This window comes from Proteus sp. G4415 (assembly GCF_963896075.1).
In the GTDB taxonomy this organism is placed as follows: domain Bacteria; phylum Pseudomonadota; class Gammaproteobacteria; order Enterobacterales; family Enterobacteriaceae; genus Proteus; species Proteus mirabilis.
This window is the reverse complement of record NZ_CAWQOK010000054.1, coordinates 1-57,671: the sequence shown is the minus strand read 5'-3', so window position 1 is coordinate 57,671 and position 57,671 is coordinate 1. Positions and strand designations below refer to the sequence as shown.

At 39.9% G+C, this 57,671-nt stretch carries 48 protein-coding genes (1 of these 48 running past the window's edge); 6 read left to right on the top strand and 42 right to left on the bottom strand.

All coding sequences use genetic code 11. The features are described from left to right. A protein-coding gene (ptsI, locus tag AACU95_RS05720; protein ID WP_004243799.1) for a phosphoenolpyruvate-protein phosphotransferase PtsI crosses the window boundary here: on the top strand, positions 1–1,410 show its 3' portion. 318 nt of this gene lie to the left of the window's left edge; the window shows 1,410 of its 1,728 coding nt (coding positions 319–1,728); its start codon lies beyond the left edge, outside the window; its stop codon occupies positions 1,408–1,410. Between the two features lie 49 nt (positions 1,411–1,459). After that, a complete protein-coding gene (crr, locus tag AACU95_RS05715; protein WP_004243800.1) occupies positions 1,460–1,969 on the top strand; it encodes a PTS glucose transporter subunit IIA in 510 nt (169 codons plus the stop codon). A gap of 90 nt (positions 1,970–2,059) precedes the next feature. Here crr and cysM read toward each other — a convergent pair whose 3' ends face one another. From cysM to AACU95_RS05675, 8 genes are all read right to left on the bottom strand, one after another. Beyond that, complete coding sequence (gene cysM, locus AACU95_RS05710; protein ID WP_004243801.1) at positions 2,060–2,941, bottom strand: cysteine synthase CysM; 882 nt, start codon at positions 2,939–2,941, stop codon at positions 2,060–2,062. 205 nt (positions 2,942–3,146) lie between these two features. Further along, on the bottom strand, positions 3,147–4,235 hold the full coding sequence (cysA, locus tag AACU95_RS05705; RefSeq protein ID WP_017627973.1) for a sulfate/thiosulfate ABC transporter ATP-binding protein CysA: 1,089 nt from the start codon (positions 4,233–4,235) through the stop codon (positions 3,147–3,149). Positions 4,236–4,254: 19 nt separating this feature from the next. After that, positions 4,255–5,097 (bottom strand): sulfate/thiosulfate ABC transporter permease CysW, encoded by an 843-nt coding sequence (gene cysW / locus AACU95_RS05700; protein WP_004243804.1) that lies wholly within the window; start codon positions 5,095–5,097, stop codon positions 4,255–4,257. After that, a complete protein-coding gene (gene cysT / locus AACU95_RS05695) occupies positions 5,097–5,930 on the bottom strand; it encodes a sulfate/thiosulfate ABC transporter permease CysT (RefSeq protein WP_004243805.1) in 834 nt (277 codons plus the stop codon). The genes cysW and cysT overlap by 1 nt, the downstream gene beginning before the upstream one ends. Further along, complete coding sequence (gene cysP, locus AACU95_RS05690) at positions 5,930–6,961, bottom strand: thiosulfate ABC transporter substrate-binding protein CysP (RefSeq protein WP_004243806.1); 1,032 nt, start codon at positions 6,959–6,961, stop codon at positions 5,930–5,932. Before cysP ends, cysT begins: the two co-directional genes overlap by 1 nt. Positions 6,962–7,212: 251 nt before the next feature. Then, positions 7,213–8,109, bottom strand: coding sequence for a Dyp-type peroxidase (locus AACU95_RS05685; RefSeq protein WP_004243807.1), 897 nt, complete (start codon positions 8,107–8,109; stop codon positions 7,213–7,215). Positions 8,110–8,257: 148 nt separating this feature from the next. Beyond that, entirely contained in the window at positions 8,258–8,848 is a 591-nt protein-coding gene (locus AACU95_RS05680) for an RpoE-regulated lipoprotein (RefSeq protein ID WP_004250642.1), read from the bottom strand. Positions 8,849–9,142: 294 nt separating this feature from the next. Next, positions 9,143–9,580, bottom strand: coding sequence for a GNAT family acetyltransferase (locus tag AACU95_RS05675; RefSeq protein ID WP_004243811.1), 438 nt, complete (start codon positions 9,578–9,580; stop codon positions 9,143–9,145). Between the two features lie 133 nt (positions 9,581–9,713). On the opposite strand from AACU95_RS05675, the gene hemF reads away from it, so the two are divergent. After that, positions 9,714–10,622 carry an oxygen-dependent coproporphyrinogen oxidase gene (hemF, locus tag AACU95_RS05670; RefSeq protein ID WP_017627972.1) on the top strand — a complete coding sequence of 303 codons (909 nt, stop codon included), beginning with the start codon at positions 9,714–9,716 and terminating at the stop codon, positions 10,620–10,622. 79 nt (positions 10,623–10,701) lie between these two features. On the opposite strand, the gene AACU95_RS05665 is transcribed toward hemF, so the two are convergent. The 23 genes from AACU95_RS05665 to trmJ form a co-directional block, all read right to left on the bottom strand. After that, complete coding sequence (locus AACU95_RS05665; protein ID WP_223293354.1) at positions 10,702–11,070, bottom strand: hypothetical protein; 369 nt, start codon at positions 11,068–11,070, stop codon at positions 10,702–10,704. A gap of 191 nt (positions 11,071–11,261) precedes the next feature. After that, complete coding sequence (der, locus tag AACU95_RS05660; RefSeq protein ID WP_017627970.1) at positions 11,262–12,752, bottom strand: ribosome biogenesis GTPase Der; 1,491 nt, start codon at positions 12,750–12,752, stop codon at positions 11,262–11,264. Between the two features lie 119 nt (positions 12,753–12,871). Then, complete coding sequence (gene bamB, locus AACU95_RS05655; protein ID WP_004243816.1) at positions 12,872–14,044, bottom strand: outer membrane protein assembly factor BamB; 1,173 nt, start codon at positions 14,042–14,044, stop codon at positions 12,872–12,874. 14 nt (positions 14,045–14,058) lie between these two features. Then, a complete protein-coding gene (locus AACU95_RS05650; protein WP_004243818.1) occupies positions 14,059–14,679 on the bottom strand; it encodes a YfgM family protein in 621 nt (206 codons plus the stop codon). Positions 14,680–14,689: 10 nt separating this feature from the next. Then, entirely contained in the window at positions 14,690–15,973 is a 1,284-nt protein-coding gene (gene hisS, locus AACU95_RS05645; protein ID WP_004243819.1) for a histidine--tRNA ligase, read from the bottom strand. Positions 15,974–16,095: 122 nt separating this feature from the next. Further along, complete coding sequence (ispG, locus tag AACU95_RS05640; protein WP_004243820.1) at positions 16,096–17,217, bottom strand: flavodoxin-dependent (E)-4-hydroxy-3-methylbut-2-enyl-diphosphate synthase; 1,122 nt, start codon at positions 17,215–17,217, stop codon at positions 16,096–16,098. A gap of 47 nt (positions 17,218–17,264) precedes the next feature. After that, on the bottom strand, positions 17,265–18,227 hold the full coding sequence (gene rodZ / locus AACU95_RS05635) for a cytoskeleton protein RodZ (RefSeq protein WP_004243822.1): 963 nt from the start codon (positions 18,225–18,227) through the stop codon (positions 17,265–17,267). Between the two features lie 72 nt (positions 18,228–18,299). Continuing rightward, positions 18,300–18,725 carry a hypothetical protein gene (locus tag AACU95_RS05630; protein ID WP_223293355.1) on the bottom strand — a complete coding sequence of 142 codons (426 nt, stop codon included), beginning with the start codon at positions 18,723–18,725 and terminating at the stop codon, positions 18,300–18,302. A gap of 94 nt (positions 18,726–18,819) precedes the next feature. After that, entirely contained in the window at positions 18,820–20,001 is a 1,182-nt protein-coding gene (locus AACU95_RS05625; protein WP_004243825.1) for a bifunctional tRNA (adenosine(37)-C2)-methyltransferase TrmG/ribosomal RNA large subunit methyltransferase RlmN, read from the bottom strand. A gap of 141 nt (positions 20,002–20,142) precedes the next feature. Further along, entirely contained in the window at positions 20,143–20,568 is a 426-nt protein-coding gene (gene ndk, locus AACU95_RS05620) for a nucleoside-diphosphate kinase (protein ID WP_004243827.1), read from the bottom strand. 235 nt (positions 20,569–20,803) lie between these two features. Further along, positions 20,804–23,125 (bottom strand): peptidoglycan glycosyltransferase PbpC, encoded by a 2,322-nt coding sequence (pbpC, locus tag AACU95_RS05615; RefSeq protein ID WP_004250636.1) that lies wholly within the window; start codon positions 23,123–23,125, stop codon positions 20,804–20,806. A gap of 48 nt (positions 23,126–23,173) precedes the next feature. Then, positions 23,174–28,258 (bottom strand): alpha-2-macroglobulin family protein, encoded by a 5,085-nt coding sequence (locus AACU95_RS05610; protein ID WP_026090413.1) that lies wholly within the window; start codon positions 28,256–28,258, stop codon positions 23,174–23,176. A 267-nt stretch (positions 28,259–28,525) separates the two neighbouring features. Continuing rightward, on the bottom strand, positions 28,526–28,951 hold the full coding sequence (locus AACU95_RS05605; RefSeq protein WP_004248435.1) for an enhanced serine sensitivity protein SseB C-terminal domain-containing protein: 426 nt from the start codon (positions 28,949–28,951) through the stop codon (positions 28,526–28,528). A 27-nt stretch (positions 28,952–28,978) separates the two neighbouring features. Then, the gene (gene pepB, locus AACU95_RS05600) at positions 28,979–30,274 is read right to left on the bottom strand and encodes an aminopeptidase PepB (protein ID WP_004243837.1); all 1,296 of its coding nucleotides are present in this window, start codon (positions 30,272–30,274) and stop codon (positions 28,979–28,981) included. 280 nt (positions 30,275–30,554) lie between these two features. Further along, positions 30,555–30,749: a Fe-S cluster assembly protein IscX gene (iscX, locus tag AACU95_RS05595; protein ID WP_004243841.1), complete on the bottom strand. Its 195-nt coding sequence runs from the start codon at positions 30,747–30,749 to the stop codon at positions 30,555–30,557. Positions 30,750–30,764: 15 nt separating this feature from the next. After that, on the bottom strand, positions 30,765–31,100 hold the full coding sequence (gene fdx, locus AACU95_RS05590; protein WP_004243842.1) for an ISC system 2Fe-2S type ferredoxin: 336 nt from the start codon (positions 31,098–31,100) through the stop codon (positions 30,765–30,767). A 2-nt stretch (positions 31,101–31,102) separates the two neighbouring features. Beyond that, entirely contained in the window at positions 31,103–32,953 is a 1,851-nt protein-coding gene (hscA, locus tag AACU95_RS05585) for a Fe-S protein assembly chaperone HscA (RefSeq protein ID WP_017627967.1), read from the bottom strand. A gap of 11 nt (positions 32,954–32,964) precedes the next feature. Then, entirely contained in the window at positions 32,965–33,486 is a 522-nt protein-coding gene (gene hscB / locus AACU95_RS05580; RefSeq protein ID WP_004243844.1) for a co-chaperone HscB, read from the bottom strand. Between the two features lie 48 nt (positions 33,487–33,534). Continuing rightward, positions 33,535–33,858, bottom strand: coding sequence for an iron-sulfur cluster assembly protein IscA (gene iscA, locus AACU95_RS05575; protein ID WP_004243846.1), 324 nt, complete (start codon positions 33,856–33,858; stop codon positions 33,535–33,537). A 90-nt stretch (positions 33,859–33,948) separates the two neighbouring features. Further along, a complete protein-coding gene (gene iscU / locus AACU95_RS05570; RefSeq protein ID WP_004243847.1) occupies positions 33,949–34,335 on the bottom strand; it encodes a Fe-S cluster assembly scaffold IscU in 387 nt (128 codons plus the stop codon). A gap of 24 nt (positions 34,336–34,359) precedes the next feature. Beyond that, entirely contained in the window at positions 34,360–35,574 is a 1,215-nt protein-coding gene (locus tag AACU95_RS05565; protein ID WP_004243849.1) for an IscS subfamily cysteine desulfurase, read from the bottom strand. A gap of 67 nt (positions 35,575–35,641) precedes the next feature. Beyond that, positions 35,642–36,136, bottom strand: coding sequence for a Fe-S cluster assembly transcriptional regulator IscR (gene iscR / locus AACU95_RS05560; RefSeq protein WP_004248437.1), 495 nt, complete (start codon positions 36,134–36,136; stop codon positions 35,642–35,644). A 129-nt stretch (positions 36,137–36,265) separates the two neighbouring features. Further along, positions 36,266–36,994, bottom strand: a complete 729-nt coding sequence (gene trmJ, locus AACU95_RS05555) for a tRNA (cytosine(32)/uridine(32)-2'-O)-methyltransferase TrmJ (protein WP_017627966.1) — start codon at positions 36,992–36,994, stop codon at positions 36,266–36,268. Between the two features lie 124 nt (positions 36,995–37,118). Between trmJ and suhB the strand changes: the two genes are divergently transcribed. Continuing rightward, positions 37,119–37,922, top strand: a complete 804-nt coding sequence (gene suhB / locus AACU95_RS05550; RefSeq protein ID WP_004243855.1) for an inositol-1-monophosphatase — start codon at positions 37,119–37,121, stop codon at positions 37,920–37,922. Positions 37,923–38,013: 91 nt separating this feature from the next. On the opposite strand, the gene AACU95_RS05545 is transcribed toward suhB, so the two are convergent. The 4 genes from AACU95_RS05545 to glyA all read right to left on the bottom strand — a co-directional run bounded on the left by AACU95_RS05545 (position 38,014) and on the right by glyA (position 42,658). Further along, positions 38,014–38,688: a CerR family C-terminal domain-containing protein gene (locus AACU95_RS05545; RefSeq protein WP_004243856.1), complete on the bottom strand. Its 675-nt coding sequence runs from the start codon at positions 38,686–38,688 to the stop codon at positions 38,014–38,016. Between the two features lie 25 nt (positions 38,689–38,713). Next, positions 38,714–39,982 (bottom strand): M24 family metallopeptidase, encoded by a 1,269-nt coding sequence (locus tag AACU95_RS05540; RefSeq protein WP_017627965.1) that lies wholly within the window; start codon positions 39,980–39,982, stop codon positions 38,714–38,716. A gap of 175 nt (positions 39,983–40,157) precedes the next feature. Next, a complete protein-coding gene (locus AACU95_RS05535; RefSeq protein ID WP_012368131.1) occupies positions 40,158–41,312 on the bottom strand; it encodes a 3-phenylpropionate MFS transporter in 1,155 nt (384 codons plus the stop codon). Positions 41,313–41,404: 92 nt separating this feature from the next. After that, a complete protein-coding gene (gene glyA, locus AACU95_RS05530) occupies positions 41,405–42,658 on the bottom strand; it encodes a serine hydroxymethyltransferase (protein WP_004243862.1) in 1,254 nt (417 codons plus the stop codon). 365 nt (positions 42,659–43,023) lie between these two features. Here glyA and hmpA point away from each other — a divergent pair, with 365 nt between their 5' ends. After that, on the top strand, positions 43,024–44,214 hold the full coding sequence (gene hmpA, locus AACU95_RS05525) for an NO-inducible flavohemoprotein (RefSeq protein ID WP_004248443.1): 1,191 nt from the start codon (positions 43,024–43,026) through the stop codon (positions 44,212–44,214). Positions 44,215–44,309: 95 nt separating this feature from the next. On the opposite strand, the gene AACU95_RS05520 is transcribed toward hmpA, so the two are convergent. From AACU95_RS05520 to purL, 7 genes are all read right to left on the bottom strand, one after another. Further along, the gene (locus AACU95_RS05520) at positions 44,310–44,951 is read right to left on the bottom strand and encodes a hypothetical protein (protein WP_004243864.1); all 642 of its coding nucleotides are present in this window, start codon (positions 44,949–44,951) and stop codon (positions 44,310–44,312) included. A 383-nt stretch (positions 44,952–45,334) separates the two neighbouring features. Then, positions 45,335–45,673, bottom strand: coding sequence for a nitrogen regulatory protein P-II (glnB, locus tag AACU95_RS05515; RefSeq protein ID WP_004243865.1), 339 nt, complete (start codon positions 45,671–45,673; stop codon positions 45,335–45,337). 15 nt (positions 45,674–45,688) lie between these two features. After that, positions 45,689–47,305, bottom strand: coding sequence for an NAD+ synthase (locus AACU95_RS05510; RefSeq protein WP_004248444.1), 1,617 nt, complete (start codon positions 47,303–47,305; stop codon positions 45,689–45,691). Between the two features lie 74 nt (positions 47,306–47,379). Further along, positions 47,380–48,717: a two-component system response regulator GlrR gene (gene glrR / locus AACU95_RS05505; RefSeq protein ID WP_004243867.1), complete on the bottom strand. Its 1,338-nt coding sequence runs from the start codon at positions 48,715–48,717 to the stop codon at positions 47,380–47,382. Positions 48,718–48,728: 11 nt separating this feature from the next. Then, positions 48,729–49,655 (bottom strand): two-component system QseEF-associated lipoprotein QseG, encoded by a 927-nt coding sequence (gene qseG / locus AACU95_RS05500; RefSeq protein ID WP_103429245.1) that lies wholly within the window; start codon positions 49,653–49,655, stop codon positions 48,729–48,731. 83 nt (positions 49,656–49,738) lie between these two features. Beyond that, positions 49,739–51,187 carry a sensor histidine kinase gene (locus AACU95_RS05495; RefSeq protein WP_004248446.1) on the bottom strand — a complete coding sequence of 483 codons (1,449 nt, stop codon included), beginning with the start codon at positions 51,185–51,187 and terminating at the stop codon, positions 49,739–49,741. A 687-nt stretch (positions 51,188–51,874) separates the two neighbouring features. Beyond that, a complete protein-coding gene (gene purL / locus AACU95_RS05490; protein WP_049201068.1) occupies positions 51,875–55,765 on the bottom strand; it encodes a phosphoribosylformylglycinamidine synthase in 3,891 nt (1,296 codons plus the stop codon). A 264-nt stretch (positions 55,766–56,029) separates the two neighbouring features. Between purL and mltF the strand changes: the two genes are divergently transcribed. Next, positions 56,030–57,499, top strand: a complete 1,470-nt coding sequence (gene mltF, locus AACU95_RS05485; RefSeq protein WP_049207644.1) for a membrane-bound lytic murein transglycosylase MltF — start codon at positions 56,030–56,032, stop codon at positions 57,497–57,499. Positions 57,500–57,671 lie beyond the last annotated feature (172 nt).

Below are 57,671 nucleotides of genomic sequence, written 5' to 3'. Positions count from 1 at the left end.
GTTATTGAAGATCAGGCAACCGCATTAGAAGCCTTAGATGATGAGTACTTAAAAGAGCGTGCGGCTGACGTTCGTGATATTGGTAAGCGCTTAATGCGTAATATCTTAGAGATGCCAATTATCGATTTAAGTGCTATTTCTGAAAAAGTGATTTTAGTTGCTACAGATTTAACGCCATCAGAAACAGCGCAGCTTAGCTTAGACAATGTGTTAGGCTTTATCACTGACTTAGGGGGCAGAACATCGCACACCTCTATCATGGCACGCTCTTTAGAGATCCCAGCGATTGTTGGCACATCTAATGCAACAGAAACCATTAAAAAAGAAGATTATCTGGTTCTTGATGCGATTAACAATAAAATCATTATTAATCCTTCTGATGAAGAGCTCGAAGCATTAAAGGCTATCAAAGAAGAGTACCTACATGAAAAAGAAGAGCTGGCAAAACTAAAAGATTTACCAGCAATTACCCTTGATGGGCATCAAGTTGAAGTTTGCGCTAATATAGGTACTGTACGTGATGTCGCAGGTGCTGAGCGTAATGGTGCGGAAGGTGTTGGACTCTATCGTACTGAATTCCTATTTATGGATAGAGATTCCTTACCAACAGAAGAAGAGCAATTCCAAGCTTATAAAGCTGTGGCTGAAGCTGTAGGCAGTCCTGCGGTCATTATCCGTACTATGGATATTGGTGGCGATAAAGACTTACCTTACATGAATTTACCGAAAGAAGAGAATCCATTCTTAGGTTGGCGTGCAATTCGTATTTGTCTTGACCGCAAAGAGATCCTTCATCCACAATTACGTGCTATCTTAAGAGCGTCTGCTTTTGGTAAACTACGTATTATGTTTCCAATGATTATCTCTGTTGAAGAGATCCGAGCATTGAAAGCGGAACTTGAAATACTGAAAAGCCAGCTTCGTGAAGAAAATAAGCCTTTTGATGAATCTATCGAAGTCGGTGTTATGGTTGAAACGCCAGCAGCGGCTGTTATGGCTCGCCATATGGCAAAAGAAGTTGACTTTTTCAGTATTGGGACTAACGATCTAACACAATATACTCTGGCTGTAGACCGTGGAAATGAGCTGATATCTCATCTATATAATCCAATGTCACCTGCTGTACTTAATCTGATTAAACAGGTGATTGATGCATCACACGCTGAAGGTAAATGGACTGGAATGTGTGGTGAGCTTGCCGGGGATGAACGGGCAACAATGTTGCTTCTGGGCATGGGATTAGATGAGTTTAGTATGAGTGCTATATCAATTCCTCGCATCAAAAAAATTATTCGTAACGCCAATTTTGATGATGCAAAAGCACTGGCAGAGCAAGCACTTGCTCAGCCGACTGCAAAGGAATTAATGGACTTAGTAGAAACTTTTACTAAAGAAAAAACACTGTGCTAATAACGTTAGCCAGAGCCCGGTCCCAACTAAAATAATTAGGAGAAGATTCATGGGTCTGTTTGATAAATTAAAATCACTGGTTTCAGAGGAAAAGAAAGGCAGTGGCACGATTGATATTGTTGCACCACTTTCTGGTGAAATCGTCAATATCGAAGATGTTCCTGATGTTGTTTTCGCTGAAAAAATTGTAGGTGACGGTATTGCTATCAAACCTGCTGGTCATAAAATTGTTGCACCAGTTGATGGTACTATCGGTAAAATTTTCGAGACTAACCATGCTTTCTCTATTGAGTCTGACAACGGTATCGAATTATTTGTCCACTTCGGTATCGACACAGTTGAACTAAAAGGTGAAGGATTTAAACGTATCGCTGAAGAAGGTCAACAAGTTAAAGTCGGTGATACTGTTTTAGAATTTGATTTAGCTGTTTTAGAAGAAAAAGCAAAATCGGTATTAACACCGGTTGTAATTTCTAATATGGATGAAATCCAAGGTTTAACTAAAATGACAGGCCCAGTAACTGTTGGTGAAACCGTTGTAATGCAGATCAAAAAATAATTTTTAATCTGTTCTCACTTTTAAACCGCCACATTTCCTCTGTGGCGGTTTTTATATGCAAGCGAATGAGCTTTAACGAGCGCAGAAAACTCAACCAAACACCCCAGTTGATAAATAGCGATCGCCTCTATCACAAATAATCGCCACAATCACAGCCCCTGGGTTCTCTTTAGCAACGCGTATTGCACCAGCTACGGCTCCCCCAGAACTAACGCCACAGAATATACCTTCTTTACTCGCTAATAGGCGCATGGTTTGTTCTGCTTCTGTTTGGGACATATCTATAACACTATCAACCAACTCTTTTCGAAAAATACCGGGTAAATAGGCTGGAGACCAACGACGAATACCCGGAATTTGACTTTTTTCTTCCGGTTGTAAACCGACAATTTTTACTGTGTCCGATTGTGTTTTTAGGTAACTCCCCACCCCAGTTATCGTACCTGTTGTTCCCATGCTAGAAACAAAATGGGTAATACGCCCTTGAGTCTGTTGCCAAATTTCAGGGCCAGTTGAAGTAAAATGCGCTCGAGGGTTATCGGGGTTATTAAACTGATCTAATACCTTGCCTTCACCTTTACGCTCCATTTCTTGCGCTAAATCTCTCGCCCCTTCCATACCAATTTCGCGGCTAACCAAAATAAGCTCGGCGCCATACGCTTGCATGGATGCTTGACGCTCTTTACTCATATTTTCTGGCATTAATAATTTTAGTCGATAACCTTTTACTGCCGCTATCATCGCTAAAGCAATCCCTGTATTACCACTGGTTGCCTCAATTAATGTATCGCCAGGTTTAATTTCACCGCGTAATTCAGCTTGCTCAATCATCGATAACGCGGCTCTATCTTTCACAGAACCCGCCGGATTATTACCTTCAAGCTTAACCCATATTTCTGCATCTAATCCTTGTGAAAGTCGTTGTAATTTGACCAATGGTGTATTACCAATAAATTGTTCTAAGCCTGCCACAATAAATCCCTGATCATTTATTTGTTTGTATTAATGAAGAAATCATATTTAACTTATTAACGCAATAAAATTAACATTTTTTAATAGATTTTATTCTTTTTCGTGTTATAGCCTGTATAGTCAGTTTTACTCAATAGCCAAAATACCCATGCAAAAAAATCTGCATGGGCAGTCATTAACTGTAATAAAAGAATAATGCTATTTTTTAAGCTGTGTATGCCAGTGAAACTGTTGTTAAGGGACGCTCTTGTGCATATAACCGCGCTTTTGCACCGCCCATATAGTAAATATCACCTTTATGGGGTATTGATGTCATATCATTCCATACCGCGCTAATTGGCGTATTTCCCCACTCAATAGGCTGTAAAACCAATTGCCAATAGTGTCCTTTAGGAGTCACTTCTATTACTTTGACGGGAAGTTTACATAAGCTATCACTATGCGGGTTAAGTGAAATTTCCCAAGGGCGCAAAAAAACATCAACTTTGCCTTGATAGAGCGGCGTAACCGATAAAGGTAAGTGATAGCCAGCAATTTGTAATTGCGCACCATTAATTTCACCTTGGAGATGATTAACATCACCGAGAAATTCTAAAACAAAGCGACTTTCAGGCGTGTGCCAAACTTGTTGCGGTGTACCCACTTGTTCGATTTTGCCATTTCCCATAATAACGATGCGATCAGCGACTTCCATTGCTTCTTGTTGATCATGGGTGACAAAAACACTGGTAAATTTAAGCTCACTATGTAATTCCCGTAGCCAACTGCGTAATTCAGTTCTCACTTTGGCATCTAACGCACCGAAAGGCTCATCGAGTAATAAAATTTGTGGCTCTACAGCCAATGCTCTCGCTAAAGCTACGCGCTGTTTTTGCCCTCCTGAAAGTTGTGCAGGATAACGCTGTGCTAAATGAGGCAGTTGGATCATCTCTAATAATTGCGTGACTTTTTTATCAATCGCGGCTTTGTTAGGACGTTCGCGACGTGGTAATACGGTTAAGCCAAAGGCAATATTTTCAAATACCGTCATATGGCGAAACAGTGCATAGTGTTGGAAAACAAACCCAACTTTGCGCTCGCGGGCATGTAAACGACTGACATCTTGCCCTGCAAAACAGATTTTACCTTCCGTTTGATGCTCAAGTCCTGCAATGATACGTAATAGTGTGGTTTTACCTGAGCCTGATGGCCCCAATAGCGCCATCATCTCACCGGAATTGACCGTTAAATTCACGTCATGCAACACTTCAGTGCGATCAAAATATTTTGTGACATGATTAATTTCAATACTCATATTTTGCCCCTGTTTTGCGTTATTGCTGACGTTCTAAATGCCATTGCAACGCACTTTTAACCATTAATGTAATAATTGCCATCATGGCAAGTAATGCTGCTGCCGTAAAAGCCCCCACAGTGTTGTAGTCTTGGTGCAAAAGTTCGACCTGTAAAGGCAGTGAATAGGTTTCACCACGAATAGCACCCGAAACAACAGAGACGGCACCAAATTCCCCTATAGCACGTGCATTTGTTAAAACCACACCGTAGAGCAATGCCCAACGAATATTAGGTAATGTCACTCGCCAAAACATTTTCCAACTACTGGCACCTAATAATACAGCAGCTTCATCCTCTTGGCTTCCTTGGCTCATCATCACTGGGACAAGCTCTCTCACGACAAAAGGACAAGTGACAAATACCGTCACTAATACCATACCGGGCCAAGAGAACATTAACTGAATATCGAATTGTTCCAACCACTGCCCTGCCCAACCATTGCTACCATAAAAAAGCAGATAGAGCAGTCCCGCAACGACAGGAGATACCGCAAATGGGATATCAATCAGCGTCATTAACCACTGACGACCCGGAAAACGAAAACGCGTAACAAGCCATGCCATACTAATACCAAACAACATATTTATCGGTACAGTAATTAAAGCGATAAGTAGCGTAAGCCAAACAGCATGTAACATATCGCTATCTAGCAAGTTGTCGGTAAATATTTCTATGCCTTTTGAAAACGCAGTCATAAAGATCCACGCAATAGGCACCACTAAAAATAAAATGGATAACACAACGCCTGTAAGGATCAATCCCCATTTTACCCAATCAATTTGGCGACGATAAAGAGAGCGTTGTTGCGCTATATCCGACATTAGTGCCCCCTTAATCGCTTGCCAAAGCGACTTTGTAATCCATTAATTGAAAACAGTAAGACTAATGAAACCAATAAAATAACAGAAGCGACCGCGCTGGCTGCAGGATAATCAAACTCCTGTAATCGAATAAATATCATCAAAGAAACCACTTCGGTCTGCCATGCAATATTGCCAGCAATAAAAATAACAGCACCAAATTCCCCTAAACTACGCGTAAAAGAGAGCGCAGTACCGGCTAATAACGCCGGAGACAATTCAGGTAACACAACTTTACGGAACGTTTGCCAACGGTTTGCCCCTAATGTTTCAGCCGCTTCTTCATATTCAGGGCCTAACTCTTCTAAAACAGGTTGCACTGTTCTGACCACAAACGGCAAACTAGTAAAAGACATCGCCACAGCAATACCAATCCATGTATTGATCACCTTGATATCAAACTTATCTAACACCAAGCCATACCATCCTTGTGTAGAAAACAACGTTGCTAAGGTTAATCCCGCTACCGCTGTAGGTAAGGCAAAAGGTAAATCCATTAATCCATCAAGAAACTTTCTGCCGGGGAAACGATAGCGCGTAATGATCCACGCTAATAACATGCCAAAAATAGCATTAAAAATACTTGCAACACCGGCTGACAACAAAGTGACTTTATACGCTGCCACAATTTGAGGGTGGGTTATCACCGCCCAATATTGTGCCCAACTCATTTCAGATAACTGCACAACCAGCGCACTCATAGGTAGCAATAAGATCAAACAAGTATAAAAAAGCGTACTACCTAAACTAAGCCCAAATCCGGGTAATACTCGCTTGCTGGCTGTGGCAAACATTATTGGCGTCCTTCTAATAATAATTTATCTAGCGTGCCATCTGTAGCAAAATGCGTTTTCATCACTTGGTTCCAATCACCAAACACATCTTCAATGGTAAATAATGAAGTGGCTGGAAATTGATCTGCTTTTTTCGCCATCACCGCTTTATCATTTACGCGATAGTTAAATTGTGTGATGATCTCCTGAGCTCTCGGGCTATATAAATAATTTAGGTAAGCTTTGGCGAGGGTTTCTGTTTTATTGCGTTGCACATTTTTATCAATCCATGCCACAGGAAACTCCGCTAAAATATCTACAGGAGGGACAATAACTTGATAATCATCTTCACCATATTGCTGGCGAATATTATTTACTTCAGACTCAAAACTAATTAAAACATCACCAAGTCCACGTTCAATAAATGAGGTCGTTGCCCCCCGTCCCCCGGTATCAAATACCGCAACATTTTTAAGTAACTTTGTCATAGCATCACGGGTTTGCGCTTCATTTCCATAAGCTTTTTCAAACGCTCCCCATGCGGCTAAATAGGTATAACGACCGTTACCTGATGTTTTTGGGTTAGGGAAAACCACTTTGACATCTTCACGGGTCAAATCTTGCCAAGAAGTGATATTTTTAGGATTTCCTTTACGAACCAAATAGGCCATTGTGGAATAATAAGGTGAGCTATTATTAGGTAGACGTTGTTGCCAATCAGCAGGAATAAGCTTGCCTTTATCATGCAAAATTTGTACATCCGTCACCTGGTTATAAGTGACAACATCCGCAGGTAAACCTTGTAATATGGCTAATGCTTGTTTAGAAGAGCCAGCATGGGACTGTTTGATAGTGACTTTGTCATCAGGATGTTGAGCATCCCATTGAGTTTTAAAATCACTATTAAGCTGTGTAAATAACTCGCGAGCAATATCGTAAGAGCTATTAAGTAATTGAGCTGCATTTGCATAACTACTCGCAACCAAAGACAATGCAACGGTTGCCTGTAATGCAAAAGTTCGGATTGTTTTGTTCTTCATTATAGTACCCATCAGCGTAAGTCTTATTCTAATGGTTACTCTATCGGCTTTATTTATAACAGTGTAGTTAGCTTTTGTTATTTGATATAACTAATAGCTATTATAAATGGATAAAGAGTGAGATTGCCCAAATAAATAAGCATCATAATGATTTAACTGAAAATAATTCAACATTGAGATATCGAGAAACGACCTCGTCAAAATAAAAACGCCAGCATAGTAAATGATACTGGCGTGGCAAAATAGTAGTGTAACGCTAAGACTTACAGAGCGGCTAATACTTCATAAGAAGGAGCGAAATAGTAGCTACCTGTCACAGGTTTACTCATACGCAGTAAATCATCGTATTTACCATCAACTTCACCAAACATACTGAGTAATTGCTGTTCAATATTATATAAACGACCACAGTAAGCTAAGAAATAGAGACCATGTTTACCACTAGCAGTTCCATAAGGTAAGCTATGACGCAAAATCGCTAACTCTTCACCATTTTCTTCAATGGCAACACGGGATACATGAGAGGTAATATTGCGTTCTGATTCATCCAACTCAATGCTCTCTTTTTTAGTACGACCAATCATTTTTTCTTGATCTGATTCACTAAAACGCGCCCATTTTTTTAGGTTATGCTCATAGCGTTGAACTAAAACATAGCTACCACCAGCATCAATACCTTCATTAATTAAAGCAACACCATAGCGCTCGTCACCAACTGGATTTTCTGAGCCGTCAATAAAACCACTAAGATCACGCTCTTCAATCCAGCGGAAACCGTGGATCTCTTCTTCTATTTGGAGCACGTTACCAAAAGCAGCTATTGCAGCTTGCGCTAATGAGAAATTCACATCATGACGCATGGATTGGATATGGATAAGCATATCGCGCTGAGTCGCAGGAGCTAACCCTTTACCTAATGGACGAAATGGCTTTAACTCTGGCGCACTATTATTATCTGATAATTTTTTCCAAAGATCTGAACCAAAAGCTACTACGGCACCTAATGAAGCATCAGGATACTGTTTTTGTAATTCGCTAAGGGATTGCATAAATTGTTGGCAGCCTTGACGTAGTTGATCAATTTCCCCCACCACCATTGCTTCAATAAATAGACCGAATTTACTATGTGCGACTAAAATACCGCTTTGTGCATGAGACATATTGCTTCCCTAATAAATAATAAAAAACATATAAATTAATGTGGTTTATTATATCCAACATTTATTTTTAGGCTTTGCTATTTAACAAATTTTTGTTAGCAGAAAAGGTAAATATAAAATTATTTTATTAATAACACTTAAAAATAACCTATTTTTGCCAAACAATTTGTGTTACCTGCCAATTTGCTAATGTTTCATCGGGTGGCATTAGACCATCAGGGCCATCCCATTGCCCAGCAAAAACATAGCTCACTGATTTTGCTTGTTCTGATTGGCATTGAATGGTTTTTTGCTTATCAACTTTCGGCCCGTTACTGCACATACCAAATGCTTTTTTATAAATATCTTTAAATGGTGTACCTATTGTCGTTCCCCACGCTGTTTTCGCATTAGGATCAGATACCGTGATTTTATCTACTGTGCCCTTTTCTTGGCCATAAAAAGCCACTTGTACTTTTTCATCTTCAAGTGCTTGCACAATAACTATAATATTGCCTTGTTGCATTTCCATTCCTTGTCGGTAATGGAAACGGCTACCCAACTCTTTTTCGATCGCTTGCTCTGTCACTGCCGTTGAAGCAGTGATATTACCTAATCCATTTGCAGAAACCGTTAACGTCTCATTTGAGAACCAATTCATTGGATTAAGTGCAGAAAAAGACATTCCCCCCATGGATGAACAGCCACTTAATAGCAAGACACTTGTGCTTAAGCACAAGGGTAACCAAAATTTAGGCATTATAAATACTCCATTTCACTTTTTCGTTATAAATTCAATTGATGCTAAGGCAACAAGTTTTTACTCGCGTTAAACTAAAATAACTGAATACTTCAGACTAGTTACGACCATAACTCAGCCAAGTTTGTTCCCTTAAATCGACAATATCAGATTTTATCCAGTAAATAAGCAAGGTTAAGTTCTTTTTTATCGAGGCAACATCATGATAGGAAAGAAAGTACAAAAAAAGAAAATCCTCTCTATTAACCGATTAAAATTATCTTAACAGTCAATAAAAGAGGATTTAGCGAAGAATTAAAGATCGAAGTCCTGATCGATAATTAGGCGTTTAGTGTAAGCCGTATTCTCTTGATTTTGATCTTCATAGAGAAGCTTTTCAAACATACAAATAGTGGCATCGTTCTCTTCGGGGATCATTAAAGTAATTTGTGGACACCCTTTTGCAATGAGTTTTTTCTCTAGCCGAGAGATTAGTGCATTGGCAATTCCTCTACCGCGAAACTCAGGATGAACGCCCAAATAGTAAAGCGAGCCACGATGACCATCATAGCCTCCCATTACACTACCGACTATTTCGCCAGCAACCTCTGCGATTAAAAAGAGATCGGGGGAGTGGTTAATCTTTCGTTCAATATCAATTTCAGGATCATTTTCTGGTGAGATCAAGTCGCAACGTTCCCAAAGTGTAATGATTGCCTCAAAATCATCTTGACGGAATACACGTATTTCCATTGTTTTGCCTGTTATCTTTCACAAGTTACTAAATTTATTATCCCTTGTTTACTTTATCAATCAACTTCAAAATGAGAGCATAGGTCATATCGCGTTCCATTTTTAATAAATATGATAAAAACTGTAGGTTATTATGAGTTTACCTGATATTCATCGTGTGCAATCATTTTTTTTGTCGTTGCAAGATAGTATTTGCCATGCTATTGAAAATATAGACCAAAAAGCAACCTTTCAGCAAGATAATTGGCAAAGAGAAGCTGGCGGTGGTGGTCGTACTCGAGTGCTCACCCAAGGTGCTATTTTTGAACAAGCGGGTGTTAATTTTTCCCATGTTTATGGAGATGCCTTACCTGCATCAGCCACGGCTCATCGCCCTGAATTAAGCGGTCGTCGTTTTCAAGCAATGGGCGTTTCATTAGTTATTCACCCTCTTAATCCCTATATTCCTACTTCACATGCAAATGTTCGTTTTTTTATTGCTGAAAAAGAGGGAGAAGATCCTGTATGGTGGTTTGGTGGAGGCTTTGACTTAACGCCTTATTATGGATTTGAAGAAGATGTTATCCATTGGCATAAAGTTGCTAAATCTGTGTGTGATCCCTTTAGCCAAGATTATTATGCTCGATATAAAAAATGGTGTGATGACTATTTTTATTTAAAACATCGTAACGAGCCGCGTGGCGTCGGTGGTCTATTTTTTGATGACTTAAACACTCCTGATTTCGATCACTGTTTTGAATTTGTACAACATGTCGGGCAAGGCTACCTGGATGCCTACTTGCCGATTGTCGAAAAACGCAAATCTATACCCTGGGGAGAGCGTGAACGCCAATTCCAACTTTATCGCCGTGGCCGTTATGTCGAGTTTAATTTGGTTTGGGATAGAGGCACGCTATTTGGTTTACAAAGTGGCGGACGTACTGAATCCATTTTAATGTCAATGCCACCATTAGTGCGCTTTGCATATGATTATCGCCCTGAACCTAATACTCCCGAAGCTAAGCTGTATACTGATTTTTTAATTCACAAAGAGTGGGTATAGCAGTTACTGACGCATTAAAACTAAAGCCATTTATTTATTATAATTGGCTTTAGTTTGGTAAAAATTACTGCTTTATTAATTAGTCATTAAATAAAAAGGCGAGTAATCCAGTCACTTTATTTTTATTTTCCCACCCCTCTCCTCTCATACAAATATCAAAATACTGTTTACGCTCTGCTTCATTGGCATCATAACGAGAATAGGAATGATAATTTGAATTAGGAATAGTAACTTCTTTACCATCTACTGTTATCGTTGAAGAAGAAGGATAGCTATAATTTGGCGTTGAACTCAAATAATGCTCAGGGTAGCGTTGTTTTGCTTCTTGCATACATAGATTTTTAGCGATATCTAAAGGTGTGGGATTTTTCATATTTACTTGCCATTTTTCTGGCGTAGCACAGCCAGAAAGTAAAAAAATAGCAAAACCCATAGTTATTTTTTTCAAAGTAAAAAACTCATTAATACGAATAGTAATCAGTTACAATTTAACTGTTTTTTGAAAAAAATAATTAATTTTTGCTTAAATTGTTTCGATTTCTTTTATGAAAGTATGAAGAATTCATCAATAATCAATAAAAAAACTGAGTCCAGTGAAACGAACTCAGTTTTTATTCTACATTTAACTGGCTATTTAATTTATTTTGATTTCTTTAAATGAGCCATTAAACGCTTACGTTTACGTATTTGCGAAGCTGTTAATTTATTTTTCTTATCCGCATAAGGGTTTTCCCCTTCTTTAAATTGAATACGGATAGGAGTTCCCATCACTTGTAGTGTGCGACGGAAATAATTCATTAAATAGCGTTTATAGCTATCAGGTAAATCAGACACTTGGTTACCATGAATAACCACGACAGGTGGATTATATCCCCCAGCATGGGCATATTTCATTTTTACACGGCGTCCACGAATAAGAGGGGGTTGGTGATCATCCTCTGCCATCTTCATTATGCGCGTCAACATTGATGTACCAACACGACGTGTCGCGCAAGTATAGGCTTCTTGAATCGACTCAAACAGATTACCAACACCACTACCATGTAATGCCGAGATAAAATGAACGCGGGCAAAATCAACAAAACCTAATTTGAGATCAAGCATATCTTTAACTTGTTCGCGATCTTCTTGGGTCATACCATCCCATTTATTGACAGCAATAACTAAAGAGCGTCCAGAATTAAGAATATAACCTAATAAAGAGAGATCTTGATCTGAAATCCCCTCACGAGCATCAATAACAAGTAGTGCAACATTACAATCTTCAATCGCTTGTAATGTTTTGATCACTGAGAATTTTTCTACCGTTTCTTTTACTTTTCCGCGTTTACGAACGCCAGCGGTATCAATAAGGATATACTCCTTATCATCACGCTCCATCGGTATGTAAATACTATCACGGGTAGTGCCTGGCATATCGTAAACTACAACACGCTCTTCACCTAACATACGGTTAGTCAGAGTTGATTTACCTACATTAGGGCGGCCTACAATAGCTAATTTAACAGGAAGTGTTGTCGGATCGAAATCCTCCTCTTCTTCCTCTTCTTCTTGCTCTTTCTGCTCTGCTTCTAAAGCAGCCCAATAAGCGGCATTCTCTTCTTCTTCTGTTAATTCTTTCTCTTCTTCGACGACTTTACCCACAATAGGTAACAACGCTTGCTCAATCAGTTGAGAAACACCACGACCATGTGAAGCTGCAATAGGGAATATTTCCCCTAATCCTAAAGAGTAGAAATCAGCCAAAGCGGTATCAATATCGATACCATCTGTTTTATTCGCCACTAAATAGGTTTTTTTCTCAACACCACGCAAGTGTTTAGCAATACCTTGGTCGGCTGGCATTAATCCTGCTCGCGCATCGACTAAAAATAGCACAATATCGGCTTCTTGAATGGCTTGCAGTGATTGTGATGCCATATGGGTTTCTACACCCTCTTCTGCACCATCAATACCACCAGTATCAATGATAATAAACTCTTCACCGTCTAATTCTGCACGACCATATTTACGGTCACGGGTAAGTCCAGGAAAATCCGCAACTAATGCGTCTCTTGTGCGTGTTAGTCGGTTAAATAATGTGGATTTTCCCACATTAGGGCGCCCTACTAAGGCAATAACGGGTATCATTTTTTGATGCCTCATAAAAATACAATCATAAATCTGATGGTATTTTACATGTAAATACTAAAAAGACGAAACGGCTCCTTTAAAGGAGCCGTAAAATAATTATATTTGTCAGTGCTTAATTACCGACGATATAGATAAAGTTTACCGTCACGTGCTTGGATCATCAGTTTATCTTGAACAGCCTGTGGACGGCTTAATAAACCTGAGCTATTTACTTTATTTTGAGCAATAAATTTGCCTGTACTGGTATCAATCCAATGGAGATAGCCTTCTGCATCTCCCACCACTAAATAACCATCAACGATAGCCGGGGCGGTTAAATTACGGTGCAGTAGATCTTCTTGTGTCCATAATGTCACACCATCAGATTTGCGCACAGCTAAAACTCGGTCATTTTGGTCAACAAGGTATAGATTGTCACCCAAAAGTACCATGTCATTAACTGAACCTAAATCACGTTTCCAGATGATCTGTCCTGAACGCATATCTAGACTGACTAAATTACCGTTGTAAGCCATGGCATAAACAGTATTTTCATCAATAATTGGCGTAATATCGACATCATTTAAGCGGCTGATCTCAGTAGAACCTTTCACTTGTGAAATATTTTGCTGCCAAACTAATTGCCCTTGAGATAACACCACCGCACTAACACGGCCATTATCAGCGCCCACAATCGCTGCACCATAAGCAACAGCCGGTGCTGATTCACCACGTACGGATAATGATGGTGTATCTAAGTTGACCGTCCATGATACTTCACCTGTCAGCAAATCAAGCCCTTGCAACATACCGTTACTGGTATGAATAAGCACTAAACCATCACTAACAACAGGTTTGGAAATCGCTTCTCCGGCAACATCTGTCTCCCAATCAATAGAGCCATCATCTGTATTTAAAGCATACACTTTTGCTTTTTCTGTGCCGACAAAAACACGAGTACCAGAGACGGTTAAACCACCGGAAAGTAATGCTGATTCATTAGAGGAGAAGAAACCTTTTTTAGTTGAGAGATCTTGAGACCAAATCTCTTTACCCGTTTCTAATTCTAATGCTTTAACTACCCCATGGCGATCAGCGACATACACAACTGAACCATCCCATGCTGGTGACAAGTGGGAATAGTATTTTCCAATACCATTGCCAACCGATTTGTCCCACACCACATAAGGGGTAAATTGGCTCTGCACCTCAGGCAATGGAGACATTGTCACATTATCCTGCTCACTAGAACACCCAGCTAATAATGCTGATGCTAGTAGACCGATCAGGAGAGTTTTACGCAGTTGCATGTCTGAAGATCCCTTTAATTGGATAAATTATTGAGTTTAAGTTCAACCAATGAGCGAATAGCGCCTGCATTTTCATCATTCAATGCATTACGATAAGCGGCGGCTGCACCTGCGTTATCGCCTTTTTTCGCTAATACATCACCACGGATATAATTTTTCATTCCATCCCATGCTTTACTTTTCACTTGCTCTAATGAAATTAACGCAGCATCAGTTTTATCTAATGCCAGTTGCACACGAGCTAAGCGAAGGTTAAGCATATCTGCAAATGCTTCATTCTTTACCATAGATATTGCTTTAGTCAGGTGAGTTTCACCTTTGGCTAAATCGTTGGCATCAATTGCTAATTGAGCTAACTCTAAAGAGGCTAAAGCACCATAAATATCGTTAGTTTCAGAAACAAATTTTTCGGCTAATGCGATATTTTCAGGCGTTGGTTTCGTTAATGCTTCATTTATTGTTGCAAATTCACCCGCACTCTCTTGTAGACGGTTGGCTTGATGTGATTGCCAATATTTCCAACCCCAAATTCCACCCACGCCAATGACAATAGCGAGAATGATCGTTAAACCATAATTTTTTAAAAACTGTTTAATTGCATCAACTTGTTCGTTTTCGGTGCTATAAACTTCCACAAGTCTCTCCTTAACCTAATAACAGCGTCAATTGTTGGGCCAGTTCGCTACGCGATACAATGGTCTGTTCACCTGAACGTAAATCTTTCACGGCTACTGTGCCAGCGTTAATTTCATCTTCACCTAAAATTAACGCGATTTTAGCACCATGTTTATCAGCACGTCCTAATTGCTTTTTAAAATTGCCTTTACCGTGATTGGTCATTAAGCGCAATGTAGGTAATTGATCACGGATTTCTTCTGCCAGCATTAATGCTGCACTTTGGCTATTATCACCAAAAGACGCAAGGTAAACATCAGCGACATGAGTATCAGCAACAAACTCAGGATTAACCGCTTGAACTAATAAGATCATGCGCTCCATCCCCATGGCAAAACCGACCGCAGGCGTTGGGTGTCCACCTAATTGTTTCACTAATCCATCATAGCGACCACCCGCACATACCGTTCCTTGTGAACCTAATGCACTGGTTACCCATTCAAAAACAGTACGGTTATAATAATCTAAGCCTCGGACTAAACGCTGATTAACACGATAAGTAATACCTACAGCATCAAGTAATGCACATAAACCATCAAAGTGTTCTCTTGATTCGTCATCAAGATAATCGAAAAGTTCAGGCGCATCATTCAATAAAGTCTGAATTTCAGGATTTTTAGAGTCTAAAACACGTAATGGGTTAGAATACATACGACGTTTGCAATCTTCATCTAATTGATCAACGTGTTGCTCTAAAAATGCGACTAATGCTTCACGGTATTTTGCCCGCGCTTCGAGTGAACCAATAGAGTTCAGTTCTAAAGTCACGTGCTCTGCAATACCTAACGCCTTCCACCAGCGTGCCGTTAACATAATCAGTTCAGCATCAATATCAGGCCCTTGTAGGCCAAATACTTCTGCACCTAATTGGTGAAATTGGCGATAACGACCTTTTTGAGGGCGTTCATAACGGAACATTGGCCCTAAATACCATAAGCGTTGCTCTTGGTTATAAAGTAAACCATGTTCAATTCCTGCGCGGACACAACCTGCGGTATTTTCAGGACGTAAGGTTAAGCTTTGTGCGTCTTCACCTCGATCGGTAAAAGTATACATTTCTTTTTCAACAACATCGGTCACTTCACCAATTGCTCGCTGAAATAGAGGGGTATGCTCTACGATAGGTGTTCTAATTTCACTAAAACCATAACCGGCTAAAATTTGTTTTAGCGTATTTTCGATTTTCTGCCATACCCGCGTATCAGCAGGTAGGTAGTCATTCATACCACGAATGGCTTGGATTTTTTGTGCCACTTTTTTTCTCTAATAGTTATTAATTGATCAATAAACTGATTATAGAAGCGAAAACAATCAGTATTCAATGTGAAATCAATAGTAATACAGGCTCATTAGTTAATGAGCCTGTTAATTGCGTGTTATTTATCCAATTGATTTATATTAATTCGGAGGTTGCCGTCAAGCATTGCCGCTTTTGTACGGATTTTCGCCTCTAATAAATCAATCATATTACTATTATCAAGACGCTCTTTTTGTCTTACACCGTCTTCATAAAAACCACTGCGCGTTTTAGCTCCGGTTACACCTAGTGTAGAAACTTCGGCTTCACCAGGACCATTAACCACACAGCCAATAATAGAAACATCCATTGGTGTAATGATATCTTCAAGACGTTGTTCTAATTCATTAACTGTACCAATAACATCAAACTCTTGACGAGAGCATGTTGGGCAAGCAATAAAATTGATACCACGAGAGCGAATACGTAATGATTTTAAGATATCAAAGCCAACTTTTACTTCTTCAACCGGATCTGCGGCTAAAGAGATACGTAAAGTATCACCGATACCTTCTGATAGAAGGATCCCAAGGCCTATAGCTGATTTCACTGATCCGGCTCTTGCACCACCAGCTTCGGTGATCCCTAAATGTAAAGGCTGATCAATTTTTTTCGCTAATAAACGATAAGAATCAACAGCAAGGAAAACGTCAGAAGCTTTTACACTGACTTTAAACTGATCAAAGTTCAATTTATCTAAGATATCAACGTGGCGCATAGCCGATTCAACTAGCGCTTCAGGGGTTGGCTCACCATACTTTTCTTGAATATCTTTCTCTAGTGACCCCCCATTCACACCAATACGAATGGGAATATTGCGATCCCGGGCACAATCGACAACTTGACGAATACGCTCTTCATTACCAATATTACCAGGATTAATACGTAAACAATCGACACCATATTCAGCAACTTTAAGTGCAATACGATAATCAAAATGAATATCAGCGACCAAAGGTACTTTCACTTGTTGCTTAATTAGTTTGAATGCTTCAGCCGCATCCATAGTTGGTACAGAAACACGTACAATATCCACCCCAACACGTTCCAGAGACTTAATCTGGTTTACAGTCGCTTCAACGTCTGTTGTTCGTGTGTTCGTCATCGACTGTACCGCGATAGGAGCCCCATCGCCAATAGGTACATTACCAACATAAATTCGCGTCGATTTACGACGAATAATAGGTGATTCTTTATGCATTGATTAATTCTCCCATGCTTCCATGCTTGCTCAAATGTATAGTCAGATTAAGCGCTCGGTACTGTTATTTTTGCTATTTTTCCAGTAAAACGGCTTAAGTCAACAGCTTCACCATTAAACTGTAAACGAGTAACAGAAGGTGCGCCTATTTTTAGTTTATAAGGTTGCTCACCATTAAATTCCAAACGGTCACCGGCTTTCTTAATACCATTAAATAAAACTTTATTTTGAGCATTACGAATTTCTAACCAGCATTCACCATCAAACATCAAGACCAGTTGATTTTCCACAATTGGTGCGGGTGTTGAATTGCCTTCAGCAGAATCAGCACGAGAAGTCGTTGATGTGGTTAATGGTGACACCGGTAATGGAACTGTTTTAACTTCTGCCTCAGGTGTGGCATCTGTTACTGATGGCTCGGCAACCTTATTAGCCTGATTATCTACTAATGGAGAAGCAGGCACTTGTACATTTTCACCCTCAGATGATGGGCTATTATTATCTAAGGTTGATAAAGGAGATTCTATCGTATTGGTGTTTTCTTGCGGACTATTTTGTCCTATGTCTTGCGAAGCCATAGAGACTAATTCTTGTTGATCGGCTTGATGACCCTGCCACCACCATAAACCGACTAAAGCTATCATTGCTATTACAATAACCCAAGTCAATTTCATCAACCAGCCTTCACGCTTTTTATGACGCTTACCCAATGAGTAATTTTGTGTTGTTGTGACTTTAACTTGTTTTATTGGGGCTTGTTGATCAATTAGACCTAGAATTGCGCTTTCAGGAACACCGACAAGTTTTGCATAAGAGCGCATATAACCACGTAAAAATGTCGGTGCAATACCAGAAGAGATAGTATCAGCTTCAATTTCACATACTGTTGTTAACTTCAAACAAAGTCGATCAGCAACAGTCTGCTGAGTTAGCCCCGCTTTTTCACGTGCCTGACGTAAAAGTTGACCCGCTGTTAATTTCACTTCTTCGGTTTTGTTTTCAGTATTCATTAGCAATCTAGGCACTGTGGCTATTGGATGTTTAACATTGATGAACACGAGAAAATACAGTTTTTAACGTCCTCATCGCGAATTTGGTGATTTTTGGTATTCAGCATGCTGACAAACCAAATAATCTGACGGTATATCCTCAATTAACACATTATTGTTGTTTAATAAATTTTGTTCACAAAGGAAATTACCATAAAACCTTAATACATTAACATTTACTGGCTTCGACTTCATCGCTAATTTGTAATAATCTAGCGCCTGAATAGGATTTCCCAATAACTGGGATGTTAATGCCATTCCTAAATTTGCTTCAGGATGCTCAGGCATCACTGACAGCACTTTTTGAAAATGATATTGGGCTATCTGATATTGTTGCTCAGCCAGATAAGCGTCCCCTAATTGAAGACGAAGAGGCACTGCAACATGTTTTTTATTTGCTGTTGATTGGCAGCCTATTGTCAATAACACCAAGCAGATAGCAACAACCTTTGATGACATCCTTATCATCGTTATCTTCCTTAAATTAATTCATTCTTGCAACTCTCTACTTTGTTTTAAAACCACAGCACAAAGCGAGAGTTATCCACCTCTATCAGACTGCTTTTACTGAAATTGGTTCACCTTGCAGACGTTTTTTCAGAGTACGCTTAGTTCGGTCAATCACATCACCAGCAAGTTGACCACAGGCAGCGTCAATATCATCACCACGAGTTTTACGTACAATAGTGGTGAAACCATATTCCATTAACACTTTAGAGAAACGATCAATGCGACTATTAGAACTACGTCCATAAGGTGCGCCTGGGAACGGGTTCCATGGAATTAAGTTGATTTTACAAGGTGTATCTTTTAAGCACTCTGCTAATTGATGTGCTTGTTCAGTGCTGTCATTAATATGATCAAGCATGACATACTCAACAGTAACTCGACCTTGGTTTGCATTAGATTTAGCAATATAACGACGCACGCCATCAAGAAACATTTCAATATTATATTTCTTGTTAATAGGAACAATTTCATCACGAATATCATCTGTTGGTGCATGCAATGAAATCGCTAAAGCAACATCAACCGCATCAGCTAATTTATCTAATGCAGGTACGACACCGGATGTAGACACGGTGACTCGACGTTTAGATAAACCAAAGCCAAAGTCATCCATCATAATTTCAAGAGCAGGAATAACATTGTTAAGGTTAAGTAATGGTTCACCCATTCCCATCATAACAACATTAGTGATTGGACGACGGCCTGTCTCTTTTAAAGCACCAATAATTTTAGCAGCACGCCACACTTGGCCGATAATTTCAGAAACTTTAAGGTTACGGTTAAAACCTTGTTGTGCCGTTGAACAGAATTTACACTCTAACGCGCAACCCACTTGTGACGAAACACATAACGTCGCACGATCATCTTCAGGAATATAGACTGTTTCAACTTGTTGAGAGCCTACTTTAATCGCCCACTTAATAGTGCCATCCGCAGAGCGTTGTTCTTCAGACACTTCAGGTGCCTTGATTTCGGCAATCTCTTTTAACTTCGCACGCAGCACTTTATTGATATCTGTCATCTGATCAAAATCATCATAGCAATAATGGTATATCCATTTCATGATTTGATCAGCGCGGAAAGGCTTTTCGCCCATAGAGACAAAAAGCTCACGCATCTGTTTACGATTTAAATCTAACAGATTGATTTTTGTTTTTTGATTCACAGTATTTTCTTTAGAAACAGCGACAGAAGCGCTTGGCGCTGGAGTGGTAGATTGGGTCATGACATTGCCTCGTTGTTACACTATGCGGCCTACGTTAATAAAATCTATTAACGGGATACTTATTAATTAATAAAAAGACGCCCCATTAAAGATTAACAGGGCGTCGCATTGTACATTTTTTCGTATACAGATGCTAATAAATTAGCGTGGGCAAATTTCGTTTTCAGTAAAGAAATAAGCAATTTCACGCGCAGCTGAAGCTTCTGAATCTGAACCATGCACTGCATTTTCTGTAAAGCTATCCGCGTAATCAGCACGTAAAGTACCCGCTAAAGCGTTATCAGGATTAGTTGCACCCATTAAGTCACGATGACGTTGGATAGCATTTTCGCCTTCTAATACTTGTACCATGATAGGGCCAGAAGTCATAAACTCAACTAAACCATCAAAGAAAGGACGGCCTTTATGCTCTTCATAAAAACCTTCTGCTTGTTCACGAGTTAAATGCAACATTTTGGCTGCTACGATGCTGAAACCCGCACTTTCAAAGCGGTTATAGATTGCACCAATAACATTTTTTTTCACTGCGTTTGGTTTGATAATAGAAAAAGTGCGCTGAATAGCCATGTATTACCTCAAAATATTGTATTAATAACAACTTATGTTGCCTGTTTTTATCGCAGATCATGGAAAAACAGCTCAAAACCGTATCCCCTGCAAAAATAAGGGATTGATTATAGGGGGATAACAATAAATTGCACAGATGAAATCCCGCTTTTTTTTAAAAAACTGTGGCAAAAAAGTTATAATTTATCGATTTAATCACATTTTTTACCTTCATTTGATTAAACTCTGCACTTATTTAACGAAAACTAAAATTCACCATATCCGTTTGACCGCTAAGATCAAGCACCGAAAGTTGGTATTTGCCACGTTTTTCTAATAAATAAGAGAACGTTGCCCCATTTTCAGTTTTACCGATTTGTTCACCATTTAAAAACCACCATTGCATACCACTTCCCCCTTGTGTAGAAACCGTTATTTCAAGCTGAGTTTCACCAGGCAATGGACGCAATAAATCCCCTTTTCTTATCCCAGAGATATACAAGGGGATCATATCTTCTTTAATCGGTGGACATGTTAATGAAATTGGTGGTAATCGTTTTGCTCTACGCTCTTTTTCAGGCAACCAAGCATCTAATGCTATCGGCCATAAAGCAATATCCTTTAATTGAGCACCAGGACAATTAGGCCCTGTACGTTTTCCTTCTTTATCTATCCATACTTTTTCATTGATGCCTAAAATGCCCTCTTGGCTTTCATTCAATAGTGTTGGGGGAATAGTATTATCAAGGATCCAGCTTCGTCGGCTGACTCGGCAGTTGCTATCTTCTTTAGGCAAAGCTTTTCCCGTTGGCCAACAAATAGCTGCGGCTGAGACACTATTTGGCCTAGGATCAACAGGAGGCCGCTGTTTATTTTGATAAAAATAACTCGTCAATAAATTATTAACTTGATTCATTATCGGTACAGCAGTTGCAAATCCAAACTGCCCCGCAACAGGTGTGCCATCAGGTCTCCCCACCCAAACACCAATGGTATAACGCGCATTAACGCCTATCGACCATGCATCACGATAACCATAACTTGTTCCTGTTTTCCAAGCCAAAGGAACAACCGCTGAAATAGCACTATCAGGACGAGGCCGTGCCTCTCCCGCTAAAATTCGCCGAATGATCCACGCAGCACCGGGTGACATTAACATACGTTCATTGATGGTTTGCTCTGGCGTAAAACGTAACGGCGCTGTTTTTCCATGCCTTGCAAGCGCACTAAAAGTCGCCACTAATTGATCCATTCGTGTTGCTGTTCCTCCTAAAATAAGCGCTAAATTAGGTTCAGAGCCATAAGGAAAACGCATTTCAAGGTGATTATGTCGCAACTTAGCTGCAAATTTTTTTGCGCCATAAGCTTCTATTAATTGAACGGCAGGTAAATTTAATGAACGACTAAGGGCTTCACTGGCACTCACGGCACCGTTAAATCCAGTATCAAAATTACCAGGACGGTAATCTTCAAAACGGCGTGGAACATCTTGTAATAGTGATTCTGCATGGATCAATCCTTCATCCAAAGCAAGACCATAAATAAAAGGCTTTAAAGTTGATCCCGGTGAACGCCATGCACTTATCATATCAACATGCCCAAAGCGTTGATTATCATTAAAGTCTGCCGATCCAACATAGCCTTTAACACTCATATCCGTGTGATCGACCACAAGTATTGCCAGAGAAGTTTTATCGGCTAGCTGATATTTCCACTGTTTGGCTAGCTCTTCTAGTTGTCGTTGAAGATTAATATCAATCGTGGTTGTGATCACCGGCGCTTTTTGCTCGTTATACATACGCCGAGCCAATAATGGCGCGAGTTGTGGCGTTTGTCTTGGTGCAAGTAGCACTTGCTCTTGCTTTATTTCAGCCACTTTCTCTTTGGGCCAAATTTGATATTCCGCTAATCTATCTAATACTTTATCCCGTGCAGCTTGAGCACGCTCTGGATACCGGTCTGGCCTTAAACGACTGGGGGCTTGAGGTAATACCGCCATTAATGTTGCTTCACCTGCTGATAAATCAGCGGGAGATTTACCTAAATAGGCCCAACTTGCAGCGCCAATCCCTTCTAAAGTGCCACCAAAAGGTGCACGGTTAAGATAAATTTCTAAAATCTCATCTTTTGAGTAATACCATTCGAGCTGTAATGTCCGCCATAATTGTTTTAATTTTCCCCCTAAAGTCCGTGAGTGGGGGTCAATCAAACGTGCAACTTGCATTGAAAGCGTACTGCCTCCAGAAACAATTTTTCCCGAGCTTAAGTCTTGCCATGCGGCACGTAAAATAGCTATAGGGTTAACACCGGGGTGCTGATAAAACCAGCGATCTTCATAAGCTATCAAGGCCTGCAAATATTCAGGGGAAACATCAGAAAGGGTAACGTGATAACGCCATATTCCTTCTTTATCAGCAAAACGCCAAAGTGGTGTTCCATCTTCAGCCGTTACTATGGTGGCGATTTGAGGCTCGGGATCTGGCAGTGGCCAGATCTTATCTGCTATCCATAGCAATAATGGTGTTACTAATAGAAAAATAACGCTCGCGGCGATTAACCGCTTATATCCTAGTTTCATTCAATCACTCAAAGGAAAAAGCCCTTTCCGAAGAAAGGGCTGTCTAGCTTAAGGCACAACATCGATTTTATTTTTTGTTGCCCCTACGGCACGCCAATAAGGCACATACATTGACTCAACTTGCGGAGGCGGTACTTGATAACTCCCCGGAGTTACCGCTCTTGCTAAGTAAAGTAATGTCGTAGGACGATATTTATCAACCGCTATTGCGGCAACAAAACGATCATCACGATATTCAAGATGTTTAATATTGGCTTGTCCCATATCATCAATAAACTCCTGCAAATCAGCAGCGCTATCGCTTAAGCTTGCGCTACTTGATGCTAAGTTTTGATTTTCAATTTCAAGCCCCGCTGGTAATAGATCAACCACTAAGGCATCAGGTACATCTCTATTAGCTGAAACCTCTAATTTTACCACCAGCATTTCACCACTTTGTAAGCGATTAGGATCGACTCGATTGCCTTTTAGATCGTAATAACTACGATTGATCTTCAATACATTGCTATAAGGCGCTGGGGCAACTTTTGGATATCCGACAACATTCATTCGAGAGTAAATGGTTGTACCACCTTGGTTGTTTAGCTCTAAACCTTCTTGCAATTGTGTTGCAGTCAATGCTTCATTAACTGCGCGATCACTACTCATTGCTGGCACTTGACGATTAATGGTTACTTCCCAAGGCTTCTCTGCCATATCAATAAAGAAACGACCAGCAAGGTATAGTGAGTTACTCTCCTGTGTAGAGAACCATTCACGCCCTGTTAAGTTATCAGATAATGTAATAACACTGGCATCACGAGTTTGAGTTTCCAAATTGTTTTCACTGAGTAGCGCAATAATCAACGCTTGGTCACGAATAGTACTGCCGTAATCACCTAAACCGTAATTATATTTACGTGGCATGGTGACACCTTCAGCAATTAGGCTTTCAGCACGAGAGTTATCTCCCATCAATTTCAAAGCAACACCTAACTGCACAAGCGCTAAACCACTACCCGCTTGATTACGTTCTAGATATAAACGGCGCAATTCTCCCAAAGGGGCTTTTTGCTGATTAGCCAGAACTAAAGCCGCATATGCTCTTGCTGAGAATCGAGCCGCATCTTGGTTAACCACATACTCTTCATTAACAATATTTTTATCTTGTAAATAACGTAGTAGACGATCATTTGCCCGTTTTAATGCCTCAGTAGGAACTTCATAACCTTGTTGAGACGCTCTAAATAAGAAATCTGTTGCATACGCCGTTAACCAAAACTCTTCACGCCCACCTTGAGCCCACAAGGCAAATCCTCCTTCGGATTTTTGCATTGTTAAGATATGAGCAATCCCTTTTTCTATGGCTTCTTTTCTTTGCATATCTGTTTGTGTTTTGATCCCCAATTGTTTCAACTCTTTCTCTGTTGAATACAAGGATGGATATAATCCACTAACAGTTTGCTCAAGACATCCATAAGGATATGCAAATAACTCTCTAACATAACGCGCTACCTGTAACGGAGGGCGACTAGTAAGTAATAATTCCCCCTCAAGCGTTGAGCGATTAAATTGATTTAATGCTTCGTTTGGTAAGCGCCAAGACTCACCATCTGCTAATGTATTGGCGTAATGTATTGTCTCAGCAGGATACGCAGGGCGTACACCTATTTTCCAAGTATTTTGATAAGGTTTTATCTCTTCATTAGGTACTTTAATACCATAAATAGACAGGGAAAATTCGCCTTGGCCAAATCCATGTTTTGCCGTAATAGGGATTTGAACTTGAGTTCGTTCACCTTTCGATAATGAAACGGTTTTACTGTCGACACCCGCTAAATCAACTAATCCTGATGCCGTATAATTTAACGTAATAGATTGTGGTGCATCCGTTAAGTTAGTTAAATCTAATGACAGTAACGCATCATCTCCCCCAGCCATAAAGCGTGGTAATGAGAGTTGAGTAACTAATGGCGCGGCAACAACAACTTTACCTTCTTGGCTACCAAATTTATCCGCAGTCCATGCTTGAGCCATAAGGCGGACTTCACCATTAAACTCAGGTATAGGTAAAGAAACCTCACCTTCACCTTGTGCATTTAATTTTACAGGTGTTGCTTGTTGAGCAATAATTTGCACATCTGTTAATGGCTTTTTACCACCACGAGATAATGCGCTTTCTTCGCTTCCATCACCACCAAAACGTAGGTTGGCTAAACGCCCTTCACCTTCAATTAACTGACCATAAACATCGTATTGATCAACGCTATAACGCTTACGACCAAAGAAAGCTTCGTACGGATCAGGCGTTTTATAGTCGGTAATATTTAAGACACCTGTATCAACTGCAGACACTAATACATTGATGTTTTCCGGCAATGGCTGGCCTGCTACGGGCTTAGCTTTAATCCGAATTTTTAGATCTTGATTTGGACGAATTTTTTCAGGTGCATCCAGTGCAATATCTATACGGCGATTGTTATCTTGTAGTGGTAAATGCAAAATACCTACTGCACGTTTTACCGTCGCTTGTTTGGATGTATCCCCCGGTCTTACCACCACCGAAGTCAAATATAAATCGTGTCTTGCCCACTCTTTATTAATAGGTACTTCAACATCAAGCCCTTTTTCAGGTACATCAATCTCTTGCCACCATAGTGGCCCATCACTCGATTCTAATAGCACATAACCTTTACCAGGATGAGGGGCTGCAATATTGAGTTTGACTTTTTCACCCGGTAAGTAACTCTCTTTATCTAATTTTAATTTAACTTGATCAGGTCTTACTGCCCCGGTTCCGCCAGTATTATCCATCCAAGAATAGCCCGCCCAAAAACGTAAGCTACTGACAAGTTCTGTTTTAGGATCGACCACTTCTATACGATAAGAGCCCCATTCAACAGGGAAAGCCACTTTTGCGGTACCATCTTTAGCTATTTTGATAGTCTGCTCATCCATTTGCAGATCTTTTTGATTGTAGCCAGACTCCCAACCATTTGAATTAGACCAACGCCAATAATAATCATAACGTTCGTAAATAAATCTTACTTTTAGGTCATCAGCAGGTAATTTTTTACCCTCTTGATCGGTATAAACGATTTCAAACTCCGCCATTGAGTTTTCATCAACACTATAGCCTGATTTATATTTATCATTACGGTAGTCATACACCTCTTTTTTAGCAAAAACAGGGCGAATTCCCGCAAGATGTGTCGCTGGCCATACCGCTTGTTGATAACGGCGAGTAACAGGACGCCCTCCGGCTTCAAGTAAGCTTGCTTGTAAGATAATATTAATCGGTGATTTCACTTCAGCATAACGATCTTTATCAACCGTTAATGCCCCTTCACCATCCGTATCAAGAGTAAGTTCAAATTCATCTAATAAACGACTTAAATTTTCATCTTTTACGGCACCAAATTCATAACCCGGCAGTTGACTGACTGCTTCTCGCGAAGCTTTTAAGAAAACCTGCCCTTGCAAGCGATTATCTGCTGCCGGTGCACCATAAAGATAACGACCTTTAATATCAAAATAAGCATTATTACCACTGAGTAAAATGCCTTTTTTACCGGTGATCTCTAATGCCATACGCTCAGGCATAAAATCTTCAACTTGGAATTGGTAGAAGCGCGGAGTGCCATCGCCTAAATCAAAACGTAATTTCCGAATACCTGTACTCTCATTTTCAGGGATCATCAGTTTCAACTGATAAAAACCATTTTCAGGTTGCCAAACAAAACTACGGGAAACCTGACCATCCGTTTTTAATAAGTCAACTTTAACAGGTTGCTCTTTAATCGGGTTTCCATCACCATCTCGCAATAAACCATTAACGATTAAGGTTTCGCCGGGGCGGTACAGATCGCGTGGACCAAAAACAAAAAATTGTTTGCTATAACCTTGTGGCCCGCCGATATCAAATTCGGATAAATCAAGGGCTGGTTTACGCAAATCAATCATACTGGTTTGCCCATTACGAATAGCGAGTAATAAACGTGCTTTATCACTCTTTTCTAATGTGGCATGCCCTTGATTATCAGTTTTTGTTTTAGATATTAAATTACCTTTTTCATCCAAAAGACGAATTTCAATATTGTCTAATGCTGCGCCATTTTTCAGGGATTGAGTAAAAATATCTAGCGTATTAAGGTAGCTATGTACTGATAAACCGATATCACTAAAAGTAAATACCGTTGCCGGCATGGTATAGGAGTATTTACCTGCCTGCTGCATTACAGCGATATAGACACCCTCTTTTTTCAGGGCTTCAATAGATTTGAGTGGCAATAAGACATTTTCACGGGTGTTTTTTTCTGTATCAAGTTCAAAGCGCCCGCTATACACCAAATCCGCTTGTGACAGAAAATCGTCTGATTCCCAATAGTTAATATTAGAGCGGCTTTCCCATTGAGTTAAAAATTGTGTCAACCGATCATCTTTAACTCGGAAAAAGTTAACATCGACTTGTTCGACATTTAATGCGCTAATTGGCAAACCTTCCGTTGCTTCTAACGGTAATAATGAGCCTTTACTGGTAAAGCCGACCGATGGATAAATCTCTTCTGTAGTAAATTTTTGGCTAAATGGCTCTACTAATTTACGTTCGTTAATTCCTTTAATTTGAGCATCAATAGTCAGGTTTAACTCTGTTGAAGGTGGCAAATGGCGGAATCGTAACTCCATCAGATTATCAGATAGCTCCCAAGCCCCTTCTAATTTACCTTTTTTAGTATCAACAAGACGGATAACATCATCAAATTTCTGATCAGGATCGAGTGGTACTGAAAAAGTCACTACCATCGTACTTGCGCCATCGCGTTGTAATTCAGAGGCATCTAGTACAGTCACCTCTTTACCTGCATAACGACGAGCAAGTTCATTGCGCACTTCTTGGCTAGTTAATGCAGTTTGATTATTCGTTTTGGTTGTAACTGCGGTTTTATCACCAAGTTGTGTTGTCGTTTGTTGCGATGTGCTTTTTTGTTCCGCAACTTGTGTTGGTTGTGAGTTATCACTCGTCGAAGATTGCTCATCTTCTGTTTTGTTATCATCACAGCCTGTTAAAGCTAATGCTGAAGCCAGTACCACTGCAAGTGTACACCAACGGTACCCTCTTTTTTCCGTGTACTGTCTAAATTGATCTCGATTCATATCCATTTCCTTTAATTCAACCCCTGAATTATATGATGTTTTATGCAGGCTACAATAATACCTAACTCATTAAGTAACCTAATTATTTAATACTACAGCCTTATTTGGGCTTTACTAATTATTTATTTGTGCGTTTTTAAGCAAAGTAATAGTAAAACAAAGAGTTACATATAAATGCAAACCATTTGCTATTTTAATCATTTTCTTATTATAGGGTAAAAAAAAGCGATATCTGATGAGATATCGCCTAAACTGCAAAAAATTAGGTTAGGTATTCAAATTAACGATTGGAATACCCTTACGAAGAAAGCCCCCTAATTTGCGTTGATAAAAAGGGGTTACATGGTGAGTCATAAAATGACTTACACCTTGCTCATCTTTATTCACAAAACAGAAATCCAGAGATTGTCCTTCTTCTAGATGCTCAAAAGCGGCTTCAGCAGCTTGTGGGAGTATCTGAGCAATAATATTTTCTTCTCCAGTGATTTCTAGCCCAATCAAATAAAATGACTCATCATCACCTTGCTCCAAAGCATTAACAATAAATGCACGACGAATAGGCTTATGTTGACCAAAAAATTCGCTCAATGCTTGTGTTAATTTTTCAGGCTGTGGCTCAAGCACACTCAGTTGTAGAGAAGAACCTTCAACAGCAACAATTTCTTGTACTTCAAATTGTTCAGATACATCCATTACAAACTCCAAATCACATAATGTTTATTATTTTGCTTTTGTTAATAATAAATTAGCGATAGAACGAACACCATATCCTGTTGCCCCAGCAGCCCATTGCTCTACAGATGATTTTCTGTAAGTTGCTGAACAGTCGATATGTACCCAGCCTTTTTTATAATCTTTCACAAAGTGAGAAAGGAAAGCGGCTGCTGTACTTGCGCCTGCGGTATGTGAAGGTGCGGCAATATTATTGAGATCAGCAAAACTTGATGGTAACTGGCTACGATGGAAATCAGCTAATGGTAAGCGCCAGAACAGTTCATTTTCTTGATCTGCACTTGCTAATAATTCATTCGCTAATTTATCATCAAAACTTAATACAGAGTGATAATCATTACCTACGGCCACTTTAGCTGCACCTGTCAATGTTGCCGCATCGATAATTAATTCAGGGGCAAAGTTGCTAGCATCAATTAAACCATCTGCTAAAACTAAACGACCTTCTGCATCCGTGTTCATGATTTCAACGGATTTACCATTACGATAACGGATAATGTCTCCTAACTTAAAGGCATTACCGCTAACCATATTATCAGCAATACAGAGCAATAGTTTTACGCGTTTATTTAAACCTCGTGTAATAGCTAAAGCCAAAGCACCTGCTAAGGTTGCAGCACCGCCCATATCCGCTTTCATAGAATTCATGGAAGAAGAAGGTTTGATGCTATATCCGCCTGAATCAAAGGTGATCCCTTTACCAACAAGACAGGCAAAGATAGGGGCTTCAGCATCTTTAGTTGGATTAAAATCTAATGCTAAATAGACGGGATCACGTGAAGAGCCTCGACCTACGGTATAAATTCCCGCATAGTTCTGATCTCTCAGATCAGCCCCTTTGGTGATTTTATAGCTGATATCTTCTTTATCTAAACCACAGAACAGATCAACAGTACGCTGAGCCAGTTGTTCAGGCCCTAACTCTTCTGCTGGGGTATTTATTGTGTCACGCACCCAATCAACAATGCGGATACGCGACTCTAATTCTTTTTTGTCCGCTTCACTTAATTGTGGCCATTCGATTGAACGTGCTCCTTTAGGTGCTCTAAAACCTAACCAAAACGCCCAACTACGTTCTAAATCCCAGCCGTCACCAACTAGAGCAACATTACGAATACCTTGACCATCAATTTTGCGCCCACCACGCTGAATGGCCCCTAAGCGGTTTTCTTCCGTTAAGTGAACGGTCATGCCAGTTTCGTTAGTGCTAATTAGTGCTTTTTCTCCCCAACATGCTGCTGCAGGTTCATTAGACAGCATGATAGGCATAATTTGTTTATTCATTTATTATCTCACTTATTATTACTGATGGCAGTTAACCTATTCAGACTACCAGATATTTACCTTTTAGCGTGATCAATTTACTGCAAAAAATCAGTCACGACTATTCTCATTAAAGCCTTTTAGCTAATTGCATGTTACTTTACGAGCAATATCCCATAAACAAACGCTGGTTACTCAGTCTTTTGGGGTATTTATTCCTCTTTTAAAGTTAAATCATACTGAGCAATAAAAACAAAAAGACTGGCAATTAACCAGTCTTTCGCATTAATCATTTACTCGATTATTCAAATTCATCAAGCCAAACTAATAAAATTGCTTCAAGAATTTTTTCATTCGATTTTTGTGGATCATCATCAAAATCGTCTAATTGGCAAATCCACTGATGCATATCGGTAAAACGAACGGTTTTTGGATCTGTATCGGGGTAGAGATCATAAAGTGCTTCCCCTATTTCACGTGTATCACTCCATTTCATTTTAAACTCCTAAAATCAGTGTTCTCTCGCATGGTTGATAGAATATTTAGGTATTTCAACGACTAAATCTTCATCAGTTACCTTCGCTTGGCAACTTAAACGACTTTCTGGCTCTAATCCCCACGCTTTATCTAACATATCGTCTTCCAGCTCTGTACTTTCATCAAGAGAATCAAAACCTTCACGAACGATACAGTGACAAGTGGTACACGCACACGACATTTCACACGCATGTTCAATCTCAATGCCATTACGTAATGCAACATCAAGAATAGACTCACCTTCAGTGGCATCAACAACAGCACCTTCCGGGCAAAGAGTGCTATGGGGTAAAAATACAATTTTAGGCATAGTTATATCTCATCCACAGAATGACCTGCCAACGCTTGACGAATGGAAGTATCCATACGACGCGCAGCAAATTCCTGAGTTTGCTTATCCAGTTGTTTAATGGCGTTTTCAATGGCAACAGGATCTGTTCCCTCAACGCTTTCTATTAAAGTATCTACAACATTATCGATAGCCGTTTTCTCATCTTCAGTTAAGAGATGAGCATCTTCTTGTAATGCTGCGGTTAAACTTTCTAACACGCGAGCGGCTTCGACTTTTTGCTCGGCAAGACGACGAGCTTGTAAATCTTCTTTGGCATTTTCCATTGAAGATTGGATCATATTAGCGATTTCTGTATCACTAAGACCATAAGAAGGTTTTACCTGTACTGAGGCTTCAACACCAGTGGATTTTTCCATCGCACTAACGCTTAATAAACCATCAGCATCCACTTGGAAGGTAACACGTATATGTGCTCCCCCCGCCGCCATTGGTGGAATACCCCGCAAAGTAAAACGGGCTAATGAGCGACAATCACTCACCATTTCACGTTCACCCTGTACCACATGAACACTCATGGCAGTTTGACCATCTTTAAAAGTGGTAAATTCTTGTGCTCTCGCAACAGGGATAGTGGTATTTCGTGGGATCACTTTTTCAACCAGCCCGCCCATGGTTTCTAAACCTAATGAAAGCGGAATAACATCCAACAAGAGCATTTCGCTATCAGGTTTATTACCTACCAGAATATCTGCTTGAATAGAGGCACCAATAGCAACAACTTTATCAGGGTCAATCGAAGTTAATGGTTCACGTTTAAAATAATCGCCTACCATTTGGCGCACCAGCGGCACGCGAGTTGATCCGCCCACCATAACCACTTCGAGCACTTCATCCACGTCAACATCAGCATCTTTTAATGCTCGACGAACAGATAACAACGTACGTTTAACTAAAGGTTGAATTAATAATTCAAATTCAGCGCGGGTAATTTCCCCTTTCCAACCATTGATATTGATATCAGCCACATCATTATCACTTAAAGCGATTTTAGTTTCTGAGGCAATATCAAGTAATTGACGTTGTAAAATAACATCATTTTGATAGCCAAATCCCGCACGCTCTCTGATCCAGTCGGCTAACATCATATCAAAGTCATCACCGCCTAACGCAGTATCACCACCAGTTGCTAAGACTTCAAACACCCCTTTAGTTAAACGTAAGACAGAGATATCAAAAGTTCCGCCCCCTAAGTCGTAAACGACAATAGTGCCTTCTTTTCCGGAATCTAATCCATAAGCAATCGCGGCAGCAGTAGGTTCATTTAATAAACGTAATACATGTAAACCTGCACGACGTGCTGCTTCTTTAGTGCCTTGACGCTGTGCATCATCAAAATAAGCAGGTACAGTGACAACCACACCATCAAGTTCACCACCTAATGATTGTATTGCACGCTCTGCTAAGGCTTTTAAAATATCCGCAGAAACTTGAATAGGATCGACAATGCCAGCAGGTGTTTTAATTAATGGCAGTCCACTATTATTGTCATGAAAATGGTAAGGGAGGTTAGGATAACGACTGGTTATATCATTTAGCGAGCGCCCCAGCATTCGTTTTATTGAGCTGATGGTATTGGCGGGATCTTTTTCGGCTTCTTGTTTCGCCTGCCAGCCAACATTAATATTATCAACTTGATACTGCACAACAGATGGCAATAAATAGCGACCTTCACTATCAGAAAGCGCTTCGGCTTGCCCACTACGTACAGTGGCAACAAGTGAGTGTGTTGTTCCTAAGTCAATACCCGCAGCTAATCGACGCTGATGTGGCGCAGGTGTTTGTCCTGGCTCGCTAATTTGTAATAATGACATAACAATTTTCCTTAAAAACCATCAAACAAGCGTTCTTCAAGATGCTCGACTTGCTCTTTTAATTTCGCGAGAAAACGTAATTTTCTCACATTGTCTGCGGCAATGTCCCAAGTCTGACTGTCCAGTGTTTTCACCATTTCATCATAGCGTACAGTGTACATTTTCTCTAAGCGCGCAGAAAAATCAGCCAGTAAATTTTCAGCATCAGTACTATGCTCTATATCATCCAGCTCTTCACGAAGCGTAAGCTGCTCCATAAGAAAAGCCGTATCGTGCATCGTTTGTTGCTCATTAGCAATATCGATGCCCTGTAAAGAGAGCATATATTCAGCTCTTGAAAGTGGATTTTTTAAGGTTTGATAAGCCTGATTGATAGTCGAAGCAAACGAAATTGCTTGTACTTGCTCTTTGTCAGATTTACCCGCAAAACGATCGGGGTGATATTGACGTTGCATCTCTTGATAACGAGAAGCAAGCTGTTGTTTATCAATATCAAAACGATTAGGCATGCCTAATAGGGTGAAATAGTCCATACTTCTGCTCTTGGATTAATTGATATTAATACCGTGTATAAATATTGATTACACGGTAAAGCTTTCTCCACAACCACATTCGTTAGCCACGTTTGGGTTGTTAAACTTAAAGCCCTCGTTTAATCCTTCTTTAACGAAATCAAGCTCTGTTCCATCTAAATAGACCATGCTTTTACCGTCAATAATAACTTTCACACCTTTATCTTCAAAAACGGTATCTTCGTCATTGATGACATCAGCAAACTCAAGAACATAAGCCATCCCAGAACAGCCTGATGTTCTTACGCCTAAACGCAAACCTTCGCCTTTGCCACGATTAGCAAGAAAAGAGCGAACACGGTTAGCAGCGGCTTCTGTAAGGGAAATTGACATGGCACACCTCACTCATAAAGAACGAAAGCGGACACTGAAACATAACCTTCAGCATCCGCCAATATTTTATTTTTTTATTATAACAGGCAATTATTTGCCTTGGCGTTTGCTTTTATAGTCTGCAATCGCGGCTTTTATTGCATCTTCAGCCAGAATTGAACAGTGAATTTTCACTGGTGGTAATTCTAACTCTTCAGCAATTGCGGTATTTTTAATCGCTTCTGCTTCATCTAAGGTTTTACCTTTCATCCATTCGGTAACCAAAGAGCTTGATGCAATCGCTGAGCCACAACCATAAGTTTTAAAACGTGCATCTTCAATTACACCGTTATCATCAACTTTGATTTGTAGCTTCATGACGTCACCACAAGCTGGTGCGCCTACCATACCGCTCCCCACTGTAGGGTCGTTGTTATCAAATGAACCCACATTACGAGGATTTTCATAATGATCAATTACTTTATCGCTATAAGCCATGATTTAACTCCTGAAAACGTCTGATTAATGGTGAGACCATTCGATACTGTTGATATCAACGCCTTGTTTATGCATTTCCCAAAGTGGAGAAAGATCACGTAAGCGACCAATTGCACTGTGAATTTGTTCAATTGCATAATCGATTTCTTCTTCAGTGGTGAAACGACCTAAAGAGAAACGAATAGAACTATGTGCTAATTCATCGGTTAATCCTAAAGCACGTAGTACATAAGAAGGCTCTAAACTTGCTGATGTACAGGCTGAACCTGAAGATACAGCAAGATCTTTCAGTGCCATCATTAATGATTCACCTTCAACATAGTTGAAGCTGACATTAAGAATATTTGGCGCTGTATGTTCTAAAGAACCATTGATATACACTTCTTCAATATCTTTGATGCCATTCCATAAACGTAAACGTAATTCATTTAAACGTTTAGTTTCATCAGCCATTTCTTCTTTCAATATACGGTAAGCTTCACCCATACCCACAATTTGGTGAACGGCTAATGTACCTGAACGCATACCACGCTCATGCCCACCACCATGCATTTGTGCCTCTAAGCGAATGCGTGGTTTACGGCGAACATAAAGCGCACCAATACCCATAGGTCCGTAAACTTTATGTGCAGAAAGAGAAAGTAAATCGACTTTTAATTTGGAGAGATCGATTGGTAATTTACCGACGCTTTGCGTTGCGTCAACGTGGTAAATAATGCCTTTGCTACGGCATAATTCACCAATAGCAGCAATATCTTGCACCACACCAATTTCATTATTCACGTGCATGATAGAAACTAAAATAGTGTCGTCACGCATAGCGGCTTCGAGTTCTTTCAAATCAATTAAGCCATCGCTTTTTGGTGCTAAGTAGGTCACTTCAAAACCTTCACGCTCAAGCTGACGACAAGTATCTAAAATCGCTTTATGCTCAGTTTTTGATGTGATGATGTGCTTACCTTTTTTCTGATAAAAGTTTGCAACACCTTTTAGTGCCAAGTTATCTGCTTCAGTTGCCCCTGAGGTGAAAACAATTTCACGAGGATCAGCACCAATAAGATCAGCAATCTGATTACGAGCGATATCGATCGCTTCTTCAGCTTGCCATCCAAAACGGTGCGAACGAGAGGCTGGGTTACCAAAAATGCCGTCAATAGTCAGGCATTGCATCATTTTTTCAGCAACTCGAGGATCAACGGGTGTGGTTGCTGAATAATCTAGATAAATGGGTAATTTCATTGCTCACTAACTCCAAAGACGACAGATCTTCTTTAATAATTTTGTTTTGTTTGCCTAGAGATCGCCGTTAAACTCGCATATTAACAATGGTTTCTTGTAAACGACCATTGATAGCATGACGTTTTTCATTGTCTTGACGATCAGCGACATCCATAACCTCTTCGTTATTAACTAACTCTTCAAGGCTAATGCTGCTAAGGAAACTGGTAATACGATCACTTAAATCACGCCACAAAGTATGAGTCAGGCAACGATCGCCACCTTGACATCCTTCTTTATTACCCTGACAACGGGTAGCATCAACAGATTCATCAACTGCTGAAATGACTTGAGCAACAAAAATTTGCCCCGCTTCACGACCGAGTAAATAACCACCACCCGGGCCACGCACACTTGCGACTAATTCATTTTTACGTAAACGTGAAAAAAGCTGCTCAAGGTAAGAAAGGGAAATCCCTTGACGCTCAGAAATATCAGCGAGGGGGACAGGGCCTTGCTGCGAATGCAATGCAACATCAAGCATAGCAGTAACTGCATAACGCCCTTTTGATGTCAGTCTCATAACAAATACTCCGTGGTGAACAATAGTCAAATTGTGTCATTCCTGAGTAATTTAGTCAACTATTTATCTGAGTGTTTTAGTCAGGTATTAAGCTCAGCAACAATGACGCATGTTAATCAACTTAATCCTTTATTTCTTAGCCCATTTTTCAACGGATGTTAAAATACCACGTAAGATATGAAGCTCTTGTGTTTCTGGACGTGCGCGCGTAAACAAGCGGCGTAAACGACTCATCACTTGTCCTGGATGTTTAGGACGAATAAAACCAGACTCATTAAGTACCTGCTCTAAGTGAACATAAAAGCGTTCAATATCTTCAGCGGGTGGATAATCAATCTCTGATGAAGCATTTTCCTCTTGTTTTTCCTGTTGAGCAAGTGCAGCCATGCGAATTTCATAACAAACAAGTTGCACCGCCATCGCTAAGTTTAAAGAGCCATATTCAGGGTTGGTAGGAATATAGAGGTGGTAATCACATTTTTGTAATTCTTCATTAGTTAAGCCTGTGCGTTCACGGCCAAAGATCACCGCAACGGGCTTATTTGCTGCCTCTTTTACGCAACGTTCACCACATTCACGAGGTGCTAGCATTGGCCAAGAGAGCGTACGATTACGCGCACTTGTTCCAACCACTAACCCACAGCCTTCAATGGCATCATCAATAGTATCAACAATATGAGCATTGCCAATAACATCGCTTGCCCCTGCTGATAAGGCTATAGAGTGAGAGTCGGGTTTTTCTTTAGGATTAACAAAATAAAGATTCGTTAATCCCATGGTTTTCATAGCACGAGCTGTCGAGCCCATATTGCCTGTATGTGAAGTTTCGACAAGGATAATGCGAATATTTTCTAACATTGATTTCTAACTAATTGTTTTATGATCCATCTATTTTATCACAAATGTAGCCAAAAACGCGAACGCCTGTTATACTTCGCCTCGTTTTTTATCCCCGTTCTTTAACATCTTGTGGAAGATAACCATGCATCCGATGCTGAATATTGCCATACGTGCTGCACGTAAGGCTGGTAATTTAATCGCCAAAAATTACGAAAATCCTGAATCTGTAGAAACGAGCCAGAAAGGTAGCAATGATTTTGTCACTAATGTTGATCGCGAAGCGGAACAGGCAATCATTGAAATCATTCGTAAATCTTATCCAAAACACACCATTATTACGGAAGAAAGTGGCGAGTTACTCGGTGAAGATCACGATATCCAATGGGTTATAGATCCACTTGATGGCACCACTAACTTTATTAAACGCCTACCACATTTTTCTGTTTCTATCGCTGTACGTATCAAAGGTCGCACAGAAGTTGCTGTGGTTTACGATCCTATGCGTAACGAACTTTTCTCAGCTGTTCGTGGTCAAGGTGCACAATTAAATGGTTACCGCCTCCGTGGCTCTAATGCACGTGATTTAGATGGTGCTGTTTTAGCAACTGGTTTCCCATTCAAAGCAAAACAACATTCAGCAGCTTATATGAATATGCTGACTAAACTGTTTGTACCATGCGCTGATTTTCGTCGCACAGGTTCAGCAGCATTAGATTTAGCTTATGTTGCCGCGGGTCGTGTGGATGGCTTCTTTGAAATTGGTTTAAAACCTTGGGATTTCTTAGCAGGTGAACTTATTGCTCGTGAAGCGGGTGCAATTGTATCTGACTTTACTGGTAATCACGGCTATCTACAAACTGGTAATATTGTTGCGGGTAATCCTCGAGTTGTCCGAGCATTATTGGCAGAAATTCGTAGCGAATTAACTGATGCTTTAAAACGTTAATTGATACGAATAACAATAAAATATAAAAAACTATCTTATAAAATGATCCCCAATAGTTGGACAGCCAATTACTGGGGGTCTTTTTTATTGCCTATGCGTTTTCAATTAAAAGGGCATTTACTGAAAGTTGGCTAATTTCTTGTACAATCTTATCTAATAGTTGTGATGTTATCTCTTGCTTATTAACACGTAATAGAAAAGCTTTTCTTGCAATGACAAACCCTAATATCTGACCAATAAGAGCATGAGCACGAATAGTGATTGTTACTTCATCACTCTTTGTATCCATTAATCCAACTAAACGAGAAAGACGAAGATGAAAAGGCTCAATCAGATTACTATAAATAAGATCGTAATTTTCCGTCGGTTCTAACTGTTCACGTAGAATCAACTGACTGTAATAATGGCGTTTTGATGATAATAATGCACGAGTTAAACCTGTGACTAGTAATAGAACTAATTCAGCCACTTTTTCATTTTTATAAGGTCGGTTTTCTTTCAATAAAAACTGAAGCTTATTATCAAATTGGTCAAACTGAATTTCAGAGGCTAATTCTGTCGCAATATATCGGATCACTGCTGTATAAACCCCTAATTTTCCGCCAAAGTGGTAAGGTATTGCTGATTGATTAACACCAGCATCTTGCGCAAGTTGTCGCGTTCTCAATCCACTGATCCCATATAGTGCAAAAAGCCTAATACCTTCTTGCACTAATTTCTCTTGAGTTTGTTCTGTACTTACTGCAGTTTTACTGGTGTTTTTCATTATAATCAACTGGTTACTATTAGGACTATATATCTGCCCGCATTAATTGTGTTGAGTTAGAATTTAACTCAATCCCTTTGCTTTTGCCAACCACAACAGTGCCACCTAAATTACATAAGTGGTGGCCGAAGCCACAATTAGGCTCAAAAGCAAATGTCATACCTTCTTGTAATACCAATTCTCTCCCTGGATTAGGTAATCGCTCAATTTGTTTATAACGATGAGCAAGAGGTAATGATTCAATACCTGGCGCTGTGCCAAAGCCGATTGGACCATAAGGATTAATACTGTGAATAAGTGGATGAACATGCCATCCCCCTGATTCTAATAGTGGTTTTTCCATTAAATCAACTACTTCACCAAAGGTTATCCCTGCTTTTAAATGTTCAACGCCAATTTCATAGCATTCACGTGCAACTAATGCTGCTTTTTCTAAGTTTTCGTGAATTTTACCTACAGCAACCACCGCTTGATGTTGCGTTTCATACATTCCATATAAAGCAAAAATCTCTGATAATATAATATCACCCATTTGAATTTCACGAGGTGCTTGTGAGCGATATTGCCAAACAGGAGGCCCCCAACCGATATACTCAGATCCTGATCCCATTAAAATTTCAGCGGTAAATCCCCCCCTTGATAAACAAGTGGCAGTAATTGCGGCCGCAAGCTCCGCCTCTGTTGCACCAGGCCTTGCAGTCACTCGCATTGCCTCGCTCATTGCTTCACCAATGGCGGCAGCATATCTTACATGAGCGAGCTCTTCTTCACTTTTAACTGATGCCCGTCTAAAGAAATCACGATACACACTGCTAAATTTTGCATAAGGAAATGCTTCCTTAATACCATTTAGAGTATTAAATGGCATTGCACCATCAAAATAAAATGGGGGATAAGGTTCTAAGCCAATAATACCAATATGTGCATTTTGTTGTACTCCCATCTCTTTTAGAAAATGAGCAATACTACGCCCTGTTTTTCCTACAACAAGATTATCTTCATCAATCCACTGCAAATCACCACGTAGTTTTGCCTGCATATGATCAGCTATCATCATTGGTGCAAAAGTAACTATCAATGGTTTCTTATCTTCATGAAAAATAACAACCGATCCTAATCTGTCATTTGTAAAATAGTGGTCAATACAAAACGGTGCAGGTGCTGCCGATTCTCTATCACCATAAATAATCAATGTATCTAATTGGTTATCTCTCATAATGTCTCTAGCTAACTGCCAGCGTCGGTCTCTTTCTTGTAAAGAAAAACTAGCTGGGATCACTGATTTACTTTTCATAGTAATACCTTCTTCTATTCATTCATTTGAATGAATTAAATTTAGCTTTAATATTTAAAATGATCAATCGTTTGGTTGATCAAAAAATGCGCTTTAAAAAATAAAAAGAAAAAAACCTGTAATATCAAAAGGTATTACAGGCTTAGACGTTTATGAAAAATAGGAAATAAAAGGATTAAGTATTTTGCGGTTGTACTTTCGGTCTAATAAACATTGCAGGAATAGTTAATGCCGCCATCAACCAGAAAATAAGGTATTCTTGGTTAGGAAGTTTTTCATATAACCATCCCGATACAATCGTCATAATAGCGATACTTCCCCCCATTGCTAGAGCAGAATAAACCGCTTGTAAACGAATAATTTCATGCTCTTGACGTGCAGTAATAAAACGCATTGCCGCTAAATGGCATACGGTAAATGTGCCACTATGCAAAATTTGTACAATAATAAGTGCCGGTAATGCTGTAAAACTGCCCATCATCCCCCAGCGCAATAGCCCTGCAAATGCTGAAAGTAATAATAAGTTTCGAGCACTCCAACGGCGGAATAAACGACGGCTAAACATAAAGACAACCACTTCAGCAACTACGCCTAAGGACCAAAGATAACCAATCGTTGCTGTATCATAGCCTGCTTTTTCCCAATAGAGTGCGCTAAAACCGTAATAAGCAGCATGAGCACCTTGTAGTAAAGAAACACATAATAGAAAACGCCAGACTGGGCCATCTGAAATCAGTTTCATAAATGAAACATGATGGTGTTCCGCTTTTTTGACCTTACCTTGGGGCATGATTTTCGGACGTAACATTGAGGTAAGGAATAATGCAAGAGTACTGGCAATCAATCCATAAAGAATAATCGGGTGTCCAAAAGCATCAATCAATATCCCCAATAATGAGGAACTAATAATAAATGCAATAGATCCCCAAACCCGAATTTTTCCATAATCTAAAGGAAATTGTTTTTGCCATGTTCCCGCAAGTGAATCTCCCAAAGGCACCATGGGTGCAAAAAAAACGTTAAATCCGGTCATTACCAAAAAGAGCCAAGCCCAATGAGTGCCCAACATAAATGCAACGGTAAATAGGAGAGATAAAAAAGCAAAAAGTCGCAGTGCAGTAATGAGCTTTGATGGATCTTTTACAGCCGGCGTTAAAATCAAGCTTCCTACAAAACGAGCGGTTAAGCCCACCCCAAGTAGTAAGCCTATCATCGCAGGATCAACCCCCTCGCCCTTTAACCAGATAGACCAAAAAGGCAAGAAAATACCATATGAGAAAAAATACGTAAAATAATCTAAGGCAAGCCACAGTGTTGATGGAATAACCATCCAACCCCCCATTTTTAACATGCAAAAAAACCCGCCAAGAACATGTTCTCGAAGCGGGCTTGTATAACGGGTTTTATTATATCGTTACAAACTTATGCGTAAACTGGAAATTTAGCGCAGATATCCAAGACTTTTTGTTTCACTTTTTCAATGTTCGCTTCATCATTGATATTATCAAGGACATCACACATCCAACCGGCTAAATCTTTTGCTTCCGCTTCTTTAAAACCACGACGTGTAATCGCAGGAGAACCAATACGAATACCAGATGTAACAAATGGACTGCGAGGATCATTTGGCACACTATTTTTGTTCACAGTGATATTAGCACGACCCAGTGCAGCATCAGCATCTTTACCTGTAATATCTTTATCAACTAAGTCTAATAAAAACAGGTGGTTCTCTGTGCCACCAGATACTACTTTATAACCGCGCGCTAAGAAAACGTCTACCATTGCTTTCGCATTTTTTGCAACTTGTTGCTGGTAAACTTTAAACTCAGGTTCCATTGCTTCTTTTAATGCAACGGCTTTACCCGCGATCACATGCATTAAAGGACCACCTTGAGAGCCAGGGAATACGGCAGAGTTTAATTTCTTATAAAACTCTTCATCGCCACCCTTAGCAAGGATAAGACCACCACGAGGACCTGCTAATGTTTTGTGTGTTGTTGTAGTCACAACGTGAGCATGTGGTACTGGGTTTGGATAGACACCCGCTGCAATCATACCTGCAACGTGAGCCATATCGACAAATAAGTAAGCCCCTACACTATCTGCGATTTCACGCATTTTAGCCCAATCAACCAAACCTGAATAAGCTGAAAAACCACCAATGATCATTTTTGGTTTATGCTTTTTAGCTTGCTCAGCGATATCTTGGTAATCAATTTTACCGGCTTCATCAATACCATAAGGAACGATATTGTAGAGTTTACCAGAGAAGTTAACCGGAGAGCCGTGAGTTAAGTGACCACCTTGGGCCAAATTCATCCCTAATACTGTATCACCCGGTTTAAGTAATGCCATATACACAGCCGCATTCGCTTGTGATCCAGAGTGAGGTTGTACGTTTGCATAATCAGCACCAAATAGTGCTTTGGCACGATCAATAGCTAATTGTTCAACAACATCAACGTATTCACAACCGCCGTAGTAGCGTTTACCTGGATAACCTTCTGCATATTTGTTGGTCAGCTGAGATCCCTGCGCCTGCATAACACGAGGACTAGTATAGTTTTCAGAAGCAATTAATTCGATGTGCTCTTCTTGACGAGTCACTTCACCTTCCATTGCATTCCATAATTCCGGATCGTAATCAGCAATATTCATTTCACGTTTTAACATTCACATCTCCTGACTCAGCTAACTTCACTAAAGGCGAACTCCCTTACGGGAGTAAGAATGACATACAGTGTAAACTCTTTTTCCTCATTGAGATAGTCCCAAAAGAAAAAATACGCAATCGTTTGCTAAGCCACTATAACACAGTTCTATTACTTTTTGATAACCTCATTTTATCTGCTGTTTTTGTTCTTTTTGAGGCACATCTCGCTAATTTATGTAAACCCTCAACATCATTCTCTAAGATTTCCCCATTTTCCTAAAAAAAATAAAAACTCAGATTTACAAATAAAGCAAAAAGATATAAGTTGTATTAAAAATACATGTTATAAAAATCATATTAAACTGAATATTTTTCAGGAGCAATTATGTTAGATGCACAAACTATCGCGACAATTAAATCCACTATTCCTCTTATTGCTAAAACAGGCCCCGCGTTAACGGCGCATTTTTACGACAGAATGTTCTCTCGCCATCCTGAGTTAAAAGATATTTTTACTATGAGCCACCAAAGCAGTGGCGCACAACGTGAAGCGTTATTTAATGCGATATGTGCTTATGCAACGCACCTTGAGGATTTACCTGCTATTTTGCCGGCGGTAGAAAAAATTGCACAAAAACATGCCAGTTTGAATATTCTTCCTGAACATTATCCTATTGTTGGAGAAAACTTATTAGCCACCATTGATGAAATGTTTAACCCGGGCAAAGAAGTGCTTGATGCTTGGGGAGCCGCTTACCAAGTTTTGGCTGATGTCTTTATTAATCGGGAAGAGCAAATTTATCAACAAAAAGAACAAGCTTCAGGAGGCTGGCGAGGATTACGCCACTTTAAAGTTAAGCATAAAGTAAAACAAAGTGAGGTTATTACCAGCTTTGAATTAGAGCCTGAAGATGGACAAGCGGTTACACCTTACCGTGCAGGCCAATATTTAAGTATTTATATTCGTGATGAGAAACTTGCAAATCAAGAAATTCGTCAATATTCCTTAACGCAATCGGCAAACAATAAAACCTATCGTATTGCGGTAAAACGTGAAGACAAGGGAATTTTATCTAATTTTCTTCATGACCATATCCAAGAAGGAGACATCTTACAAGTTGCCGCACCAGGGGGCGATTTTTATTTAGATATCTCATCAACAACGCCTGTCACATTAATTTCAGCAGGTGTAGGCTTAACTCCTATGTTAGCGATGTTGCACACTCTCTCTTCTCACCAAGCACAAGTCAATTGGTTACATGCAGCGGAGCATGGTGGCGTGCATGCTTTTAAGGAAGAAATCGCACAAGCAGGAAAGCAAATTGAACAATATCAACAAGCCGTATGGTATCGTCTCCCTCGTACTGAAGATATAATCAATAAAGACTATCAATTTGAAGGGTTGATGGATTTAACCAAGATACATGAATGGCTATCAATACCTAATATGCAGTTCTATTTCTGTGGACCATTACCTTTTATGCAATCTGTCGCTAAACAACTTATTGCTCTCGGTATTGAAAGCGATAAACTTCATTATGAGTGCTTTGGCCCTCATGCTGTTATTAGCCAATAACAGCCAGAATAGGTAAGAGAATAAATTAAATAATAAGGAAAAAGCGCTGATTATTTTACTATTCAGCGCTTTTTATATTGGAAACAACTAACTATTTAATAAGTAACTTTTATTGATGTCGGTATAACATGATATTTAGACGAATAGCGATACCAAATAACACTAATTAAACAGAGTGTATAGCCGAACAACTCGCTACCTTCTTCCACCATATTTTTTACCGTGCGGTTATAGTCTTCACCTAACAATTTCTCCCACAAAATCCCCATACCAAATAAGCGAGAGAATAGTAAAACACTGAGTAAACCCGCCATAAGCATTCCTTGACTAGAATGCGTTATAAAATGGGTTAAGCCATATAATGTTTTTTTCCCTTCTCTGATAGCGATCGCTATACAGACAAATGTTACCGTTAATGCAAACCAAACCCATGAACCATGTGCTAATTGGTCAAAAACACCATCTAACTCACGAATTAAGATACACAAGAAAAAGCCCATAATCAGTGTGTATCCCCCTCTCATTTCTGGCTGTTTATAAGCAGGTATAAAGAAAAGAAGACATATTATAGCCACAATAAGTTCTTGCCCCAGTTCGGTTGCTGAGGTTTCAGAAATACCATTATTCAGCACCAAAATATCGAGGAAAATAAACCCTGTTGTTATTGCCACAATCATGGCGGAAAACAAAAATAAAGCAAAACGCTTTAATAAATAGCTAAGCACGATATTACCCATAGAATAATAAATATTTAAGTTGATGATAATAACTGTCTACAAAAGTTATTGAATAACATTTTGTGCCTTAAAAGGTGAGAATTTTAGTAAAATAAATTGTTTATTATCATCAATAGACTTGTATAAGATATAAATAGCACAATAGGTGAAACATAAAAAAACATTTTATGAACAAAGAAAGGTAATTATTAATATTACTTATTTAATGAGTATAATTATCAGCAATACAAATCATTTATTATCACTTATAAATTTATAAAAGATAATCAGTAAATAAATAAACTTATTGAGATAATATAAAAAAGAATTAATTAATAAAGATAAAAAAACCTGATAATTAAACTAATAATCATCAGGTTTCATAAACAACGCTTATTTATTTTTTAAATAGCTTCTTCGTCTTGCTCTCCAGTACGAATACGGATAACTCGATTCACATCAAAAACAAAAATTTTACCGTCGCCAATCTTCCCCGTTTGAGCGGTAGTCATTATAGTATCGACACAAGTTTCAGCTATTTCATCAGCAACAACGATCTCAATTTTTACTTTAGGTAAAAAATCGACCATATATTCTGCACCACGATAAAGTTCGGTATGCCCTTTCTGACGACCAAAGCCTTTTACCTCTGTTACCGTCATACCCGTGATACCAACTTCGGCTAATGCTTCTCTTACATCATCTAATTTAAACGGCTTAATTATCGCTTCAATTTTTTTCATCGGATTATCCTGCTATTACCAGTTATGGCGACCAAAACCGCTTGTGATCGGATAGCGACGATCTTTACCAAAATTACGACTGGTAATACGCGGTCCTACCGGTGCTTGACGACGCTTATATTCATTAATATCGACTAATTTTACCACTTTACGAACAATGGCTTCATCAAATCCAGCCGCAACCAAGTCAGAAACAGATTTATCTTGCTCAACATAGCCTTCAAGAAGGGCATCTAAAATATCATAAGGTGGCAGATTATCTTGATCTGTTTGTCCTGGTGCTAATTCTGCTGAAGGGGGCCTATCAATCACACGTTGTGGAATAGCGGGTGAAAGAGTATTACGATATTTAGCCAGTTCAAACACCAGTGTTTTAGGAACATCTTTTAAAACATCAAAGCCCCCCGCCATATCACCATATAAGGTCGAGTAGCCTACGGCAGATTCACTTTTATTACTCGTGGTGAGCACTAACCGACGACGTTTATTGGACATCGCCATTAAAATAACAGCACGACAACGCGCTTGTAGATTTTCTTCTGTGGTATCGACAGCGCTACCTTTAAACATAGGCGAAAGTTGATCCATAAAAGCATCAAACATCGGCTCAATAGAGACAGTATCAAACTCAACACCTAATAAATCAGCTTGCTCTTTCGCATCGTGAATACTCATTTCTGAGGTATAGCGAAATGGCATCATTACCGCTTGAACGCTCTCTTTACCTAATGCATCAACGGCAATTGCAACTGTTAAGCCTGAGTCGATGCCCCCTGATAATCCTAATATAGCGCCTTTAAAACCATTTTTTGTCACATAATCACGCGTTGCCAGCACTAGTGCTTGATAAACTTGCGCTAAAGGAGAAAGCTCTGGTGCCGCATCTTGCATTGGTACGATAGTTAACTCATCAAACTCCACCACGGCCACTTGCTCATCAAAAGCCGCTAAACGATGGGTGATTGTTCCTCGTTCATCAAAGACTTTAGAACATCCATCAAAAACCAATTCATCTTGACCACCAATTTGATTGAGATACACCACAGGCAGATGCGTTCTTTGGCAATGTTCTTTAATTAATTGGGTACGAATATGTGGCTTTTCACGACTATAAGGTGAAGCATTAATAGAAAGAACCAGATCAGCACCCGCTTGTTTTAGTGCATCAATAGGCTCGTTGATCCAAATATCTTCACAAATTAATAATCCTAAATGATAGCCTTTAAAAGGCACAACACAACGTTCATTTCCTTGCTGGAAATAACGTTTTTCATCAAATACACCATAATTAGGTAGCTGTTGTTTGAAGTAACGCGCCTGTAACTCACCTTGATAGAAAAATGACAGTGCATTATAGATAGTACCGTTTTGCCACCAAGGATGCCCAACCACAATGGCCGTTTTCTTACTTGCTTGTTCTAAACGAACCAGTTGCTCTTCACAACGTTGTTGGAAATCAGGGCGAAATAGTAGATCTTCAGGAGAGTAACCGCATAACGCAAGCTCAGAAAACAAAACCAGATCGGCATCTTCTTGCGCTTTTACGGTGGCTAACATGCGTTCACAGTTGCCTTCAATATCGCCAACAACCCAGTTTAACTGAGCAAGTGCGAGTTTTAATTTACGACTCATAAAAATTAGTCTCTCCAGCTATCTTTGCTATCTAAAGAAAGCAAGTTTAAAAAAATTTTTGTTATCTACAAAGATCATTCTTTGAAATCATTGGCATCAAGTCCATGACGTGACAACAATTTATAAAATTCTGTTCGATTTCGCCCTGCCATCCTTGCAGCCTGAGTGACATTGCCCTTTGTCATCTGCAATAACTTCCTTAAATAGGTCATCTCAAAATGGCCCCGTGCTTCAGCAAAAGTAGGTAATGCGGTATTTTCCCCTTGCAATGCTTGTGTGACAAGGGCTTCGCTAATCACAGGTGCAGTCGTTAAAGCGACACATTGCTCGATGACGTTAACTAACTGACGCACATTTCCCGGCCAACTTGCTGTCATTAGACATTTCATCGCATCCGTTGAGAAGCTACGCACAAAAGGTTTATGTCGTTTTGCTGATTCGCGCAATAAATGGTTAGCAAGAACAGGAATATCCTCGGCTCTTTCGCTCAACGTGGGGATACGTAAATTCACCACATTTAAACGATAGTATAAATCTTCTCGAAATTCATTACGCTCCATCGCTTTTGGTAAGTCACGGTGGGTTGCAGAAAGAATACGCACATCAATATCAATATCACGATTACTGCCTAATGGCCGCACTTTACGCTCTTGTAATACACGCAGTAATTTCACTTGCAATGCCATTGGCATATCACCAATTTCATCCAAAAATAGAGTGCCTCCTTCTGCCGCTTGGAAAAGTCCTTCACGACTACTTACCGCGCCAGTAAAAGCACCTTTAGCATGCCCAAATAGTTCAGATTCTAATAATTGTTCAGGTAAAGCACCGCAGTTAATAGCAATAAAGGGTTTTTTAGCTCGTGGGCTGGCGCGGTGGATTGCTTGAGCAAGGACTTCTTTACCTGTACCGCTTTGCCCATTAATCAGTACGCTAACATCGGATTGTGCAACTAACTTGGCTTGCTCTAATAAACGTAACATTTGGGGGCTACGGGTCACGATATCTTTTGACCACTCTTCATCAGATACCGTCGTCACTAATTCTAATGCTTCATCGATAGCTTTATAAAGCGCATCTCTATCAACAGGTTTAGTCAAGAAACTAAACACCCCCTGTTGAGTTGCCGCGACAGCATCAGGAATGGAGCCATGTGCAGTTAAAATAATCACAGGCATACCGGGTTGTTGGCGCTGTATTTCTGCAAATAGCGCCATACCATCCATTTCATCCATACGTAAATCGCTGATCACCAGATCGATTTTTTCTTTTAATAATAGTTTAAGTGCTTCTTGCCCACTTTCAGCGGTAACGATATGAAACCCTTCACTTGTTAATCGCATACCCAGTAGCTTTAATAATCCCGGATCATCATCGACAAGTAAAAGATTCGCTGATTTATGGCCAGCCATGCACATTCTCCTTATTTAGATCCTGTTTCAGTAGGTTTAACCGTTGCGCTATTCTCTTTTTCTGTCGAGGTATTTTTCGCATCAGGTTTTACTTGCTCTGCTTTTGGTGGTTCAGGTTTAACTGCTGATACCGAAGGTTGTGAAACCTCATTATTTTCTTTGGTTATCGATTGCTCACTTGCCGTTGACGTATTAGATTGCTCCGCTGTCGGTTTATCGGCTGGTTTTTCTGCATTACTCGCATCTGAAGATTGAACATCAGATAGTGCTTCTTCTTGAGAAATAGCATCCACAGAAGCCCCTTGTTTTCGGCTCGATAATTGACGTTCAATTTGTGTGAGACTTTCGAGTTTTTTACGTGTGGTATTTAACTCATGCTCTAATGCATTATTTTGTTTTTTCAGCAAATCCATTTTATTTTCCGTTTCTGTAATAAAACGGCGATTACGATTTTTCTCATCAGCGAGAGCAAGCGTAAGCGTTTGATTCTCAATCCAAGTAGATAATAGAACACGCATAGAGCTTGGAAATTGCAATTGATAGCTTTCTAATAAAACCAGCTGAGCACGACGTTCAGCAACCGTCATTCCCGCTCGCTCTAATAAAATACTTTTATAAAAGGCACCGTCCCATCCGGCAACGATAACACTACTGGCTTGACGTTGTGCTTCTGTAGACATAATACGCTGTGTGCACTCAATGGTACGTAACCAAAATAGCGGATTATTGAGCCCTTCATGATAAAAAGCAGCTAAAGTTTTACATTCTGCCCAACGATAATCGATAGTTTTTTGTTTAACAACGGGGGTTTCAGGCTCAATATTAGCAGTTTCGATCAGCGATTTTTGTGCACATCCAGCAAGAAACATAGGCAACATAATCCAACACAGATACTGTTTCCAGTGTGAAGCGATCCTCTTAATTGATGCAGGGGCCATAGATAATTGCTCATTAGCCAGTGTCTTTCGCTTTAATTTTTTATACTGATGAAAAGACACCTGTTTTTGTGACCTGATATGCATTATTTATTCTCAGAAAGTAGCGGTAGTTCAATACGAAAACAGACATCAGCATAGTCAGAATGAACAATATTTAACTCGCCATCCATTCTTTTGATACAGTCATGAGCAATACTTAACCCCAAACCACTCCCTTTGACAGCCCCTTTACGTAATAGAGAACCTTGAAAAAAGGGCTCAAAAATCATTTTTTGTTCTGATTCAGGGATCGGAGTGCCTTTATTGGCTATATCAATAACTATTTTCTGTTCAATTTGATAACTAGAGATCCAGATATTACCCGATTCAGCGCCATAGTGCACCGCATTCGAGTAGAGATTATCAATAACTCTTGATAATAACGTCGTTTCTGCTCGACATTTTTTCAGATCAAGTGAAATTATCGTCTTAATGCCTTTCGCTCGGGCGGGTAAACTATGCGCTAACACCACATCATTCACTAATGTGGTTAAATCAACTTCCTCAATTTGCTGAGGTACTTCGGAAAGTTTACGATTATAATCAAGTAGTTGCTCAATTAATAATTGAAGTTGTTTACTACTATTATCAAGAATAGCTACGACTTCTTTTTGATCTAAGGTTAAAGGCCCTGCTACTTCATCCGCTAATAATTCTGTTCCTTCGCGCATACTGGCTAACGGTGTTTTTAACTCATGAGAAATATGACGTAAAAACTCATGGCGTTGCGATTCTAGCCATGCAAGACGTTCACTTAACCAAATAATACGTTGAGCTAAAGAGCGTAATTCACGTGGCCCCTGAAACGAATTCAAGTTATTATTTAATGTACGCCCTTCCCCCAATCGGTTAATCATTTTTTCTATACCTTTAACCGGACCGATGATCATACGGGTAAATAAGGCAATTAAAATCAGGCTAAAAACAAAAACAATTAAACTTTGCCAACCAAAATAACGCCCTTTTTCAGCAATAGCCATTTGTAGTTGCTCGCCACGACTAAAAATAATCTCTTTGGTTAACACGACAATGCGGTTATTGGCATAAGAAAATTGCTCTAATGCTTGTTGCATTTGAGAAGTGGGTTCACTATTTTTGCATTGAATTGATTTGAGCGTTTTCAAAGAAGTATTCAAGGCTTGTGCTTCTTTAGACTCAGAAAGAGGGATGATGGTCTGCTGCAAGGTAGAGAACATTTTGCTGTATTGTTGATAACGCTGTTGATACATTTCTTCATCAGTTTTATCACGCAATACACAATATCGTCGATAATTTCCTTCCATTTCAATAGCTAAATTACGCATCACCTCACTACGCTCGGTATCCGCTAACGCATTTTTATTGGTAATAGCGGCTTGGTTACTAAGCTGATCCAAACTTTGATAAGCCTGATAGGCAAGGACGAGAAGCGGTAACAGCACCATCCAAAATGCCATGATAACCAATTGTCTTAAAGATCGGGGGAAAATACGCCACTTTTTCAATGAAATCATCTCAACACCTATTAGAGTAATGCGATGCTACATGACTTAATAACAAGAAAAAAGTCCGACATTGAAATTCAGATAGGAAAACGAACACAAGCGAGAACACGCAACAGGCTCTAGAAATGGGAGAGCGGAATATCTTACTGAGATATTCCGCTCGTCAATATTCATCTCTTTTCTCTCTAAAAGAGAATGAAGGTGGTGCCTCACTCCACGTGTCGCCCTGTGTTTGATAAGGCCCGAAGGCGAGTATCATGATGTTGGACGGTAGGCACCTTACTCTGGCGTCATTCTTGGCTTATGTGGTATGTTCCCACCCATATTGTGGACCGACATAAAAAGTTGAATGAGCAACTGATTAATATAATGCACAAGGCGTGCCAACTTTTCGATTAAAATCATAAGATATTGATTTTAAACAAAAAAGTATTTTTATCTTACTAAAATAAAAAACAGCCTCAATTTTTGATAGCGAAAAAATCAACAAGCTGTCTCCATTTCCAGACACCGTTAATTAAAAAATATTAAATTATTAAAATTCAACAAGTTAAATGTCACCTTTTGGCGACAATGAAAAAATGATGTGTCGTCGATTTTATACATTGATAATTTTTTCCTTTTATATCAACAAAATAAAGCCCCTCTAACTTGAGGGGCTTTGGGTTATAACACTGACTCTTTTTTATTACATCATTAGTCAAATTGCTTTCTGGCATTACGGAATAAGCGCATCCAAGGGCTATCTTCTCCCCAATTTTCTGGATGCCAAGAATGGCTCACTGTTCTAAAAACGCGCTCAGGGTGAGGCATCATGATTGTTGAGCGGCCATCTGTTGTGGTAACAGCGGTGATCCCTTTTACTGATCCGTTAGGGTTTAATGGGTATTGCTCTGTTGGTTGACCATAGTGATCAACAAAACGCAGTCCTACTAAATTTTTTGCTTCTAACTGCGCTAATTGTGCAGCGTCACGAAATTCAGCAAAACCTTCACCATGAGATACCGCAATTGGCATCTGTGACCCCGCCATACCTTGTAATAATAGCGACGGGCTATCAGTTACTTTTACTAAGCTAAAGCGGGCTTCAAAACGCTCTGAGCGATTGCGTACAAAGCGTGGCCATAAATCTGCCCCCGGAATAAGCTCGGCCAACGTTGACATCATTTGGCAACCATTACAAACCCCAAGTGATAACGTATCTTGACGTGCAAAGAATTGGGCAAACTCATCACGTAAACGATGATTAAATAAAATAGATTTAGCCCATCCCTCACCCGCACCGAGTACATCACCATAAGAGAAACCACCACAAGCAACCAATACATCAAAATCACTTAATGAGCGTTGTGCCGTATGTAAATCGCTCATATGAACATCAATAGCATCAAATCCAGCGCGATCAAAAGCTGCTGCCATTTCCACATGAGAGTTAACACCTTGCTCTCTTAATACCGCAATACGAGGACGACTGCCTGTAGCAATATAAGGCGCCGCAATATCCTCTGCGGGATCAAAGGTTAAGTGAACATTTAATCCCGGATCGTGACTATCTTGTTTGGCACGATGTTCTTCATCTGCACATTCAGGATTATCACGTAAACGTTGCATTTGCCATGTCGTTTCAGCCCACCAGACACGTAATGTACTACGTTTTTCGTGGTAAACTTCCGTTTCACGGCTTTGAATAATAATGTCATCACTTGCTGTTGCTTGCCCTAAGTAATGTAAACAATCCGCTAAACCATGTTCAGTAAACAGTGTTTCAACGATTTCTTGATGCTCCCCTTTAATTTGGAACACCGCACCTAGCTCTTCATTAAATAGACCTGCTAAAATATCTTCGTCATAAGCACTGATATCAACATTAAGGCCACAATGTCCCGCAAACGCCATTTCGGCCAAAGTCACAAATAAGCCACCATCAGAGCGGTCATGATAAGCCAGTAATTTACCGTCGCTCACCAATTGTTGAATGACATTAAAAAACTGTTTTAACTGCTCTACATCACGTAAATCAGCCGCTTTTTGTCCTAGCTGACGATAAACTTGAGCTAATGCTGTTGCCCCTAATGCATTATGACCATTACCTAAATCGATTAGATATAAACGGTTTCCTTCTTGGGTAGAAAGCTCAGGGGTGACAGTTTTACGTACATCTTCAACACGGGAAAATGCGGTGATAACTAAAGAGAGCGGTGAAATAACTTCTTTCGTTTTTCCTTGTTCATCTTGCCAACGCGTTTTCATGGACATTGAGTCCTTACCCACCGGAATAGTAATACCTAATTGTGGGCATAGCTCTTCACCAATGGCTTTTACTGCATCATATAATCCCGCATCTTCACCAGGGTGACCCGCCGCAGCCATCCAGTTTGCGGAAAGTTTTATACGATTAAGTGACTGTACATCGCAACCAGCTATATTGGTTAAGGCTTCACCTACCGCCATTCGCGCTGATGCGGCAAAATCTAATAGTGCAATAGGGGCTCTTTCCCCTATTGACATCGCCTCGCCGTAATAGCTATCTAATGTGGCCGTTGTTACCGCACAGTTAGCCACCGGAATTTGCCAAGGTCCAACCATTTGGTCACGCGCAACCATTCCCGTAACACTACGATCACCAATAGTAATTAAGAACGTCTTCTCAGCAACGGCGGGTAAATGAAGTACGCGATAAACCGCTTCTTTTAAATCGATATCTTTACGATCGAGATATTCACCTGCTGTTTGATGTGATGTGACATCACGCAACATTTTCGGCGCTTTACCTAACAAGATATCTAAAGGCATATCTATTGGTTTATTATCAAAATGTGTATCATTTAACACTAATTCACGCTCTTGTGTTGCCTCGCCAATGACCGCATAAGGGGCTCTTTCTCGTTGGCATAGCGCATCAAATAGTGGCATTTTTTCTGGGGATACCGCTAATACATAACGCTCTTGCGACTCATTACACCAGATCTCTAGAGGACTCATACCCGGTTCATCATTTAAAACGTTACGTAACTCAAAACGACCTCCACGCCCGCCATCATTGACAAGCTCAGGCATGGCATTAGAAAGCCCCCCCGCTCCGACATCATGAATAAATAAAATCGGGTTATCATCACCTAATTGCCAACAGCGATCGATAACCTCTTGGCAACGACGCTCCATTTCTGGGTTATCTCGTTGCACAGAAGCAAAATCTAAATCAGCATCTGACTGGCCGGAAGTCATAGAAGAAGCCGCACCACCTCCTAGGCCGATATTCATCGATGGGCCACCAAGTACAATTAACTTAGCACCCACGGAGATCTCACCTTTTTGCACGTGATCTTCGCGAATATTACCAATACCACCAGCCAACATAATAGGTTTATGGTAGCCTCGAATTTCAACACCATTATGACTATTAACCTGCTCTTCATAGGTTCTGAAATAACCTAATAAGGCGGGGCGACCAAATTCATTATTAAATGCGGCTCCACCTAAAGGACCTTCTGTCATAATATCCAGTGCACTGACAATACGTTCTGGTCTGCCAAAATCTTCTTCCCAAGGTTGTTCAAACCCCGGAATACGTAAGTTAGAAACGGAAAAACCGACTAAACCGGCTTTAGGTTTTGCCCCACGGCCTGTCGCCCCTTCATCACGAATTTCACCGCCAGAGCCGGTTGCTGCACCAGGCCACGGGGAAATTGCCGTTGGGTGATTGTGCGTTTCCACTTTCATTAAGATATGGACAGGCTCTTGATGATAACGGTAATGCCCTTTTTCCGTATCGGGATAAAAACGCCCAGCAACGGAGCCTTCCATTACTGCGGCATTATCTTTATAAGCCGACAAGACATAATCAGGAGTTTGCTCAAAAGTATTTTTAATCATTTTAAATAATGATTTGTCTTGCGCTTTACCGTCGATTATCCAATCTGCATTAAAAATTTTATGACGGCAATGCTCTGAGTTTGCTTGAGCGAACATATAAAGTTCTACATCAGTTGGATTACGTTGCAAACGTTTAAAAGCATCTACTAGATAATCAACTTCATCATCAGCTAGCGCTAACCCCATTTCAATATTGGCAGCAACTAGCGCATCTTTACCGTGAGCAAGAACATCAATTGTTTTTAATGGGGTGGGTGTCTGTTCAGCAAATAGCGCATTAACTTGTTGATAATCGGTAAAAATTGTTTCCATCATACGATCATAAATAAAACCGTATAACAACTGCCACTGTTCTTCGGCCATCGTATCGCTATCTATATAATAAGCAATACCACGTTCAATTCTAACCACTTGTGCTAAACCACAATTATGGGCAATATCTGTCGCTTTAGTCGACCATGGCGAAATGGTTCCCGGTCGTGGTACAACAATACGCATCTCTCCAACAAGCTCATGCTCTGTTAATGAAGGGCCATAGTGCAGTAACTTGCTTAATTTAGCTTGTTCATCTTCAGATAGCTGTCCATCCACTTTTACAAAATGGATAAACTCCGCATAAATACCACGGACAGGAAGTTGGTTTTCCTGACATAAAGTTAATAGTTTATTAATACGAAAAGCGGATAAAGCGGGGGAGCCACGCAGGATTTCCATAATATTGAGTTCTCTCTTTTAGCAGCTAGCCTGATCAATCATTCAGGGGAAACGCGCCTAGTATAATAGAATAACTGCTCAGACGAAACCGTTTGCGTGAACAAAATAACAGCATTTAACTTAGCGTGTTTTCATCATTAATTGGTGTAATCAAGTTGCGTCTTAGCAAAATGTTGAGCAAAATGGTCGATTACTGGAAATTTATCCATGTTTAAATGACTACTTTACACACAATAAAAAACAACGTTAACGAGAACCAACCTATTGAACAATATAAGGATTAACTATTTCGTTATCGTTATCATAGCGCTATTTTCAGCCGCGATTATTGCACTGAATATTACTTGGCCTGACAGGCAAAAAGCGCAGATAAATAAGATTTTATCTCGTGGTGAGCTTAGAGTGAGTACTATCCCTTCACCACTGATAACGATAAATGATAAAAAGGACCCCGTAGGTTTCGATTATGAATTAGTGAAACGCTTTGCTGATTATCTTGGCGTGAAACTTGTCGTTAATATGCGGACGAATATCAACCAACTCTTTGATGATCTGGAGAATAATAAAGCAGACTTTATTGCCGCTGGATTAATTTATAATAAAGAAAGGCTAGATACGACACGAAGTGGGCCAGCCTATTTCTCAGTTTCTCAACAACTGATCTATCGTAAAGGCACATTGAGGCCTCGTCGTTTTGATGAGCTTAATGGGCGCCTTGTCGTCGCAGCCGGTTCAGCTCATGCCAGCTTATTAAAAACATTAAAAGAAACGCAATATCCTGAACTCGAATGGGAAGAATCAGAGACTAAAACGACGTCACAGCTACTTGAAGAGTTATCTGAAGGTAAAATAACTTATGTACTGGCCGATTCAATCAGCGTCGCGGTACAACAACGCATTCACCCTAATGTTGCAGTCGCTTTTGAGGTGACGGAAAGTCGTCCATTAACGTGGTATTTACCAAATCAAGATGATAATAGTCTGTATGCAGCCATGTTGGATTACTTCAATCAACTTTCCCAAGACGATGTGCTCGCAAGACTAGAAGAGAAGTATTTTGGTCATGTTGGTTCATTTGACTACTTTGATACACTCTCTTTTATTACCGCCATTGACTCAATATTACCTAATTATCAACCTCTGTTTGAAAAATATGCCGAGACTTTTGATTGGCGTTTATTAGCAGCAATGGCTTGGCAAGAATCACATTGGGATCCCCATGCCACGTCACCGACAGGTGTAAGAGGCTTAATGATGCTAACACGTCCAACTGCGTCAAGTATGGGTATAACAGATAGGTTAGATCCCGAAGAAAGTATCAAAGGAGGTGCACAATATTTAAAACATCTTCTTTCTCGCCTACCAGATACTATCCCTGATGATGAAAAAATCTGGTTTGCACTTGCCGCTTATAACATGGGATATGGTCATATGTTAGATGCAAGAAAGCTAACCGAACAGCAAGGCGCCAATCCTAATAGCTGGTTAGATGTAAAAGCGCGGTTACCTTTGCTCAGCCAAAAGAAATACTATTTAGATCTTCCCTATGGTTATGCGAGAGGACATGAAGCTTATCGTTATGTTGAAAATATTCGTCGCTATCAACTCAGTTTAGAGGGATACCTACAAGCAAAAGAGAGTAAAAATAAGATCCTATCAAAAGACGAAAAAGACGATTCAGCCAATACTGCTTTATTACCGCCTCGCTCCGTAGGCTCCCCCTCTTCATCTTAGTTGTCAATTATATAGCCTCTTTTTAGGGGCTTACTACCCTCGTTTTTTATTCATCTAACCACAATTTTAGCAGCATAATCCTCTCTATACCGTGCCATAACTTGGTATGCTCCCCCTCTTGAAGGACGGGTTTTACTGCGAACTTGATAAAAAATGTTACTATTTTAATACT

Bases quoted from the DNA above. Each gene is read 5' to 3' on its own strand.
- AACU95_RS05520 (WP_004243864.1), bottom strand. From the start codon at position 44,951: ATGGGTAATATCGTGCTTAGCTATTTATTAAAGCGTTTTGCTTTATTT.
- AACU95_RS05625 (WP_004243825.1), bottom strand. From the start codon at position 20,001: ATGACCCAATCTACCACTCCAGCGCCAAGCGCTTCTGTCGCTGTTTCT.
- crr (WP_004243800.1), top strand. From the start codon at position 1,460: ATGGGTCTGTTTGATAAATTAAAATCACTGGTTTCAGAGGAAAAGAAA.
- hscA (WP_017627967.1), bottom strand. From the start codon at position 32,953: ATGTCATTATTACAAATTAGCGAGCCAGGACAAACACCTGCGCCACAT.
- AACU95_RS05510 (WP_004248444.1), bottom strand. From the start codon at position 47,305: ATGAGTCGTAAATTAAAACTCGCACTTGCTCAGTTAAACTGGGTTGTT.
- cysP (WP_004243806.1), bottom strand. From the start codon at position 6,961: ATGGGTACTATAATGAAGAACAAAACAATCCGAACTTTTGCATTACAG.
- pepB (WP_004243837.1), bottom strand. From the start codon at position 30,274: ATGAATAAACAAATTATGCCTATCATGCTGTCTAATGAACCTGCAGCA.
- AACU95_RS05685 (WP_004243807.1), bottom strand. From the start codon at position 8,109: ATGTCTCATGCACAAAGCGGTATTTTAGTCGCACATAGTAAATTCGGT.
- qseG (WP_103429245.1), bottom strand. From the start codon at position 49,655: ATGGCCCCTGCATCAATTAAGAGGATCGCTTCACACTGGAAACAGTAT.
- AACU95_RS05630 (WP_223293355.1), bottom strand. From the start codon at position 18,725: ATGTCATCAAAGGTTGTTGCTATCTGCTTGGTGTTATTGACAATAGGC.
- fdx (WP_004243842.1), bottom strand. From the start codon at position 31,100: ATGCCTAAAATTGTATTTTTACCCCATAGCACTCTTTGCCCGGAAGGT.
- iscA (WP_004243846.1), bottom strand. From the start codon at position 33,858: ATGTCAATTTCCCTTACAGAAGCCGCTGCTAACCGTGTTCGCTCTTTT.
- cysT (WP_004243805.1), bottom strand. From the start codon at position 5,930: ATGTTTGCCACAGCCAGCAAGCGAGTATTACCCGGATTTGGGCTTAGT.
- AACU95_RS05605 (WP_004248435.1), bottom strand. From the start codon at position 28,951: ATGGATGTATCTGAACAATTTGAAGTACAAGAAATTGTTGCTGTTGAA.
- AACU95_RS05545 (WP_004243856.1), bottom strand. From the start codon at position 38,688: ATGAAAAACACCAGTAAAACTGCAGTAAGTACAGAACAAACTCAAGAG.
- ispG (WP_004243820.1), bottom strand. From the start codon at position 17,217: ATGCATAAAGAATCACCTATTATTCGTCGTAAATCGACGCGAATTTAT.
- rodZ (WP_004243822.1), bottom strand. From the start codon at position 18,227: ATGAATACTGAAAACAAAACCGAAGAAGTGAAATTAACAGCGGGTCAA.
- AACU95_RS05565 (WP_004243849.1), bottom strand. From the start codon at position 35,574: ATGAAATTACCCATTTATCTAGATTATTCAGCAACCACACCCGTTGAT.
- cysA (WP_017627973.1), bottom strand. From the start codon at position 4,235: ATGAGTATTGAAATTAATCATGTCACAAAATATTTTGATCGCACTGAA.
- ndk (WP_004243827.1), bottom strand. From the start codon at position 20,568: ATGGCTATTCAGCGCACTTTTTCTATTATCAAACCAAACGCAGTGAAA.
- bamB (WP_004243816.1), bottom strand. From the start codon at position 14,044: ATGCAACTGCGTAAAACTCTCCTGATCGGTCTACTAGCATCAGCATTA.
- AACU95_RS05495 (WP_004248446.1), bottom strand. From the start codon at position 51,187: ATGATTTCATTGAAAAAGTGGCGTATTTTCCCCCGATCTTTAAGACAA.
- AACU95_RS05675 (WP_004243811.1), bottom strand. From the start codon at position 9,580: ATGGAAATACGTGTATTCCGTCAAGATGATTTTGAGGCAATCATTACA.
- AACU95_RS05540 (WP_017627965.1), bottom strand. From the start codon at position 39,982: ATGAAAAGTAAATCAGTGATCCCAGCTAGTTTTTCTTTACAAGAAAGA.
- iscU (WP_004243847.1), bottom strand. From the start codon at position 34,335: ATGGCTTATAGCGATAAAGTAATTGATCATTATGAAAATCCTCGTAAT.
- hscB (WP_004243844.1), bottom strand. From the start codon at position 33,486: ATGGACTATTTCACCCTATTAGGCATGCCTAATCGTTTTGATATTGAT.
- glyA (WP_004243862.1), bottom strand. From the start codon at position 42,658: ATGTTAAAACGTGAAATGAATATTGCTGATTACGATCCGGAATTATGG.
- hemF (WP_017627972.1), top strand. From the start codon at position 9,714: ATGAGTTTACCTGATATTCATCGTGTGCAATCATTTTTTTTGTCGTTG.
- glrR (WP_004243867.1), bottom strand. From the start codon at position 48,717: ATGGCTGGCCATAAATCAGCGAATCTTTTACTTGTCGATGATGATCCG.
- pbpC (WP_004250636.1), bottom strand. From the start codon at position 23,125: ATGAAACTAGGATATAAGCGGTTAATCGCCGCGAGCGTTATTTTTCTA.
- cysW (WP_004243804.1), bottom strand. From the start codon at position 5,097: ATGTCGGATATAGCGCAACAACGCTCTCTTTATCGTCGCCAAATTGAT.
- hmpA (WP_004248443.1), top strand. From the start codon at position 43,024: ATGTTAGATGCACAAACTATCGCGACAATTAAATCCACTATTCCTCTT.
- AACU95_RS05610 (WP_026090413.1), bottom strand. From the start codon at position 28,258: ATGAATCGAGATCAATTTAGACAGTACACGGAAAAAAGAGGGTACCGT.
- glnB (WP_004243865.1), bottom strand. From the start codon at position 45,673: ATGAAAAAAATTGAAGCGATAATTAAGCCGTTTAAATTAGATGATGTA.
- purL (WP_049201068.1), bottom strand. From the start codon at position 55,765: ATGGAAATCCTGCGTGGCTCCCCCGCTTTATCCGCTTTTCGTATTAAT.
- trmJ (WP_017627966.1), bottom strand. From the start codon at position 36,994: ATGTTAGAAAATATTCGCATTATCCTTGTCGAAACTTCACATACAGGC.
- suhB (WP_004243855.1), top strand. From the start codon at position 37,119: ATGCATCCGATGCTGAATATTGCCATACGTGCTGCACGTAAGGCTGGT.
- der (WP_017627970.1), bottom strand. From the start codon at position 12,752: ATGATACCCGTTATTGCCTTAGTAGGGCGCCCTAATGTGGGAAAATCC.
- AACU95_RS05535 (WP_012368131.1), bottom strand. From the start codon at position 41,312: ATGGTTATTCCATCAACACTGTGGCTTGCCTTAGATTATTTTACGTAT.
- AACU95_RS05680 (WP_004250642.1), bottom strand. From the start codon at position 8,848: ATGCCTAAATTTTGGTTACCCTTGTGCTTAAGCACAAGTGTCTTGCTA.
- iscR (WP_004248437.1), bottom strand. From the start codon at position 36,136: ATGAGACTGACATCAAAAGGGCGTTATGCAGTTACTGCTATGCTTGAT.
- iscX (WP_004243841.1), bottom strand. From the start codon at position 30,749: ATGAAATGGAGTGATACACGTGAAATAGGGGAAGCACTTTATGATCTC.